The organism is Methanobrevibacter sp., assembly GCF_045646045.1.
Taxonomy (GTDB): Archaea; Methanobacteriota; Methanobacteria; order Methanobacteriales; family Methanobacteriaceae; genus Methanocatella.
Genome location: NZ_JAZRJY010000038.1, coordinates 1 through 57,671, shown reverse-complemented (window position 1 = coordinate 57,671; position 57,671 = coordinate 1). Strand labels below are relative to the sequence as shown.

The window sequence follows — 57,671 nt, the reverse complement described above, 5'->3', positions numbered from 1 at the left end:
CCTGTGATAAAACGGTTATTCCCTGTACTCCTATTGAAAATACTGCTGCAATAATTACAAGAGCTATTATTGAATCTGAGAATACAAAACCGCAAATCATGGATATGAGTATAATGACTATAAATGCTCCCAAAGCAGGAACGCTCAAACCTTTGTCCTGTAATTTTCCAAAGTACAATCCACATACTGCAGAAACAAGACCTGCTAGACTAACCAATCCGATCTGAAATGTATTGTAATTAAAAGGCTCACCGGACAACAGAAATGTCAGAGAAGTCCAGAATATATTGAATACCAAACCGAACAGCAGTCCGCTATGCAGCAAAATCCTAAATAATGTATTATGTCTTTTAAATGTAGTAAATACACTAAATAAAAGTCCTTTATATGATTCAAGTTTATTTTTTCTTGGAATGTCCGGCAAGACATAAATCATTACTAAAACCATAATCAAATTCAATGCAGCCGCAATAAGATATACTGATCTCCAGCCCCACAATCCTGCAATGATGCCGCTTATAAATCTTGAAAATAAAATTCCTGTGGTTATTCCTGAAGCTACTATTCCTACAATATGTCCTCTCTGTTCGGGGCTGCTTAAATCACCTGCCAATGGCAATATGATTTGTCCTGAAATGGTTACAATACCCATGCTGAACAATGATAAGGACAATATTATAAATGAAGGGGATAAGGCACATGCAAGCAAAGTAACAACTGATAAAATCATTACAATGGCAATTAACCTTTTTCTGCGTACAAAATCTCCTAGTGGAACTATGAAGAAAATTCCTAAAGCATACCCGATTTGGGTTGCAGTAACCAGCAATCCTCCGCTTGCTGGTGAAAGTCCAAAAGCGTTTGTAATTTCAACCAATAAAGGTTGAGCCCAATACAAATTTCCAATTGCAAGACCGGAACATATGGCAAACAAAGCCGCCAGAAATGTGGTCATCTTAACAGTTTTATCATTAACATTCATTTTCATATATAAATCTAAATAAAATTTTATATTTAAAAATAATGTGGCATCAATGTCATCGTATACTAAAATAATTAGTAAATGCAACTGATTTAATCTAATATTTATGATGGTGTTATAATTAGAAGCCTCCTTGAAAAAAGTAATGTAATGATTTATATTTAACATCTCTAAATGGATATTACCTTATTTAATTGCAGTAAACTTAAATACTTATGAAAATAATATATTATTATGACTTTCATGAATAATAATAGTAATATAAAACAGTTTCAATTGATTAAATTCCTAAATGAAAATTGCAGTGATGATCATGTAATATCAAAAATTTCAATTATACTTCGCCGAGACAAAATAGAAGCTCCTTATTATATGGATACTAAAATTAGACTGTCTTCCTGTATTGATAATCCGGAAAATGGACTTATTCATGCAATGGATTTGTTGACTCATAATAGAATGTATAACTTAACTGAAAATAGTTATAATGAAATTAAATCATTAATTGATGAAAATCATGAATCTGACCAGGTAAACATATCTAAAAAGGACAAACAGCTGAAGATAGTTTTAACCTCTAAAAATGATGATGAATTCAGAAATCTTTTTAAAAATTATCACGAACTTTTTGATAAGATAGATAATCTGGTTGATTAGAAAAATAACTCAATCAAGGTTCAGCAATTGCCAGATTTTCCATACTGATTTTCTATTCATTTTTGAAATTGCCCTTTGGGTTGGAATTTCCATTGGACAGACATCCTCACAGGATGTTGATTTAACACAATGTGAAAAAAACCTTTTTTTATAATGATTTTTCATGCTTTTCAAGTGCTCTTTATCTTTTTCCTGATTGACTAGTTTCAATGCTGCAACTGCAGCCTGCGCTCCTACAAAATCTCCTAATTTATAGTTGGGACAAACTTCTGTACAGCATCCGCACATAAGGCATAATGACATTTCATATTCAAAATCCAAATCTTTTGGATTATATTTAGAATCACTTTCCAGCCATAGCTCACAATCTTTCATTGCATTAAAAAGAATTGACCTGTCAACTTTCAAATCTTTGATTAATGGAAATTTTGACAGTGGTTCAATAGTAATTTTATTGTATTCTGTAACCATTCTTTCTTCATTTAAGAATGTTTGGCATGCAAGTTTTGGCTCTGAATTAATAACCATTGCACATGCACCGCAAATTCCCTGAAGACAGCTACAGGAATATTCAATCGGCCAATCCAATCTTTCAAGCAAAGTGATAACGGATATGTTTAAATCGCCATCATAATCAAATATTTGATAATCATCATCAATTTTAATTTTTACTTTCATGCTATCACTATCTCCCAATTATCATAGATTGCAAGAATTGATTTTTTATAGTTATCATCACTTTCAGGATAATCAATTCTCTGATGAGCTCCTCTGGATTCCTTTCTGGCCAGTGCTGACAATATACTGGCCTTTGAAAGAACAACCAGCAGATTGACTTTAAGATAATCATAATATTTTGCATTGACGTTTGTATCCAGTTTTTCCAGTCTGTCAAGTGCACTCATCAGCTCATCTTTATTCCTATATATTCCCATGGAATCGTTCATGATTTGTGAAATTTCATTTAAAGTATCTTGCAGGGATTTATCCTTTGGTTTATATGAATTAAATGATTCTATTTCTTCATCGATATTATTAATGATATTTCCTGTAGGTTTTTCCAGTACGGCATTTTCTGCAGAAATCCATCCTCCGTGAATGGCTCCCAAAAGTGAATTTCCACCTAATCTGTTTGCACCGTGATACTGGCATGAGCATTCGCCCGCAGCATATAATCCCTTGATGTTGGTTTTATGATTTTCATCTGTCTGAATTCCACCCATAAAATAATGAACTGCTGGAAATATTGGAATAGGGGTTTTTAAAGGATTTAAATTTAAATATTTTTCACATAGTTCATACACCTCATCCAGCTTGACTTTAACTGTATGTTCATCCAAATGGGTTAAATCAAGGAAAACATCTTTTTTGCCTCCCTCTGAAACTTTAAAAATGCTTCTTGAAACGACGTCTCTTGGCATCAGGTCTGCTAGCTCAGGATATAAGTCTTTCATGAAATACCATGGCTTGCCGTCTTTCATTACAAAGAGTTTTCCTCCTTCACCACGTGCGGCTTCAGTTATAAGCATTCTTTTTTGAGGAGTTTTAATGCTGGTTGGATGGTACTGTATCATTTCAAGATTGGCTAAGGTAACACCCTGTGTGAATAGCTTTGCGGTAGCAAATCCGTCGTTTTGTGTTGATCCAAGTATTTTTCCAAAAAGTGCATTATATCCTCCGGTAGCTATGATGACTGCATCCCCAATAAATGATTTTATTTCCTGTGTATCTTCATGTATACAGTTAATACCGCAGCATTCATTTTTATCGGTAAAAATCAATGATAAAAATCGGTATCCTACAAAACGCTTTATTTTTCCTTCTGATTCTTTTTTACGACATGATGTTATAAGAGATGATACAATCTGCTTTCCTGTTTTTGAGTCTGCATATGCGGTTCTTTTCTTCTTTTGGCCTCCGAAGTTTCTTACATCGACATTGCCGTTTTCATCACGTGAAAAGCTTGTACCTTTCCTTTCCAGCCATTTGATGATTTGAGGTGCATCATCGGTTAGCATTTTTACAGCCTTTTCATTATTAATTTCACATCCTCCTTTCATCGTATCTGTAAAATGCTGGCTTGTTGAGTCATTTTCCCCTTTTGTATTCAATGCAGCATTTATTCCACCCATTGCCATTACTGACTGTGAACGTTCCGAATAATCTGGAGATATTAATGAAACATTTGCACCATTATCACAGGCTTTTATTGATGCTGTTAAACCTGCAATGCCTGATCCAACCACAATAATTTCTACCATAACGCACCTCCTATATAATACATTACTTCACCGAGAATCAGGAAAATCAAAATGGCTGCTACAGCCCAATTCACCTTTCTTTTAAAATTCAAATATGCATTGGGTTTATCAAGAAATCCAAATGATATCATGAATTTAGGAATTGAAACCCTTAAATGCATAGCTATTGAAACAAAGAGCAAATTATCAACTATAAAATGATATAGGTTAAAATTGAATGTGCTTTGTCCGCCCAGTGGATTGAATGAGTATCCCAATATATGCAGGGTTGCAAAAACTATTATCATGATTCCTGAAATCACCTGCTGGTTTGTATCTGAAATCAAATTAGGATACCGGTTTACGCCTCTGGACTTGTCCTTGAAGTAGAGATACATGCTGATAATGATATGTGCAACTACTGGATAAAACAAGCGCCTGCCGGTTATTTGAAAATTAGGAGAATAGCTTATAACACCATACAAATACAATATTGATAACACGGCATGATTTAAAAGCATTATCACAATGACAATTATTAATAATGTGTTTATTTTTCTAAGAGAAATCATAAAATCTATTATTATATATAACACGAACATTTAATAAAATTTTCGATGAATTCTACTTAAAGAAGATATTAATGCACAGATAGTAATTATAATAGCTAATATCAAAACTATAGAACTGTCATTTATTAAAATAGCGACTATCGGGAATGCATAAAACATTAAAGCAACAAAATGGCCGAATTTTTCATAGACTAATGATTCATCCGAAGTTTTGAAAAATTCAATTAATTTTAAGATAATTATCAATAAAAACCATGCAGGAATCAGATTAATCAAAACCAGGGCAAATGTGGAAATTATGATGAATATAAAATCACAAATCACATCAAACTTTGCACCGTTATCGGATGAAAGATTATATTTTCTTGAAAGCCATCCGTCAACAATATCAGAAATTGCCGTCAGTATGAATAGGGCGATTAAAAAAACAGTATTTAAATTAAAAAGAACACATATTAAAAATAAAAATCCAAATAGTATCCTTAAAGAAGTTATGCCGTTAATCAGATGTTTATTCATATTAATCGAAATTATATTCCCTTTAAAAAATTAATATATTCTTTAATTAGAATTATATTGATATTCATTATATATGATTTCTTTAATTAAACTTATCATCCAGTCTGAATAAGTTTTAGGAAAATAATTTCGATTTTTCAACATTTTTAAATTAATTCATGAGGGATATCATCCTTATTTCTTGGATAATTATTGGTAGATAACGGTTTATCTATCTTTTTAAGTCTGTTATCTAACAATTCATGTCCGTCTTCGCTGGCACAAAATATTGGAACTTTTGTCCCATAATAATAAGGTTTGTATTTGTCTGTGTATTCTGCAATATATTTTGATGAACATCCAGTTACAATATCTGCATTGTCAAATATCATTTTAACATCATCTTGGGCAGTTTTTGTTGTATGTGCTACGAAAATATAGATATTTACATCATCATCTATTGGATAATTTCTGATTTCTTCAATCATCGGTGAAGCAAGTATTGTTATTGCTATATTTTTATATCCTTTATTTAATGCTAGTTTCAATCCTTCCAATTGATTCAATTCTGCAGTTTCAGGGTTTAAAACTGTGCTGCCTTTTTGTTCCAATTTTTCGATTACTTCAGGAATTGGAGTGGTGCTTATAAGGCCGGATACTCTTGCCCCAACACCCTGTACAACACGGGGATTGGTCATAATTACGGTTCCTGATCCATCACATGCTCCAACTACACAATCAATGTTTCCCAATTCCATGTTTGTTTTTAAAATTTCAGATACTCCTACTGTAATCGCATCATCCATTTCTATTATTCTTTGTGGTGTGCACATTCCAAAGTCCTTAATTCTGAAATTAATGTTTTTGCGTATGAATTCCTCGTCCAATTCTTCTATTCCGTGCATTGCATGAAACATTGGACAGTATTTAACACCTAAAGAGGGTCCCACTTCAGTTATTTCACCATTTTCGATTACTACACGAACTTTTCCAAGCGCTTCGATTACATGTCTATCTTCAACCATTAAATCACCCTTATTAAACTAATCTTCCTCTACAGTATCGCATGGTTTTAACCAGTCTTCACCGTTTACAAGTGTTTCAATTGCATTGATAATGCAATGTGGATTCCATCCGACTGCAGCATCAGATTTTTCTTCTAATTCCTTTAAAATATATTCCATACCATAAGCACGAACTAAAAGTATTGGAACATTAAATTCATTTGATTTTTTTATCAATTCATCAAACAACTCAGGATTATATTGATAAAGACCAAATAACAGTATAACTATATCAATTTCATTAAATAATTCGTTTGTTAACTCATTTTCTAAAGTATCATATTCCTCATATAGAAAATCCTTTTGGCTGTCTATTCTTTCCTTGTAAAAATCATATTGATTTATGGGATCGTTTTCTTCCCTGGTTATGAGTATCTTGTAAACTTTATTCTTTTCGGACAATTGACCACCCTTAAAATTTCAAATCATAATTTTCTAATATTTTTGAAAGCTTTTTCAATTTCAATTTCCTGATTCATGTCTTCACAGCCTTGCTTGACGTTATCTAAATCTGCATGTGTCAAAGGATATCTTGGAACGGCACTACATCCTCCGTCATCAATCTTTGAAATTTCAAACGTGCCTATTTCTTTTGCAATTTCTGTTATCTCCTGTTTGTCAAGACCGATTAAGGGGGATAGAATAGGTATTTTCACATCATAACGGGTAACTAAAATGTTTGACAATGTTTGTGATGCAACCTGTCCTATACTGCTGCCGTCAACTATCGCATTTGCTCCTACTTCAAGAGCAAGCTTTTCAGCTATTCTATACATTCCAGATTTACATAAAACGCAAGTCATCTTCTCCGGAGCTTTTTCTTTTGCAGCAGTTAAATATTCACCATAATCCATAACTCTTCTTTCAATTGGAGTGCCATTTGCATATTTGTCAAGTCTATCTATTAATAAATTATAGTTTTCTGTGACTTTCGGTCCTGAAAATGGATCATTATTGCAATGAAGTGTGACAACTTCACACCCTCTTTTCATCATTAAATATGTTGCAACAGGAGAGTCTATTCCGCTTGAAACTAAACAGATTACTTTTCCCTGAGTTCCTAAAGGCAATCCTCCAGGACCTTTGATTTTTTCATGGAAAATATAAGTATCCTCTTCCCTAACTTCAACAAATATTGTCAAATCAGGATTTGATAAATCAACAGGTGCAGGGACTACATTTCTAACAATGTTTCCACAGTGAGCAGCCATTTCCTGTGAAGAAAAGTCATGTTTTCCTACTCTACGACATTTAATGGCGAATTTTGTATTTTCATCCATAATCTTTTCGGATTTTAATTCTTCAACATAATTGGTTAATGTCTTGTCAAGCTCATCAAATGCAGTTTTTGTTGAAACTGCCGGTGAATATGATACAACACCGAAAACTCTGTTTAATTTTTCAATGCCTTCATCAAAATTTTTTGGATGGACATATATTCTGCCCTGATTCTTATCAATTTTGCATTCAAAAGTCTCTTTAATATTTTTAACTAGTTTTCTTTCAAATTTACCTCTTATTTTTGAGCTTTTAATTCCAATTTCACCATATCTTGCAATAATTACATCATAATTCATTTTTTCATCTCACAATAGTTATTATCCACCATAAATAATCTGTATTAATTGAATTTCATCATCTTCATTAATAATGCTGTCTTCTACTGTAATCTCTCCATTTTGCTTTGCAACAGTTGTTTGGGAGGATAATTCCAATTCATTTAATAAATCTTTTATTGTAAAATTTTCTTTTAATTCTCTTTTTTCATCAATATCTTTAAATTTTAATTTAAAACTCATGTTTTCACTTCAAATATTTTGATTAACGATTTTTGCAACTTTTTTAGCTATTGCTACAATTGTCAATATTGGAGGTCTTCCCGGTGCTTCGGGAATTACACTTGCATCACATACATACAATCCTTTTATTTCAGTTTCAAAATTATTGTCTACAACTTCCCCTATTGCGGCAGTTCCACCGGGATGTGCTCCCTTAAGAGAAGTTTCAACTATAGACTCTTTAGGAACCCCCATTTCAAGCAGTATATTAATGGCTTTTTCATATCCTTCTTTAATCAAATCAACATCGACTTTGCTTAGTGTTTTTTCAATATTTCCATCTTTGTCTATTGTTCCGATACAAGTATCGGCAAATTTAAGCATTAAACCAATAACATCCTTTTCAGTGGCTTCAATCGCTTTTTTGTTCATTAATGGCAATAATTGCATTGAATAATGAGGTGATAAAAAATATGGGCCAAATTCTGCTTTAACACCCATCATCAATTCGTTTTTTAGATTTGCATCTTTCAGGTATCCTCCGATAGTTGTGAAGATGTCAAAAAATATTTGGTTTCCAACATTTTCAATTCCTGAATTTTTTAGGATTATGGGAGTATTGAGTGCTCCAGCACTTAGAATTACTATTTTTGATTTAAAAATTTTCTTTTCATTATTTGAATTGATTCCAACAACGCCCACAACATTATTATTTTCATGCAGAATTTCAAATACATTAATGTCTTCGATTAATTCTGCCCCATATTCCAAAGCTTCATTGATGAATTGTGTACCATCCCATTTTGCCCCAAAAAGACATCCATTAACACATTTTCCACATAATTTGCATTTTTCAAAATTTATGAATTTCGGCATCGGTTCGACAATGTATCCCAATTCCTGGCCGGCTTTTGCAATTAGTTGTGTTGAGTGTCCCCATAGTTTTTTAGGGAAATATTTAACGTTTAACTCGCCACTTGCTTCAAGAAGCTCTTCAAATATATCTAAATTTTTATCTTCAAATTGTTGCATTATTGAGTTTGAATAGCACCCGCTGCATGAAAAACATGCATTACCAATTGATGATGTTGTTGTTCCACCAATCTCTTCAATATTGGTCAATTCTAAAGGCAGTGTTAAAAATTCATAGTTTATTTTATCTTCATTGGAAAGATTATTCTTCAAGTAAATTTTTTTAGTTTTCATGTGCTTTACATAGCTGCCGTCATTTTGCCTTCTTCCTTTTTCCAAAATCAGAACTTTTTTTTCATTTAAAGCTAAATCTTTTGCAACTGTTGATCCTCCAGCACCTGTTCCAATAACAATTACATCATAAATATTTAACACCACTTATAAATTAACAATTGTTATATTATTTTGAAATAATATAAATCTTTCTATTGGCTTTTTTGAAAAATATTATAATAATATATCATTTTGTTTAAAATAATCAATTATAATTTGAGAGATATTGAAGTTTTCATGCCAAAAAACATAACATTTATATACTATGCTATTTTATGTATATTCATGGAAAAATAACTATTGTTATATAGCTGTAGTTTTTGAAGAGATTCAACATTTTTCCATGACCTCGGTTGAAATATAAAACATTTTGCCAACTTCAATTGTTTTATATCTCTCTAAAATTTTATATTTAATGAGTTTAGCTATTTAACTCCTTAACCATTGTATTAAAAAAACTCATTAAAAAAAGAGCATCTAATAAGATGCTCTTTACTATTAAAATAAATTTAAAATAATATAATTGTTTGTAATCAGTTAATTCTTTAAATTGTATTGTCTGCACAATTTTAAATTCTTTCTTCTATTTTTAGCCAATGTTTACTTCTTGCAGGCAATTTTGTAAGAATCAGTGCCATTATCAATGATGTGATGGATAAGCAAATTAGTATAATTAAATCTGCTGCTGATTCAGAAATAATAATTTCATAAATTCCGCCTATCCAAATAAAAAGTAAAATAATCGGAATGATGTATCTAACCATTATCACCCACATTTTCCCAATTTTTATAACTTTACTTCTGGCATTGAAAAATCCAATTAATTTTTTCATATTAAATACCCATGCAAAAATCAAACATTCGATGAGTACAGAGATTATTAATGAAATATTATTTACAAATTCATCGGTAACACTAACTAAAAATTCACCTGGCGCTGTTGCAAAAACCATTGATAGAGTACCGCCGATAATACATAAGATAGTTACAGTTTTTTTCCTTGATAAATGAAATTTATTTTGTACTGAGCTGGAAAATACTTCAAATGAAGATAACATGCTGGTAATTCCTGAAATATAAACCGTAAAAAAGAATAATGGTCCCAAAATTAATGCAATACTGCCTAATATATTAAATACTGTCGGATATACGACAAATATTAGTCCGGTTCCCTGGGTCACGATTTGAGAAACGGGGATTGATGTTTGAAGAGACATATATCCTAAAATTGAAAAGACTCCCAATGCCGCAAAGTTTTCAAAAATAGAATTTCCTGCTATTACATATAATGTGCTTGAAATTAAATCAATATCTTCCTTTGTATAACTGGCATAAGTAAATGCTGCCCCAATCCCTAGACTTAATGAAAAAAAGATTTGTCCAAAGGCAGCCATCCATATATCAAAATGCCATAAAAGTGACCAATCCGGATTGAATAATTCTTTTAATCCGATGCTTGCTCCGGGCAGTGTTAGAGAAAATCCGACAATAACTATCATTATTATAAACAATAATGGAACAAAAAACTTGGAAATAGTACTTAATCCAGATTCAACATTTTTATGGGAAATAAACCAGATTACAATCCAACAAATTATCATGGAGGCTGCAACAAGTGGTACGAATGTGGTTATGTCACTTAAATTGGCGCTTGCATGTAAAACATTATTTGCTAAAAATGCATTTGGATCTGCTCCCCATCCTTTAAAAAAACTTAAAATAAAGTATATTCCATCCCATCCAATAACGGTCGAGTAATATATTGTCATTATGAAAATTACGAATGGTAAAAACCAGCCAAAATATTCAAATTTGGAGTTGATATTTGTCAACCCTTTTGCAAAAGAAGATTTAAAATTATATCCTACACCATATTCAAGTATTAAAAATGGAATTGCTAACACTAATATTGCTATGATGTATGGAATATAAAATGCTCCACCTCCATTTGAGTAAAGTACATATGGGTATCTCCAAATGTTTCCCAGTCCTACTGCAGAACCTATCATCGCCAGAATAAACGAAAAGTTACTGCTCCATTCATTTTTTTCTTCCGTCATAAAAACCTTATTACCTATATATAACTATTGTTATATAAAGTTTAGGTTTATTCATAATGCTATTTTTTCCTTGAATGTGATTAAGGCATGTTTTAATGGTGATAATATATTTTTGAAACTAAGTTTCTAAGAATATGTTAATAATCAATGTTAGTTGGGTCAATATTCCTATTTGAACTTTTTAAGAAATATTGCTCCTATAATGATGGTTGCAATAACTGAAATTACATTTGCTATCATTGAAGGTAATCCTAAACCTTCAGGAGCCTGTAGGATATATGCAAATGAAATTAAAGTACACACAAATGCCGGAATCAGTGCAATGATATATAGTTGTTTCTTTTTCATTAGATAAGCACTGGCAGTATACAGCACCACTGTAGCTACTATTAATTGAGACCAGGCGAAATATCTCCAGATTAAACTAAAATCAATAAATGTAAGTCCAAATGATACTAAAAACAATGGAACTGCTAATTGTAACCTTGAGATTATTTTTTCATTATTAAGATGAAATTCATCAGCTATTGTTATTCTTGAGCTTCTAAGTGCAGTGTCTCCTGATGTGATTGGACAGATAACAACTCCTATAATAGTTAAAGCCAAACCGACTGGTCCCATTAATGTTGTTGCTATTTCATCGACTGCAATTGAAGGGGATGCACCATAAATTGCTGCAAGCTGAGGCTGGCCGTGGAAAAATGCCATTGCAATACCTGCCCAGCAAAGAGCAACTAGACCTTCTAAAACCATTGCTCCATAAAATACGGGTCTTGCATCATTTTCATTTTTAATGCATCTGGCAACAATTGGGGACTGGGATGCATGAAAACCTGAAATTGCTCCGCAGGCAATTGTAACAAATAAATATGGGAAAATGCTTTTGTCAGTTAGGTACAGGCCTTGTGTTGTAAACTCCGGAATGTTGTATGTTGGGTTTAAAATCAATGATGTAGTCAGTACAATGGCCATAAGTAATAACAATCCTCCAAATATCGGATATATTCTTCCAATAATTTTATCAACAGGAAATACGGTTGCAATTAAAAAGTAAATGAATATTATTGTTACACAAATAAGTACTGGAATATGGGTTAGGTTGCTGATTAAATCTGCAGCTCCCTTTGCAAAGGTGGCTGATACAAGAATACCTGTAATTATTATCAGTACTGCAACAAATTTTTTGATTTTTGTTCCCAAATACTTTGAAACAATGTTGGGCATGGTAAATCCATCATTTCTCATGGACATGAATCCTGAGAAGAAATCGTGAACTCCTCCTATGAAAATTGTACCGAATACAATCCATAAAAATGCTACAGGACCAAATAATGCACCTTGTATTGCTCCAAAAATAGGTCCCAAACCTGCAATATTTAAAAAATGTACTAAAAAATTCTTGATTTTAGGCATTGGTATATAATCAACACCGTCCTTCAGTCTGTATGCAGGTGTTTTTTGAGTTTCATCCACACCAGATATTCTTTCAAGAAATTTTCCATAAACAAAGTATGAAGCAATCAATGCTAAACAACAAATAATAAATGTAAACATTACATATAGTTTAGCTATTTATTATATAAAAAATTTTTTTTCTGATGTATAAGAATAGTTAGAGTCTTATAGATGATTTGTACACTGAGCAATGTATTTCCATTAAATTTAATTACTAAAATTTTATTAATAATATTAAAAATATATTCATTTGAAAACTTAACAGGTGATATAATGAGGATAGTAATTATCGGTGCGGGTGCCGCAGGTCTGACTCTGGCTTCAAACATAAGAGAAAATGATGATGAAACAGAAATAGTAATATTTACAAAAAGTGAAGACATTGCATATTCCCCATGTGCAATTCCGCTTGTTCTGGGAGGATGCATTGAGTCTTTTGATGATATAATAATGCATGATGTAAATTATTATCTGGAAAAAAATATAAATATTCATTTATCCACTACAGTTACTGGTGTAGATTCTTCAAATAAGAAAATTACTTTTGAAAAAGGCTCAAACTCTGAAAGCATGACTTATGATAAATTAGTCATAGCCGCAGGGTCTGAACTGATTGTGCCGGAATTTGAAATAGATAATATGGATAATATCTTTTCATTAACTAACATAAGTGATGGAAGACTTATTCAGGAATCAATTAAGGATAAAAAAGAAATCGTATTTATCTCAAATATGTCCATAGGTATTGAAAGCGCTTATGAATTGGCAAGAAACGGATATGATGTAACATTCCTGGAACAGTCATTTGGTATTTTGCCCTTATTTTTGGATGAGGAAATGTCTGGAAAGCTGGTGGAATTAAATAAAGGAGTAACTTTTGAAACAAATGCCGATATTACCAAAATAACAACTGATGGTGCTAAAAAGGAAATTCATTATAACGGCAAAAGCATCTCTGCTGATGTAATCATATTGCCGAGCAATAAAGTGCCGTCCACTTCTTTAGCAATACAGGCAGGATGCGAGATTGGAGATTTTGGTGCAGTTAAAATAAACGAATATCTTGAAACAAATGTTGAAGATATTTATGCGATTGGGGACTGTGTAGAGGTAAAAAGCCATATAACAGGTACACAAACACTTTCACCTGCAGGTACTACTGCCGTTCGCCAGGCTATGGTTCTTGCAAATAACTTTTTAGGAAATAAAATGACATTTGATCCTGTTGTTAATACTGTTGTTTCTAAAGTAGGAGATTATAATTATGCTTGTTCAGGAATAACAGAATCATTTGCAAATATGATAGAAATGCCTGTAGTGTCTGAATGCATTGAAACATGTCAAAAAGCAAGATATTATCCTCAAAACAATAAGTTATATATTAAGATGATTTGCAGGCCTGATGGAACTATTGTTGGCTGTCAAATGCTGTCTGATGGTGATCTTTCCTCCAGAATAGATGTCTTGTCATTTATAATTACAGATAACCTGAAATGTGAAGAACTTATTCAAAAGGAATTTTCCTATACTCCATCATTAACTATGGTTGTCAATCCTACCGTCCAGGCGGCTTTAGAGATTATGAAAAAAATTGAAAAATAATTTTAGTATTAATCTAATTTAAAACTGAAAAATTTGTTTTGAGTTAAAAAATAAAAAGATAAATGATTGTTAATTAGATTGTACCTGTTAAAAACATGATTACGTTTGCAATAGTTGCAGAACCGAGATAAGTTCCGCTAATTACAATTAAAGCAACAACAATTCCTCTCCAACCAATTTTTTTAAAATCTTCCCAATCTTTTCCTATTGAAATACCAACATAAGCTAAGAATGCTGTAGTGATTGTTGTTACCTCAATTTGAGAAACATAATAATTAATAAAATCAGATGTTGGAACTCCTGGAATAGCAATAAATAAACCAATTAAACTGATATAAATGATTGATGGAATATGAACTGGAAAAATCCTTTCAAGACATATTCCTATAAAGGCAACTAATGAAATAATAAATATCCCAATAGCTGTGTCAACAAATGAAGTACGATAACCTATGAAATTTCCAACAATAACAATGACCGAAAATACAAAAAACAAGAAAATCCATCTTTTAACTTTACCAAAACTTAATCTATCTGAATTATCATCATTTGATTTATCAGGAACATATTCCTTATCATCATATTTAATATGTGCTTTGCCTTTACCTAAAATTGGAGATAACCATGCATATAATTTTTCTGCAAGAGGCAATGAAACAAAAATACACATATAAATGCCTAAACAGAATGAAAGAATATTACTGCATCCTGCAAAAGCTTCCAATTGACTAACCATAGATGGATACATATGCTCTAATGGAACTAATGCTGCAGCGTTCATACTTGCACTTCCGACACCGGATGCCATTGCATATGCATAGGGGTGCAGCGGTATGAGTGAAACGCTTATGCTTGATAGAAAGCTAATAAAAGGAGTACCGATGATGGATCCTATGACGTAAATGGCTAAAACTCCATGTGCTTCAGGAGATTTAAATCCATATTTATCAATAACAATTGAAAGATTAGTTTCACGACAAATGGAACTTGTCATACCTATAACTTCTCTTCTAAACCCTAAAAGTAAAGCAATAGGCAGTGCTAAAAGGGTACCTAAATCACCTAATATCTGGAAAATCAAAGCAGGACCTACATTAAAAATAATATCAATTGACTCGCCTGTTGAAATAGCTAATTTTGATATTATAACACTAATAAGTAAAGCCATAACTCCCTCAGCCACTTTACCCTGTTTAGGACCTATCCATTTAACAGGTTTTGCCAAATAAAGAATCAATCCCATAACTAAAGCATATATTAATGGCAAAAGTAAGAAACGGATGGTGTCCGTAATTTGAATCTGTATAATTCCAATAGTCATGGAAATAATAACTAAAATCAATACAGTAAAATGCAGATTATATTCCCTCCATGGAGGTCTCTTTTTAATTGCTCTATCTGCTCTTCTTCTAAATCTGTGTTTTTTCTGCCGGGAATTTAAATCCTTTTGCGAAATATAAAATTCCTCCTACATTTTTTTTCCAAATATCTGTTTTAATAATTTTTTTCTATTGCGAATTGACAAAAATATTATTTTTCACTTAACTTTTTTTATATATATTCAATATTCTATCAATAATATATAAAAATATTATTCATTTAAAATGAGAATTTAAAAAATGTTTATACATAAAAATGTGTAAATTATAATTATACATATGTTATAAGGGTATTAAAATGAAATACATTAAATTTGAAATTCGAAGTAAAATGTAATTCGTATTTGTATGGGATTCAAAAATCATCAAAAATAGTTAAAATATTTTTTTAGTTAATGCCGGCAATATCTTTTATCACTTCACCTGCTATTATCAGTCCTGCAACAGACGGTACAAAAGACACACTGCCTTTCACTTTATATTTTTTGTTTTGATTTATGGCATGGTCATTAGTGTTTATCGGAATTTCTTTAGAATAAACTACTTTTAATTTTTCTATGTTTCTTTTTCTAAGGTCTTTTTTCATTATTCTGGCAAGTGGGCATACTGAAGTTTCGTAAATGTCTGCCACTTCAAGCATTGTCGGATCCAATTTGTTACCGGTTCCCATTGAAGAAATAACGGGAACATTAATTGCATCACAGTTGCAGATAATTGCAATCTTGGCCATTATCGTATCCACGCAATCAACAGCATATGACAAATCCTCAGTAATGATGTCTATTTCTGAATCTGCCAGATAAAATTCCTTATACGCCTCAACATTTGCATCAGGGTTAATATCCTGGATTCTTTCTTTCATCAAATCAACCTTATATTTGCCGACGGTTTTTTCTGTTGCAATCAGTTGTCTGTTGATGTTGCTTTCATCTGTTTTGTCAAAGTCTATGAGAATGAAATTTCCCACTCCGCTTCTGGCAAGTCCTTCACAAACAAATGAGCCTACGCCACCAAGACCAAAAATAGCGACTGTAGCGTTTTTTAATTTTTCCATTCCTTCATTTCCAATTAACATTTCTGTTCTTGAAAACTTTTTTTCCATTCCGCTCACCAAAAAATTTAATTTAATTTAATCCATTATATAATAATTGAAGTCAAAACATTAAAAACTTAATGCAAAAAATCTTTAAAAGAGGATTTTTAATGATAATAGATACACATTGTCACATTTATAATAGTGAAATGGATAATGCAGAAGAAATTATAAGGCAAGCTGCAAAAAATGATATATGCATAATATTGAATGGTACTGATCCTTCAAGCAATATGGAAGTACTGGAATTATCAGACAAATATGAAAATGTTTATGCTGCTTTGGGATATTTTTATTCTTTTGCAGATAAAATAACTGATGAGGATATTTCCTTATTGGATAAACAGCTTACAAATGATAAGGTAATTGCTGTAGGAGAAATAGGTATTGATTATTACCATACAAAAGATAATGCCAATAAACAGAAAGAACTGTTTGAAAAGATGCTTGATCTTGCTCAAAAACACAGTTTGCCTGTAATTGTGCATTCAAGAAAAGCAATACAGGATACGTATGACATATTAAAAAAGCATGATGTGGTAGGATCCCTGCACTGCTATCAGGGTTCAGGAGAAATGGCAAGAGAATTTATTAAGTTAGGTTTCTATATAGGAATAGGAGGACCAGTTACTCATACCAACAATAAGAAAATAAGAAAAATGCTGAAAAAAATAGATATTCATCATATTCTTGTAGAAACGGATTCACCGTATTTAGCTCCTGAAGAGAAAAGAGGAGAAATAAATACTCCATTAAACTTGAAGTATATAATAGGAAAAATCGCAGAAGAACTGGATATTGAAGAGGATAAGGTTATTGAGATAACTACAGTAAATGCAAAAAGATTATTTAAATTATGAGATAATTTAACAAGAATTTTTAAAGAGAACAGGTTTAAAATTAATAATGGGGAGGTCTAATAATATGGCAGAAAAAATTGCATTTGCACCATGTAATGGCATGAGTCCAAATGGCCTGGTATCACGTGTAGCGGTTGGAGACTGCAGAGGTGAACATGAAAATGTAATATCCATTTGTATGGGTTCAACATCAGCAGATATCGAAGGTAAAAATGATGAAATGCTTAAAAAGTATCCTATAGTTGCGGTTAACGGCTGTCCTAACGGATGCGTTAACAAGATTTTGAAAAATAAGGGAATTGATGTAGCTGAAACGATTGCAGTTAATGAAATTTTAGATGGCTTTGAAGTATCTGCAAAGGACCCTTTCAGATTAGATGATGAAGCTGAAGAATGTGTAAAAATAATAAAGGAAAAATTAAATAAAACGATAGATGAAATATTGTGAATTTATTACAAAATTTAATTTTTCAATGAATAGATGATTGATCGTATAACGGTTATCAAACAGCAAATACTGATTGCAAACGGATAACCTAAAAAGGCAATTATCAAACCCAAAATAAAAATTATGGATGGGATAACCAACGCATTTTTAATGTCCAGAGCATTTGATAGATATTCCTGATCAGGATTAATCTCAAGCAGTGTTTTTGCCATCCAGAATAGTATGATATTAACAAGGATAAAATCCAAACCGTATAATATTTCGGCAAGTAATGAAAATGGGTTATCAGCAACAAATGTCGTTAAATAGGGAATTAGAGAAATGACCAACAACAGCAGTATATTCTGCCAGATTACCTTTGAATTAATTCTTTCAACATTATTGTAAATTATATGATGGTACTGCCAAATGTTTGTACAAACTAAAAAACTTATCAGATAAGCAAAATAAGATGTTTTAAGTGCTAAAATAGATTGAAGTGATGCTGTGGCAGGTTGTGGTAATTCTAAAACTAATACTGTTACAATTATTGCAATTATCGCATCATAAAATGCTTCTAATCTGTTTGTTGTCATATAGTTGCCGTTCATAGTATCCTCTTTAATGAAATCAATTAATTTTTCATAGGAATTTTAATTTATCTGTTTATCACTAAATTATATTATTTTTAATATTCATATATTTTAATATGTACAAGGATATGATAATTGTCAGAGGGGCTAAAGTTCATAATTTAAAAAATATTGATGTTGATATTCCTCTTGGAAAGATTGTAGCTATCAGTGGAGTTTCTGGCTCGGGCAAATCTTCACTGGCTTTGGGAGTATTGTATTCTGAAGGTTCAAGGAGATATCTGGATGCTCTTTCAACATATACCCGAAGAAGAATTTCTCAGGTTGAAAAGGCCAAGGTTGACTTAATCCAGTATGTTCCGGCAGCTCTTGCACTGAATCAGAGGCCTAACATTCCAAGTATAAGGTCCACTTTTGGAACTTCAACAGAACTTTTAAATTCCTTAAGATTATTGTATTCAAGATGCGGTAGCTATTTTTGTCCAAATGGGCATTTGCAGGACCCAACATTAAATGTGGCACGTGAACTTCCGTTGAAATGTCATCAATGTGGTGAAGAATTTTATGGATTGGGCGCTGAGGAATATGCATTCAACTCTGACGGTGCATGTCCTTCCTGCAGTGGAACTGGAATAGTGCGGGATGTAGACAGCACAAAACTAATATCTGATGAGACTAAAACTCTGGAGGAAGGTGCAGTTGATGCATGGAACCAGTTCGGCATATCATGGATGTATCATGTAGCCGGAGAGCTTGGCGTCAGGTTGGATGTTCCGTTTAAGGATTTGACAGATAAGGAAAAGGATATTGTTTATAATGGTCCTGCAGTAAAAAGGTATATCAATATTCCTTCTAAAAACGGCAAGTTATTTGAACTGAATGCCGAGTATAGAAATGCCCATAAAGCTATTGAAGAAGCTCTAAAAAAGGCTAAAACTGAAAAAGGATTAAATAAAATCAACAAATTTTTAACTACTAAAGTATGTGATGAATGTGGGGGGACTCGACTAAACTCCAGAGCAAATCAGACTCTTTTTGGAGGTTTGACATTATCACAAACATGTGAAATGAACCTTCAGCAGTTGGTTTCATGGCTTCCTGAAGTCATTTCTGATTTGCCTGATGAAGTTAGACAAATGGCTGAAGCAATCATTGAAGAATTCATGGACAATGCAGGCATACTCCTTGATTTGGGTTTAAGCTATATTTCACTTGACAGACCTTCAAATACTTTATCAACTGGTGAACTTCAAAGAGTTCAGCTTGCGAAAACCTTAAGAAACCATACGACTGGTGTGTTATATGTTTTGGACGAACCCTCAATTGGTCTTCACCCAAATAATGTTGAAGGATTAATTACTGTAATTAAACGGCTGATTGATGATGGAAATTCAATTATTCTGGTCGATCATGACACTAAAATATTGAACATTGCTGACTATATGATTGAACTGGGTCCGACTGCAGGAGCCGACGGAGGAAACATTATTTCAAAAGGATCATTGGATGAAATCAAGGCTAGCAAATCATCACAGATAGGGCCGTTTTTAACAAATTCCGAAAATGTTGTCATAAGAAATAAATCTGGTGAAATATTTGAAAATGGAGCTATTGAAATTAAAACCCGTAAAATCCACAGTGTAAAGGAATTGAATGTTCAGATTCCAAAAGGCAAACTGACTGTTGTAAGTGGAGTTTCCGGCAGTGGAAAAACAACCCTTCTTTTGGAGGCATTGTATCCAGGTGTCAAAGCTCATATTGATGGTGAAGAACTTCCTGAAGGTGTTCGTGATATTGATTGCAGTGACATTAAAAAAATTGAGCTGATTGACAGTGTTCCGATAGGAAAAAATGTAAGAAGCACTGTCGGAACATATTCAAAAGTGCTGGACGATTTAAGAAGGGAATTCTCTAAACTGTCAGATGAGTATAAAACTGCCGATTTTTCATACAATACGGGAAAATTAAGGTGCGGAACCTGCAATGGTACTGGAAGTGTAAATATGGATGTACAGTTCCTGCCTGATGTGGAAATGACATGTCCTGACTGTGACGGCTCAAGGTATAATGAAGACATTGAAAAAACTAAATTCAATGGTCTGTCTCTTGCAGACATCATGTCACTGACAGTTGATGAAGCTTTGGAAGAGCTGTTTGAACTTAAAAAGGTAACTTCCAAATTACAGAAGCTTTCTGATTTGGGATTGGGTTATCTGACATTAGGCGAAGCTACTCCAAGTCTTTCAGGTGGTGAAGCCCAAAGGCTTAAACTGGCTTCTGAAATTGGAAAGTCACAAAAAAATTCTGTTTTCATATTTGATGAGCCGACAATAGGTCTTCATCCATTGGATGTAAAGGTTTTGATAGACGTATTTGATAATCTGATTGATAATGGAGCAACGATTGTTGTAATTGAGCATGATTTGGACTTAATAGCCAATGCAGATTATATCATTGATATAGGAATTGATGATGAATTGAATGGTGGTGAAATATTGGCAACAGGAAGTTTGAGTGATGTAATTAATTCCAAAAACAGTTTGACAGGAAAATATTTGTCTGAAAAATTTAATTAATATTTTTCACATTTTTTCATTTTTCTAAATTATTTTTCATGAAAAATTTCATTTTGCATATATTTGTATAAAAATAAATTTATATTATATTTTATTAAATAATATCATAGATAATCTATGTGGTAAAATGAATAATGAAATTAAATTTATAATTAAAAATGTGTCAGTAAAGAATGATTTATTAGGGGATATTTTTAAAAAAATCGAATCTTTATTGAATATACGTTTTGATGAAAATTTAAAACCTTTTTATTTTAAAAATGAAAAAATTTATAAATTAAAAGAGGTTTCTGATTGGAATTTTAATGACATTAATAAGGAAATTGATTCATTTTTTAATTTCAAGTTTGAAAATGTTATTAATTCACCATTATACAAATTTTTAGTTTTAAAAAATAATGAAAAATTAACTATTTTAGCAAATATACATCATTCAATTTTTGATTATACTTCAATAAACAAATTTTATGAAATTTTTAATAATCCAAATGATAATTTAGTTAAAAATGATTTTTTAGGATATTATGATGATGTAAATAGTTATTTATCTTCCTCTGATTTTAAAAGAGATTCTGATTTTTGGAATAATCATTTTTCAGATGCAGGTAATTATGTTAAATTCTATAAAGTTAAATCAGATAATTATAAAAATATTGAAATTTCATTCGATAATGAAACGACCACTAAATTTTTAAATGAGCATGATATTTCTAAATTTAATTTCTTTACTGCAATTTTTTCACTATATTTGTCTAGGATTGATAGAACTCAAGGTTCTATTTTAAAAACTGTTGTATCCAATAATTTTGGATTATTTGATAAAAACACATATTTAAAAATTAAATATTTTAAAGATTATTCATTCATTGATTATTTAAAGGAAATTGAGAAAGTTTACAAAGTTGCAACTGAAAATACAAAAGTAGATATTGATAATTATTTGAAGAATATATTTTCATCATATGGTATTTATGATTTTACAGGATTACCGGAAGATGTGGATGTATTAAACAGTGAAAATTCTGTTTTAACATTAAATATTTATGAAAATTCATTAAATTTAGTTTATAATGAGGATGTTTTTTCAGATGTTTACATGAATCATATGGCTGAAAATATTGAGTTTTTGATAAAAAATGTAATGGATTGTCCTAATCAGCTTTTAAAAGACATTAATATTCTTTCACCTAATGAAAAAAATTTGCTTTCAGATTTTAGTAAAGGAAAAGAAATTGAATTTGATGAAGATGAAGTATTTGCTAAAATTTTCCGTAGAAATGCCTTAAATCAACCAGATACAATAGCTGTTGATGATGGTGTAGATAAGGTTTCTTATGGAGATTTGGAAAAGTCAAGTAATTCAATTGCTAATGACTTACATGAGAATTATGGAATTGGTTTCGGAAATCATGTTGCTTTAATGCTTCCTCGTAATTATCATTTTCCCGAATTAGTATTGGCATTAAATAAACTTGGTGCTGTTTTTATTCCAATTGACCTTTTATTACCTATTCATCGTATAGAATATATGATAAATATTGCACAGATAGAAAATATTATTACAACAGGTGATGTTGCAAATTCAAATAATTTTAATATCGATACAATACTTATTGAAGATTTGAACTATGATGATGAAGTCGAGGTGGACATAATCCCTAAGGGTAATGATTTATTTTCTATTATGTTTACTTCAGGAACAACTAATATTCCAAAGGGAGTTATGGTTTCAAATAAACAAATTTCTAACTTACATCCTTTAATAAAAAATCTTTTTGATATTTCTCCCAATGATGTTATTGGATGTTTCCTTAGCTTTAGTTTTATCGCATCATATCTGATATTTGCTTCATTAATCGATGGCTGTTGCTGTAGAATTTTCAATGAACGCGAACAAAAAGATATTTTATTGTTAATTAAAGCCCTTAAAGAGCATCCTATGAAACATTTAATATTACCTCCATCTGTGGGGATTCCTATTTATGAAAATGAAGATTTAAAATTGGATTATCTGGTTTTAGCAGGTTCAAAAGTAGATAAATTAAGTAAAATTGAGAGACATACCAGATTAATCAATTTTTATGGTACAACTGAGATAATTGTTGGAATTATAAAATTTTATGATTTAAATGATATGGGCAGCGATGATGTTCCAATCGGTAGGCCAATCGCAAATTTGGAAGTTCATATCCTAGATAAAAATTATAATCAAATGCCTATAGGAGTTCCGGGAGAAATATGTATTTCCGGTGAATATATAAGTCCCGGATATTATAACGAGCCTGAATTAACCAGTGAAGTCTTTGTCGATGACCCTTACTGTGATAATAAAAAGATGTATCGTACAGGAGATATAGGTTTTTATAATTTTGATGGTGAAATTGAAATTATTGGCCGTGAAGATAATCAATTATCAGTTAGAGGATTTAGGATAGAATCCGGTGAGATTTTAACTATTATGAAAAAATTCAAGGGAATTTCTGAGATTTATCTGGATGTGGATCATGATAATCTCATTGCATTCTACACAACCAATGATGAAGTAGATATAAATGATGTAAAAAATGCTTTAAAAATGGAATTACCTTATTATATGATCCCTTCATTATTTATAGAATTAGAAAAGATTCCTTTAAATGTTAATGGTAAAATTGATAAAATTGCATTAAAAGAAATGTTGAAAAATCAAAATTATGGCAATTATATTGAAGATGACACTCTTTATATTGTTATTGATGCTTTTAAAGAAGTTTTAAATCAGGATGTTGTTTTGATAGATAGTGATTTTGTGGAGTTGGGAGGAAACTCTTTATCAGCAATGAATCTGCAAATGTTATTGAAAGAAAAAACAGGAGTTACTTTATCATCCAATGAAATAATTGAACTGGGAACTCCTGCAAATATTTCAAACAAAATTAAATATGATTTGGATATTCACTCAACAATTGATGTTAAATATACATTTGATGATTTATGTCCTTTATCCGAGTCTCAATTAAATGTTTATTCTGATGAAATGGTTAATGAAACAAAAACAGAATATAATAATCCATTTAAAATTGAATTTAATTATCCTTATTCTGTTGATGAAATAAAAAATGCAATAAAAAGTTTATTTGAAGTTTATCCTGTTTTATCTGCCTGTGTCGTTAATGATAATGGTGATTCATACTTTAGTTTTGATGCCAATCCTGAAATCAAAGAAGGATTGGTTGGTGATATTGATGAATTTGTCCAACCTTTTGAACTGGATAAGTATCTATCCAGATTTTTAATAGTGAACAATGGAGATTCGACAATATTATGTATTGATTGTCATCATCTAATTTTTGATGGTACTTCTGCCAATATTCTTTCAAAAACATTTTTAAAAATTTTACAGGGTTCAAAAGTAAATTCAATTGATGATGGTATTTTAAGACAAATTTCATTTGAAGAAACTAGCATCAATCAAGATTATATGAATAATGCAGAAAAATTCTTTGATGAAATGCTGGCTGATTACGATGAGACATATGACTTATTGGCATCTGTTGCCAATGATGATTCAGATGATGGTGAATATATTGATGAGATAGCTATTGATAATGAAAATTTGAATTCATTTCTGAATGAAAAGCAAGTTACTCTTAATCAGTTTTTCACTAGTGTATTTGCTTATACTTTATCCAGGTTTACGGGTTCTTCAAAAGTATCATTTGATTTAATTGAAAATGGTAGAGGACACATTGATTTATCTCAATCCGTTGGAATGTATGTTCGTACACTACCGCTGATTTTTGACTGTACTAATCAAAATATAGATTCATTTATGCATTATTCTCGCAGTTTGATTAATGGCGTCATGATGTATGATTTGTATCCTTTCCGTATTTTGGCTCATGAATATGATTTAAATTCTAATATTTTATTCCAATATTCTCACGATATCTTTTCTAACACATTTAAAGAGGGAAAATTTGGTTACAGTGCTGAAGAATTAAAACATGATATGCATGGAGACATGTCATTTCATATCTTTGATTTAAAAGACAACAAAATGGGGATAAAAATATTTTATTCTGATAAATTCTCAAAAGAACTCATTGAACGTTTTTGTAAATCTTATAAATTAATTTTAAAAGAAATAATGAATGTAACTGAATTATCTGACATTACATACACTACTCAATCAGATTTATCTTTATTGGATAGTTATAATCAAATAGAAAAAAATCTTGAGTATAATGATGTTTTGGACGCATTTAATGAAAATCTTTCAAAGTATCCTAAAAACAAGCTGGTGTCCTACAATGACACTTATTATAGCTATGGTGAAGGGGCTTATATTATCGATAAAATAAGTAAGAAATTAATTGATTTGGGTATTGAGCAACAGGACAAGATTGCATTTTTAGTTGAAAGATCAGAATTATATATGTTTTCTGTTTTAAGTATCCTCTCATGTGGTGGAGTTTATGTTCCGTTGGATGATAGTTTGCCCGATGCTAGTTTAAAGTTTATTTTAAAGGATAGCTCTTCTAAAATTGTTATTGCTAATGATAAAACATATGAAAGGGCAAAAAAGTTATCCCCTGAGGGTATAATTTTAAATATTTCAAATATTATGGATGATGAAATTGGAAACTTATCCAAGTTGCCTGTTATTTATGGCAATTTGGCTTGTATTTTATATACTAGCGGTACCACAGGCACTCCTAAAGGTGTTAAAATTACAAGAAAGGCTATTCTTAATTTAGTGGCTAATTACGTGGATAAATGTGGATTGAATAATGGGGATGTTTATGGATTATTTGCAACAATTGGATTTGATGCTGCGTCTCAGGCAATATGTCAAAGTATCTATGCTGGGTCATGCTTATCTATTGTTCCGGAAAATATTCGTTTAAATATAAATGAACTAAATAAATATTTCATTTCACAGGGTGTTACTCATACAATGTTAACTACTCAAGTTGGTAAAATTTTCATGAATACTGTTGAAAACAATTCCTTGAAGGTTTTAACTGTGGGTGGTGAAAAGTTAGGTGAATTCAAAAATCCTGCAGATTACTGTTTAGTCGATGCTTTTGGACCAACAGAGACTTTTGCATTTATTTCTTCAATTAAAAATTCAGATAAAATCGACCCGTCATCAATTGGTATGTTGAATTTTAATTCTAAAGCATATATTTTGGATGCTGATGGTAGACAGGTTCCTGTTGGTGCTGTTGGAGAATTATGTCTTTCAGGATATCAAATTGCTGATGGGTATTTAAATCGTGAAAAGGAAACAAATGAATCATTTGTCATTAATCCATTTGATGAAAGTGAGGATTATAATGTATTATATCATACGGGTGATATGGTAAGATTACTGCCTGATGGGTCTATAGCTATTGTTAATCGTCAGGATAATCAGATTAAAATTCGTGGAAATCGTGTAGAACTATCTGAAATTGAGAGTGTGATTCGAAAATTAGACTTTATTGAAGATGTAACTGTTCAATCTTTTAAAAATAACGACAATAATGAATTAGTGGCATATGTGGTTGTATCTGATGAATTTGAAGAAGGTGACATTGTAGATTATATTCAAAATCATGTGAGAAAATATAAGCCTCCTTATATGGTTCCTTCGTTTGTAGTTAAATTAGATACGATTCCGTTAACCGTTAATGGTAAAGTGGATAAACGTGCTTTGCCTAAAGTTGACAGTCTTAATTTGGAAGTGGAATACGTTGTTCCAACAAATGAAATTGAAAAGCAGATTGTCAATTCATTTGAAGTTGCATTTAATAAAAAAGGCATTGGTTTATATGATGACTTTGTCCGTCTTGGTGGAAATTCTATCACTGCAATCCGTGTTGTTTCATTGCTTGAAAAAAATAATATTTCATGTACTGCAAGGGACATATTGAATTATAAAACTCCTTATTTAATTGCTCAAAATATAGAAAAAATTGATAAAATTTCATATGATCCTACTGAAGGAAAAGTTGATTTGTTGCCTATACAAAGCTATTACTTTGATTATGTAAACCGTAATGATTTTACACAGGAGTTTGTCCTAAAATCTAAAATAAAATTAGATTTAAATCGATTGCAATCAGCATTCAATAAATTATCTGATATTCATGATATGTTAAGGGCAACTTACAGACACGCAGATGACAATATTGTTCAAGGAATACTTCCATTGAATGAGCAGGTTTGTGAAATTAAAGAATATGACACAAATAATTTCAATAAAACCATAAAAATGATTATTAAAGAATCTAAAGATTCTATTGATATTGAAAATGAATTGATAAAAATATCTTTAGTTCATTGTGGTGATGAGGATTATCTGGTATTTGTAATTCATCATTTAATTGTAGATGGTGTAAGCTGGAGTATTTTGATAGATGATTTAACTTATCTATATACAGACGATAGTCAAAATAGCCTTTTAAGACCTTATCCGTATAAATTATGGGTGGAAGATGTTAAATCTTTAGCTAATGATATTTCTGATGAAGAAAAACAACATTGGACTCAAATAAATAATTTATTGGATGATTCTTTAATTGAAGGTAATCCTAAGGATTATTCTTTTAGAATGGATGTGTCTTTTGATACTGATAATCTTTTAATGTTAAGTGAAGATGAATATATTGCTTTAGCTATTGCAAGGGCTTATAAAAAGACATATGGAAAAGATATTATTTTTAATCGTGAATCTCATGGTCGTGATGAAAGCATTGCTGATGTTGGCAAAACAATCGGCTGGTTTACTAGCCAATTCCCAGTTCCGGTTGATGTTAATCAGGGTTATGATAATGTTTCACTAATGAACGATGTTTATAATATTAAAAATGCATTTAATGGAGTTAAACATTTAGGATTAAATTATTCTTCTTTAATTTATACTTTGGATGAATTGGAGTATAAACATTGTCCAGTAACTTATAACTTTTTAAGTACAGAATTTATCTTTAAAAATGAGCTGTTTGAATCAGATTACGTCGAATTGAATGATGAAAAAATATTCAGTCGTAAAACATATGGTATTAGCATAAATGTGGTTCGTGGAGATGAATATTATATTTTTAAAGGAGATTATGCTGATGACACATACATTTCAAAACAATTTAATGAATTCGTTGAAAATATAAAATATGAATTAAAGTTTATAGGAGAATATAAATTTGATAATTATGTTTGTGCTTTATCTGAATCACAATTAGGAGTTTATCTGGATGAAAAAATACATGACAAGGGTAATGCTTATTCAATTCCAAAAATCTTTGAATGCGGATTCGACCATTCTATTGAAGATATAAAAAATGCAATAACCTATTTAATCGATAAGCATCCTGTTTTAAAAGGCCGTGTTATAGATGGGGAAACACCTCTTTTAATTTGTGATAGTCATCCATTAATTGAAGTGGTGGATGTGGAGGATTATTCTAAATTGATTAAACCTTTCAATTTGAATGAATCTCTGGCCCGTTTTTATATTAATGAAAATAAAGAGGGTAAATTCATATTTTATGACATACATCATTTAATTAATGATGCAACTAGTACTATACTTATTGATAAAGAATTAAGTAAAATTTTAAATGGAGAATTGGACGATACTGTTGATTTGGGTTTTATTTATAATAGTATTGATTCATTCAATTTAAAATTTAAAACAGATTATGAAGATGCCAGTAACTTCTTCAGCAGCAATATTTCCGGTATTGATAATATATCTAATTTGTTAAATGATATTGATGGTATTGAAAATACTATTCGTATTCCGATTGTTGGAATTAAAGAAAAAATAGAATCATTTTGCCATAAAAATGGAATAACTGCAGGTAATTTATTCAATGCAGTATTTGCTTATACTTATTCTCGTTTCATGGGTAATGAAAAAGTTTACTATACTTTCACCGAAAATGGGCGTCATGAATCATACAATCAAAATGCATTAGGTATGTATGTTAAAACAATCCCTATAATAGTTAATTGTGAAAATAAATCTATTATAGAGTTTTTAACTGACACTTCTGATTTATTTTTAGATGCCATGAAATATAGTTTCTATCCATACCGATTGCTTGCCCGAAAATTTGATTTAACAAATGACGTGACCTTTGAGTATAATTCTAATTTAAATGAACTTCCAAACATAGATGATGAATTGATAATTGAAAACAATCTATTTGATCTGGTTTCAGACTTTTTATGTATAGTAAATGATTTGTCTGACGGTATTTTAGTAAGCGTAAGTTCTTCCAAAAAATACAATAATGACACAATTATTCGCTTTTTAAATTCATATAAGGAAATACTAATTCAGATGCTGGATAAAAATGAATTAAAAGATATTGAATACACCAGCAATGAAGATTTGGATTTATTGAATCTTTATAATCAAACTGAACATGATTTGGATTATAAAGATATTTTGGAAGCATTCAATAATAATCTTGCCAAATATCCTGATAATAAATTGGTATCATATAATAATGTTTCATATAGTTATTCTGAAGGTGCTTTTATTTCGGATAAAATAGCTAGGAAATTGTCGGATTTAAATATTAACTCTCAGGATTGTGTTGCATTTTTAGTTGATCGTTCCGAATGGTATGTATTTTCTGTTTTAGGAATCCTGTCTGTAGGAGCCATTTTTGTTCCTTTGGATGATTCTCATCCAGATAATAGGATTGAATTTATAGTTAAAGATACGAATGCTAAGGTTATTCTTACTACTGATAATACTTATCAACGTGCTAAAACGTTATTTAAAGATTCAATTATTATAAACATATCAGATATTGTCAATGAAGGTATAGGACATCTGAATCATCTTGATATCTGTTATGGGGATGTTGCTTCAATTTTATATACTAGTGGTAGTACTGGTTTTCCTAAAGGAGTAAAAGTTACTAGAAAATCTATTCTTAATGTTGCTGCTTATTATGCAGACACTTATGATTTAAACAATGATGATGTTTATGGTTTATATCCGTCAATTGGATTTGATGCCGGTTGTGAATCTATATTTAAAGCTATTTATGCTGGGTCTTGTCTATCAATAGTCCCAAATGATATAAAATTAAATATGGTAAAATTGAATGAATATTTCATTGAGCAAAATGTGACTCATACCATGATTACTACTCCGGTGGGTAAACTGTTTATGGAAATTAATGATAATACTTCTTTAAACTTTTTATTTGTAGGTGGGGAAAAATTAGGAGAAATAAAAAATCCGGAAAATTATATTCTGGTTGATGAATACGGCCCTACTGAAACAAATAACTTCATCACCTCAATTAAATACGAAGATAAGAAAGATTATTCTTCCATTGGGCATCTTAATTACAATTCAAAAGTTTATATTTTGGATTCAGAAAAAAGGCCAGTTCCTTATGGTGCCATAGGGGAATTGCATTTGGCAGGTTATCAGGTTTCTAAAGGTTATTTAAACCGGGATGAGGAAAATCATAAATCATTTATTGATAATCCATTTGATAATGATAAAAATTACTCTAAATTGTATTGCACTGGTGATATGGTGCGTATGTTGTCTGATGGCACTTTAAGTATTTTAGGCCGTCAAGACAATCAAGTTAAAATCCGTGGAAATCGTGTAGAACTGTCTGAAGTGGAATCAACAATCAGAAGTATCGATTATGTAAAAGATGTTACAATTCAAATAGTTAATAACAATGGGAATAATGAGTTGATAGCATATATTGTATCTTCAAAGGATTTGGAAAATAAAGAATTATTTGATTCAATTTCTAATTATGTAAGGGAGCGTAAACCGGATTATATGGTTCCTTCATATGTAATAAAATTAGATGAAATTCCATTGAATATTAACGGTAAAGTTGATAAACATGCATTGCCTAAAGTGGATTTGGATAGTTTACATGCCGAATTTGTTCCACCAACAACAGAAGAAGAAAAAGCAATAGTTGATGTGTTTGAAGAAGTATTTAACCAAAAGGGCATTGGTTTATATGATGATTTTATTCAGTTAGGTGGAGATTCTATTTCTGCTATTCGTGTTGTTTCATTACTTCAAAAAAGAGGAATTGACTGTAATGCAAGAGACATTCTAGATTATAAAACTCCATATGTAATTGCACAGAATATTAGTGTGTTTGATCAGGTTTCATATGATGCAACTGAAGGTAATGTGGATCTTCTCCCAATTCAGGATTACTTCTTTGATAAAATAAACGCCAACAATTATTCTCAGGAATTTATTTTAAAGTCAAAAATTAATCTGAATCTGGATATTTTACAGAAAGCATTTGATGAATTAACTAATGTTCATGACATGTTAAGGGTAAAATACAGAAATGATAATGATGAGATAATTCAGGAGATAATGCCAATTAATACTCATATCTGTAAAATCAAGGAATATACTATAGATAATGATTTTAAAAATAGTATAAAAGATATAATCATTGAATTAAATGATTCATTGGATATAAATGGTGAATTGATAAAGATTAATTTGATTCACCATGAAGATGATTCATATCTTGTTTTCGTAATTCATCATTTAATTATTGATGGTGTTAGTTGGAGTATTTTAATCAATGATTTAACTCAAATTTATACGCGGATGGTTAAAGATAATGAAATTAATCTTTTAAGACCATATCCTTACAAATTATGGGTCGATGATGTTAAACAATTGGTTGAAAACATTCCTGAAAGTGAAAAACAACATTGGATTAAAATTAATGAATCAATAGATGAATCTTCCATTAAAGGGCAGTCAAATCCTTTTAATTTTAATATGGACATTAAATTTGATGTTAATAATTTATTAAGATTGTCTGAAGAAGAGTATTTAGCTTTAAGTATAGCCCGTGCTTATAAAAAGACTTATGGTAAAAATATTATTTTTAATAGGGAAACACATGGGCGTGATGAAAGTATTGCCAATGTGGCAGGAACCTTGGGTTGGTTTACAAGCAAATACCCTGTACTTGTAGATGTAAGTAATGATTATGACAATATTTCTTTAGCTAATGATGTTTATGGTCTTAAAACTGCATTTAAGGACGTTAATCATTTAGGTTTAAATTATGCTTCTTTAATTTATACTCTTAAAGAATTGGAGTATAAACAATGCCCAGTCACATTTAATTTCTTAAGTGATGAATTTATTTTTGAAAATGAACTTTTCAAATCAATTAATTATGATTTATTTAATTTGGATGAGTTATATGAATTTAGACAGGGCTCTGAATTTTATGGAATTACCTTAAACGTATTTAATATGGGTGGTTCTTATATTTTCAGCGGATATTATGCAATGGATACATATATTGGGGATGAATTTGATACATTTGTTGAAAATATTAAAAAAGAACTGGATTTCATTGGAAATTATAAATTTGATGATGGTATTGTCACCTGCTTGTCTGAACCACAAATTGGAATTTATCTGGATGAAAAAGTCAACGATAAGGGAATAGCCTATTCTTCAAATGATATTCTGGAATGTAAATTGGATAAATCCGTTAATGATATTAAACAAGCTATTTATTCTTTAATTGATAAGCATCCTATTTTAAAAGGCCGTATTTTGGATACTGCAGATATGCCTCTTTTGGTTTGTGACAGTTATCCGTCAATTGAAGTTGTCGATACTGATGATTATTCTGAATTAGTCAAACCATTTGATTTGGATACGAATTTAGCCAGATTCTTTATTATTGATAAACCTGAAAGTAAATTTATCTTTTACGATCTGCACCATATTATCAGTGATGCAAGCACTCGTGGTATTATTAATAAGGAATTAAATGAAGCATTGGATAATTCTTTAGATGATTCAATAGATTTAGGTTTTATTTACGATAGTTATGATTCATTTGAATCCAAATTCGAATCACGTTATGAATCTGCTCATGAATTCTTTAATATGGAATTTGACGATATGGATGATGTTGAGTCTTTAGTGGATGACATTGACGGACGTAATGGTAGTGTCAGTCTGTTTATTCCTGATGTTCGAGAACGTGCTGAACAATTTATTCGAGAGAATGGTATTAGTATAGGTAATTTATTAAATTCCGTTTTTGCATACACTTATTCTCGTTTCACAGGAAGTAATAAAGTTTATTATAATTTCACTGAACATGGACGTCATGAATCTTATAATCAAAATGCTGTTGGAATGTTTATCCGTACTATTCCGGTTATTGTGGATTGTAAAGACAGACAAATTAATGACTATGTTCGTGATGTTTCTGATTTGATTTTAGAATCTATGGCAAACAGTATTTATCCTTTCAGATTACTTGTAAGAGAATTTGGTTTAAACAATAATGTTACTTTTGAATATAATTCCACTTTAAACGAAATACCTGATATTGATGAGAATATAGTATTCAGTGATACTGCAAATGGTGTTTCTGAATTTTTATGTGTTGTAAATGACTATGATAATGGATTTATTGTTAATATAAGTCATTTGGATAAAATCAGCCAGAATACTGCTGAACGTTTTGTGAATGTGTTTAAAGAAATACTGGTTCAAATTTTAGATAAAAAAACTTTAAAAGAGATTGATTACACTTCTGAAGACGATAAAAGAATTTTAAATAAATATAATCAAACTGAATATGATTTGGGCTATGATGATATTTTAGATGCTTTTAATTATAACTTATCAAAATATCCTGACAATAAACTCGTTTCCATGGAAGATAAATGTTATAGCTATGGTGAAGGAGCATATATGGCTGATAAAATTGCTAAACAATTAATTGATGTTGGTGTAAACAGGCAGGATAATGTTGCATTTTTACTTCCTCGTAGTGAGTATTATATGTTTGCGGTTTTAGGCATAATGTCAATGGGCGGAGTTTATGTTCCTTTAGATGATAAGTTGCCGGATAAACGTATAGAATTCATACTGGAAGATTGCGATACAAAAACGATTATTGTTAGTGATGAAACATGTAAGCGCGCTCAAAATATAACTGATATGGAAATCGTAAATATTTCCTCCATTATTGGAGAGAATATAGAATCATTAAATCAATTACCTGTTGTTCATGATGATTTAGCCTGTATTTTATATACCAGTGGAACTACTGGAATTCCAAAAGGTGTTAAAATCACACGCAAAGCCATACTTAACATATCTGAGCATTATATTGATGAAAACAATTTAAGTAATGATCATGTTTATGGATTATATGCATCCATTGGTTTTGATGCTGCTTCAGAAGCAATATGTCAAACTTTTCATGATGGAGCATGTTTATCAATCATTCCTGAAGATGTCCGTTTGGATATGGACAGATTAAATGATTATTTCATTAATCAGGGAATTACCCATGTCATGATGACAACACAGGTGGCTAAACTCTTTATGCGCAGTATTGATAAAACATCACTAAAAGTTTTAAAGGTTGGTGGTGAAAAATTAGGTGAAATAACTAATCCGTCTGACTATAAGGTTATTGATGGATATGGACCTACCGAGACTTTTGCATATATAACTTCAATTGATAATAACGATAAAGTTGATTACTCATCAATTGGTATGTTGAATTATAATACTAAAGCATATGTATTGGATAATGAATTCAGGCAGGTCCCTTATGGCAGTGTAGGCGAATTATACATTGCAGGATACCAAGTTGCAAAAGGATACCTAAACCGTGATGAAGAAACAAAATCTTCATTTTTAGAAAATCCATTTAACAGTACTAAAGGTTATGAAGTATTATACCGCAGTGGAGATATGGTAAGATTTTTACCTGATGGATCATTGGCTATTGTTGGTCGTCGTGACAATCAGGTTAAAATACGTGGAAATCGTGTTGAATTAGCTGAAATTGAATCTACAATTCGAGAATTGGATTATGTTGATGATGTTACTGTTCAAACTATTAAAAATGAATCCAATAATGAATTGGTAGCTTATGTTGTAGCATCTGATGAAATTGAAGATATTGAGCGTTATGTTTGTGATTATGTTGGTGAAAACAAACCGGGATATATGGTTCCTTCATTTGTAGTTAAAATGGATTCTATTCCTCTAACTGTAAATGGAAAAGTAGACAAACGTTCTTTACCTGAAGTTGAAATTGATACTTTGCGTGCAGATTATGTGGCTCCAAAAACGGAAATAGAAAAAGAGATTGTTGAAGCGTTCCAAAAAGTTTTCAATCAGGAAAAAATAAGTGTGTATGATGATTTTATTCGTCTTGGTGGGGATTCATTAACTGCTATCCAATTAATATCTTATCTTGAGGATTATAATATTACTGCAGGAGAAATTTTAAGTTTGCGTACTCCTCATGCAATTTCAAAAAATATTAGTAAAAATCAGTTTAATTTAGATGTTTATTCTTTAGATTCCGGATGTCCTTTAAATGAACCACAATTAAATGTTTATTTGGATATAATAGTTAAAAATAAAGTAAACTCATATATTATACCTTTCTTCATGCAAATTTCAAAGAAATATGGTGTTAATGAGGTAATTGATGCTATAGAAGAAATGTTTAATATTCATCCGATTTTAGGAATGCATGTTAGTGATGATTATGATGTACCTTATTTGGTGATGGGATCTAAACCTCCTATTATTGTTAAATCTCAACGTGATGATGAATTTATTAAATCATATTTATTAAAACCATTTGATTTAAATGGTAATTTATGCAGATTTTTAATAATTGAAAATAATGAAAAATTCGAGTTATTTGCATCATTCCACCACATTATATTTGATGCAATATCCAACCAGGTATTTAAAAGAGATTTACAGATAGTTCTTGATGGTGGTAGTGTTGGCATTGATGATTCATTTTTAAAGGTTTCAGCTTTCACACAACAAATAAAACATACTGAAGAATATGAAAATGCAAATAATTTTTATAAAAGCATGTTGGATGAAAATGATGATGTTGGTATTTTATTGGATAGTGTACTGCCTGATGGATCAGGCTCTATATATGTTGATTTGGATTTAAATTCCAATATACTAAAATCATTTATTAAAGAAAATCAAATTACTAAAAATGTTTTATTCACTGGTGTTTTTGCTTATACATTATCCCGTTTTGTTGCTAATGAACAGGTATTATTTAATATAGTTGAAAATGGAAGAGATAGATTCAATAATTTAAATGCAATAGGTATGTTTGTAAACACTTTACCGGTATTGGCTAATTGTGAAAATCAGGACGTTTCATCATTTATGAGATATATGTCTCAATTGCTTTATGATATAACAAAATACAATTATTATTCATTTAGATTACTTGCAAATGAATTCAATTTTGATTCAAATATCATATTCCAGTTCATACCAGATTTGTTATATGATGCTGAAAATGTTGTTGAAAATGATATTGATTTCGAAAATGACTATAATCTCATCAACGATTTGAATGTCAATGTGATTCAAAATGGAGAAGAATATAACTTAAATATTAACTATTCCAATAAATATTCCAGTGACTTTATCAATGCCTTTGCTGAATCATATAAATTAATTTTGCATGAAATAACAAATGTTGATAAATTAAATGAAATCAAATACATTTCTAATGAGGATATTAAAATTTTAGATGAATATAATAAGACTGATAAAGATTTAATCTATGATGATATTTTGGATGCATTTAATGACCATTTAGCAAAACGTCCTAACAGCAATCTTGTTTCATTAAATGAAAATCATTACACTTATTCCGAAGGTGCTTTCATTGCAGATAAAATTGCTAAACAATTAATCAACATGGGTATAAGTGAAAAGGATTATGTTGCATTTTTACTTCCTCGTAGTGAATATTATATGTTTGCTGTTTTAGGCATAATGTCTACTGGTGCAGTTTATGTTCCTCTGGATGATAACTTGCCTGATAAACGTTTGGAATTCATAGTGAAAGATACTGCAAGCAAGGTCATTATTGTCAGTGATGAAACATACAATCGTGTTGGTGTTATATCTAAAGATTTAACTGTTTTAAATCTATCTGAAATAATTTATGAGAATCCTGGAAATTTATCATTTTTACCTGTTACATATAATAATTTGGCATGTATTTTGTATACTAGTGGAACAACAGGACTTCCTAAAGGAGTTAAAATTACAAGAAAAGCAATTCTTAACTTATCCACAGTTTATGCTGAAAATTATAATTTCACTAATGATGATGTTTATGGTTTGTTTGCGAATATTGGTTTTGATGCAGCTTCAGAGGCTATATTTCAGACTATTTATGCTGGAGCTTGTTTGTCTATTGTTCCAGAAGATATCAAACTAAACATGTCCTATTTGAATGATTACTTTATTAGTCAGGGTGTTACACACACTATGATTACTACTCAAGTGGGCAGATTGTTCATAAAAGAAATTGATGAAACCTCTCTAAAAGTTTTAACTGTTGGTGGTGAGATATTGGGTGAAGTTGAAAGCCCTAATTATATTTTGGTTGATGGTTATGGTCCAACTGAAACATTTGCTTTTATTTGTAAATCAATGGTTTCAGATAAGATTCACCATTCTTCTGTAGGTTTATTAAATTATAATACTAAAGCATACATTTTAGATAAAGAAGGCAGACGTGTACCAATAGGCGCTGTCGGAGAATTATATATTTCTGGTTATCAACTTGCAAATGGATATTTAAATAAAAAGGAAGAAACAGACAAAAATTTCGTTAAAAATCCATTTGATAATTCTCCAAAATACAATATGCTATATCGTACTGGAGATTTGGTGCGTTTATTACCTGACGGATCATTAGGTATTGTAGGTCGTCAGGATAGGCAAGTAAAAATCAGAGGTAACCGTGTAGAATTAAGTGCTGTTGAAAGTATTATCAGTAAGCTAGACTATGTTGAAGATGTTACAGTTCAAACATTTAAAAATAATCATAATAATGAGTTAGTGGCATATGTTGTTTTATCTAAAGAAGTCCCAAAATTTAAAGAATCTATTTCCGAATACATAAGTTTAAATAAACCCGCATATATGGTTCCTTCATTTATAATTGAATTGGATGAAATTCCGTTAACAATTAATGGTAAAGTGAATAAACGTGAATTGCCTAAAGTTGAATGGGATAAGTTATATAGAGATTATTATGGTCCAACAAATAAAATGGAAGAAATTGTAATCCAGGTTTTTGAAGAAGTATTTAATTATGAAGGAATTAGTTTATTTGATGATTTCACACTTTTAGGTGGAGATTCCATCATTGCTATTCGTGTTGTTTCATTACTTAATGATAAATCTATTCATTTTAATGCAAGTGATATATTAAAGTATAAAACTCCTTATTTAATTGCACAAAATATTGGAAAACATATTGAAAAAATTTCATATGATGCTACTGAAGGTGAAGTTGAATTACTGCCTATACAGAAGTTTTTCTTTGATTATATAAATAAAAATAAGTTCGCTCAGAATTTTATTTTAAAAATGAGTGAAGATATTGATGTTGATAAATTACAGCAGGCTTTAAATGAGTTAGTTAATATCCATGACATGCTGCGTGCAGTTTATAGATTTGAAGGAGATACTCCTATTCAGGAAATCCTGCCTTTAAACGCTCGCCAGTATAATATTAACGAATATATTATCAAGGAGAATTTGGAAGAAAATGTGATTAATATTTTTATTGATTCGCTTAATTCATTGGATATTCAACATAAGCTGATTGATACCAGTTTAATTAAATATGGTGGTGAATATTACTTTATCATTGTTGCTCATCATTTAATTATTGATGGAGTTAGTTGGAATATTTTATTAGGGGATTTAACTCAAATTTACTTTAATTTGGTTGAAGGTGTTAAAATAGACCTTTTAAGACCATATCCTTATAAAAACTGGGTTAATGATGTTAAACAATTAGTTAATAATATATCTGATGAAGAAAAACAACATTGGATTGATGTTAATAATCTATTAGATGATGATTTGATTAAAGGTGATTCAAGAGGATTTTCATTTAATGCTGAAATAGACTATGATGCTGATAATTTGTTAATGTTATCTGAAAATGAATACTTGGCTTTAGCAATAGCACGTGCATATAAAAAGACCTATGATAAAAATATTGTTTTCAATGTTGAATCTTATGGTCGTGATGAAAATTTAGCTAATGTTTCAAGAACAATAGGTTGGTTCACTAGCCAATATCCTGTTTCAATTAAGATAAGTAATGGGTATGACAATATTTCATTAATGGAAGATGTTTATAATCTTAAAACTGCTTTTAAAGATATTGATAATTTAGGTCTTAATTATTCTTCTTTAATTTACACTACTGGTGAATTGGAATTTAAACATTGCCCAGTTTCATTTAATTTCTTAAGCTCAGAATTCATTTTTAAAAATAAATTATTCGAATCAATAAATGATTATCTATCAGATAATGATGAAATTATAGATATTGATGTTGATGCTGAATCCTATGGTATTTCCTTTAATATTTCTCGTATAGATAATTATTATCTTTTTAGAGGAAATTATGCAGATGGAACTTATATAGGCGATGAATTCAAGACTTTCCATGAAAATATTTTGTCTGAATTAAAATTCATTGGAAATTATAGTTTCAAAAAAGAAGGTATAGTTTGTTGTTTATCTGAACCCCAATTGGGAGTTTATTTGGATGAAAAAATGCATGATAAGGGAATAAGTTATTCGGTTTTGGGTGTTTTTGAATGTGGATTGTCAAAATCTATTGATGAAATTGAAAAGGGCATCCGCGAGTTGATTGACAAACATCCTATTTTAAAAGCACGTATTTTAGATACCGGTGATCGTTCCCTTTTAATTTGTGATGCTTATCCATCAATTGAAGTTGTGAACACTGATGATTATTCTAAATTAGTAAAACCTTTTGATTTAAATAAATCTTTAGCTCGTTTCTATATTATAGAAAATAGTGAAGGTAAGTTTGTATTCTATGATATGCACCATATTATTAGCGATGCTACTTCTGTAGGCATTCTTAATAAAGAATTAAACTGTGCTATAAATGGTGAATTAAATAGGGATGTGGATTATGGTTTTGTTTATGCAGGCTCTGAATCATTTGAATCTAAATTCACAGATGAGTATAAATCAGCATATGAATTTTTCAAAGATATGTTAGCAGACATTGATGATGTTGCATATTTATTAGAGGATGTTGAAGGTTCTGCAGGTAGTGTTACTCTACCAATTAGAGGTATAAGGGATCAGGTTGAATCATTTGTAAAAAATAAAGGTGTTAGTTTGGGAAGTTTCTTAAATTCAGTTTTTGCATATACGTATTCACGTTTTACCGGAGGGGATAAGGTTTACTATAATTTCACCGAACATGGACGTCATCATAATTACAGTCAGGATGCTTTAGGAATGTTTGTTCGTACTGTTCCGATTGTAATGGATTGTAAAGATAGACTTGTGGATGAATATTTATATGATGCTTCTAATTTGATTTTATCAGCATTAACCAATAGTTTTTATCCATTCAGAGTACTTTCCAATGATTTTAATTTGAACAATAAAGTTACATTTGAATATAATCGTAATTTGAATGATGTATCCGATGTTGGTGATGATATAACATTCAGTGATTTTACAAACTGTGTTTCTGAATTTTTATGTGTTGTTAATGATTTGGATGATGGTTTTGTTGTTTCCGTCAGCCATAGAGATAAATTCAGCCAGGATACTGCCGAAAGATTTGCAAAGGTATTTAAGGAAGTATTAATGCAATTTGTAGAAAAAGAAAATCTAAGGGATATAAATTATATTTCAAATAATGATATTCGACTTTTAAATGAATATAATCAAAGAGATCAGGATTTAACATATAATAATGTTTTAGATGCATTCAATGATAATTTAGCAAAATATCCAAACAATAAACTCGTGTATGGTGAAAATAGATACTATAGCTATGGTGAAGGAGCTTATATGTCCGATAAAATCGCTAAAAAATTGATCGAATTAGGTGTAAAAGCTCAAGACTTCGTTGGATTTTTAGTTGAAAAATCTGAATACTATGTATTTAATATATTGGCTATTTTATCAATTGGGGCAGTTTTTGTACCGTTGGATGACAATCATCCTGATGAACGTATAAAGTTCATGTTAACCGATACAAAATCCAAGGTTCTTATTGTTAGCGATGAAACATATGAGCGTGCTTTGAATTTATCACTGGATATTACTCTTTTAAATATTAATGATATTTTTAATGAAAATATTGAATCATTGACATCTCTACCTGTTACTGACGGTAATTTGGCCTGTATTTTATATACTAGTGGAACAACAGGCATTCCAAAGGGCGTTAAAATTACAAGAAAAGCCATTGTTAATTATCTTGAGGGTTTCAATAAAATAGCTGAACTCAAAAAGAATGATGTTTTTGCTATGTTTTCATCCATTGGGTTTGATGCTGGGGCAATTAAGAGCATATTATTGCCAATATTTACAGGATCTTGTTTAACCATTATTCCGGAGGACATTAGATTAAATATTCCTGAATTAAATAAATTCTTCATTGATAATCAAGTGACATACACAAGTATCACTACTCCTGTTGCCAAATTATTTATAAAGAATGTTGATAATACTTCTTTGAAAGTTTTAACAACAGGTGGTGAAAAATTAGGTCAAGTAAATAAATCTCTTGATTATCTGGTTATTGATGGATATGGTCCAACAGAAGGCTGTGTATCCGTTTGTGCAATTGAACAAAGCACTAGGATAGATCCATCTTCAGTTGGTCATTTATACAATAATATTAAAGCATATATTTTAGATAATGAATTTAGACAAGTTCCAGTTGGAGCCATAGGTGAGTTATATTTATCAGGTATTCAAATTGCTGATGGATACTTAAATAGGGATGAAGAAACTGAAAAAGCATTCATCAATAATCCTTTCGATGATAGTAAAGATTATACTGTGATGTATCGTACTGGTGACCTTGTAAGACTTTTACCTGATGGATCATTAGGTATTGTAGGTCGCCGTGATAATCAGGTTAAAGTTCGGGGAAATCGTATTGAACTGTCTGAAGTAGAGTCTACAATAAGAACTATGGATATTATTGATGATGTAACTGTTCAAACAGTCAATAATAATGGAAATAATGAAATTGTGGCTTATGTTGTCGTATCAAATGATTTGGAGGAAAATAAAATTAGGGAATTAATTCAGGATTATGTTGCCAACCTCAAACCAAATTATATGGTGCCTTCATATGTTATTAAATTAGATTCTATTCCATTGAATGTTAACGGTAAAGTAGATAAGAAATCTTTGCCTGAAGTTGATGTTTCTTCTTTACGTAGCAAATATGTTGCAGCGAGGAATGAAACTGAAAAATATATAATAGACGCCTTTGAAAATGTGTTTAATGAGAAAGATATCGGTATATATGATGATTTCATCAATATGGGTGGAGATTCATTAGCTGCTATCCAGATTGTTTCATTATTGGCTGAAAAGGATATTATTTTAAATGCCAATACTATCATGACGGAAAGAACTCCTTATAAAATTGCACTCCACGTTACTCAAAATTTAAACACTAAAGGATTTAATTTAGTTAAAAAAGGAAAAATTAATAAAAACATGTTTTTAATTCCTGCTATGGATGGTTTATCTATAATATTTTCAGATTTAATTCAAAATATTGATTTTGAAGGAAATATCTATGTTATTGATGATTTTAGATATGAATTATCATTAGATGAAATCAAAAACACAAATCATGAAGATATTTTTAATTATTATTATACTGAAATTAAGGATTTATTCTGTGATGGTGATATTATTGCGGGATATTCTTTAGGTTGTATTTATGCATCACTGCTGGTTGAAAAACTGGAGAAAGATAAAAAAGTAGATAAATGTATTCTTATAGATGGTACATTATCATTTGCAAGTAATAAAAAGCCAAATAAAGAAGATATAGCAAAGCAAACCAGGGATTTATATAATAATTATGATTTAAATAAGAATGCTAAAAAACTCATTGATAAAGTTATAGAAATATCTTATGTCAATTCAACATGGAATTTCCATACGCCTCAAATAAATACGCACATAATTTATTTAGCAACTTCAGATACAAATAAAAAATCCTTAAAAAACATATCAAATAATTATGAGTTCATTTTCATTGAATCCAACCACCAAAATATTGTTACTAAAGATATAAGTAAGATTATTAAATATTTTAAATGAAATGATTGAATTAAGTTTTTAAAAGTATATTTGAAAAGTAAAATATTGATTAATTGATTAGTATATGTGATTTTATGAATGATTTTTTAAAAAATGAATTCTCCGGATGGAAAAGCTGGGAAATCGTCTGGCTGTTAATAGCCACAATTGGTATTACAATTATAACTTTTGCTTTAGGTGAAGATTATTTAGGTCTTATTGCCGCAGTAACTGGAATAATATGCGTTATTTTTGCAGGCAAAGGCAAACTGTTAACTTATTTTTTTGCAATAATTCATATTATTACCTATGCGCTCATTGCATATAATGCCAGATACTATGGAATCTTAATGTTAAATGTTTTATATTATCTGCCGATGCAGTTTTACGGATTCTATGTCTGGCAGAAGAATATGAATCCGGATACCAAGGAAGTTTATAAAAAGAGCTTATCCCGGAAAAATACGCTAATACTTTTGGGATTAGTCTTTGTAATGACAATGGTCTATGGACTCATTCTTCAAATACTGAATGGAAACCTGCCGTTTGTAGATGCCTTAGGCACTGTTGTTGCTGTTGTTGGAATGTATATCTCTATTAAAATGTATGCTGAGCAATGGCTTTTGTGGATTATTGTCAACATTATCAATTTGGGATTATGGATTTATGCTTTTTTAAATGGCGATGGAACTGTAGCTATTTTATTCATGTGTATTATTTATTTAGCCAATTCTCTTATCATGTATTTCAAATGGAGAAATGAGGCAAATAGTTAATTGCCGAACCTTTTCCTGATTCTTTTAATTTCATATCTGGCAAAGATATAGTTTATAATACTTGCTAAACCTTTTCCTACACTGAGTGCTACCCATATTCCTATTATTCCCCAGTTTAAAGTTATTGCCAAAAAATAAGCCAATGGAGCGGCTAAAAGAATTTCCCTTAAAAGTGTAAAGAATAGGCTGTATATTCCCTTTCCGATTCCCTGATAGAAAAAGCTTGATGCTATACCTATACCGATAAATGTCAGGCAGGGACAGACAATCTGTAAATATTCGGCAATTCCAGGAATTAAATTGGCGGTTTCAGGAGTATATGCAAACATTGTAGCAAGAGGTGTTGCAAATACCACGATAAGTGTACTTATTAAAAATCCAAGTGCGATTCCAAGCTTTGAACCGTATTGGTGTGTTCTTGATAGATATTCACCGTTTCTGGCGCCATAATTACTTCCGGCTACTGCTACAACAGCAGATCCAATAGCTGTAAGTGGCATTATTGCAAAGAGGAACAATCTTTGGCCTGATGAGAATGTTGCAATGGCATAATCTCCGCCGACCTGTGAAATCATCAACAGATAGATTGACATTGCAATGGCCATAAGCATCATATCAAGAGAGGATGGAATACCTACCTTTAAAATGTCTCTTGACATCTTTTTGTCAAACTTGAATCCCTTAAGTGTAACATGAACGTAAGTGTCTTTCTTAATTAAAATCCAGTACAGAATTACTGAAGCAGCTATTGCAGCACTAAATATTGTTGCAAGAGATGCTCCGGCAGAGCCTAAGCCCAATGTGTAGATAAAAATTGGATCTAAAATAGCATTCAATATGACTGTAACAATAACGGCATACATTGCTCTTTTCATGTCTCCTTCTCCACGAAGAATTCCGCTTGAACCGTTTGACAGCATCAATGCAATAAGTCCTAAAAAGAGTGGAGTTGAGTATGCATCAGCTTCAACAAGGGTTTGGCCTGATGCTCCATAACTGCTTAAAATCATGTCCTGGAATAATATAAAAAATAATGATAATATAATTGAAGCGGCTACGAATATGATTAATGAGTGTGTTGCTGACTGGTTGGCCTTTTCATGATTTTTGGCACCAATAAAACGACTTATACTACTTGTTGCACCGTTTCCAAGCCCTACGCTTGCACCGTTAAGCACCATAAATATTGGTGTTACAAAACCGATTCCTGCAATAGCCTCCTGACCCAAGCCCGCTACCCAAATACCGTCAATGATATTGTATGTTGCAGTTAAAATCATTGAAATCATAATTGGAACAGCTAATTTTCTTATTGCAGTTTCAGGTTTTCCAGTCATTAATTCAATATTATCATTAGCCATGATAGAATATTTGGATGTGATAGTATTTATAATATATAAAAAAAGTTAAGTAAAAAAAGAGTAAAAAAAGAGCTGAACAAAATCTATTCAGCGTTAATTTCAATGTCAAAGGTCATAGCTTCAATTTTAGCACTTTCACCGGATTTGATTGTGTATATAGGTGAGCCTTGTAAGATTAAATTGTTGTTGACTTCTCTGATTTTGTTATCAGCTACTTCTTGCATGTGGGTTCCGTCACATAAAAATCCGGAAAATCCTTCGCCTTCTAATTTGTATGAAATTACTTCACCATTTATTTTGTTAGTTGCTTTTACATTTACAATCATAATTAAAATCTCCATTATAATTATTACTATTATTTATGTTTTTTTCATATATAAATTAATTATTGTTTGAAAATCAATTCATCAATAATGTCCATGTCAAGGTTTTCTTCAACAATTTGAGCCAGTTTGTTTATTGAGTAATTTTTTTGAGCTTCATATGGGTCTTCCCCTTTCTGTATTTCAAGACCTTTTTTGGTTCTGATGTAGTTTAAAAACTCTCTTCTGAAATTGTAATTATTGAATATTCCGTGGAAGTATGTTGCAAATACATTTTTATATGATGCTCCGTCTACTAATCCGTTTTCATCATTGCCCTGACCCTTTTTGATTTCTAAAAGAGCTCCACATTCATTAAGTGTACTGGTTCCTTCGTGGATTTCATAGCCGGTAACGCTTTCGCCAACTATATTTTTAAATATTTCGCCTGCTATTCCTTCCAGATTATTCGGAATAATGGCTTCTGATTGTGTGACGATTTTATCCGAACGTTCAAACTCTGATGTTATTGGAAGAAGACCAAGGCCTTTGATTGTCCCCTGTTTTGATTCCTTTTTGGCTTCATCAATAATCTCATCACCTAATATCTGAAATCCTCCGCAGATTCCGATTACTGGTATTTCAGAAGCTTTTTCAATTATTTTATCTGCAAGACCGCTTTGCCATAGTTCATAGACATCCTGTGTGGAGTTACGGGTTCCAGGAATAATTATTGCATCAACATCACCAATATTATCATTTATTCCAATCATCTTTATTCCGACATCGTTTTCAGCTTCAAAGGGGTCGATGTCTGTAAAATTGGCTATTTTTGGAAGTCTGATAACTCCGATCATAATTTCCTTGTCATCATCAAAGTTATGGGTTGTAAGTGATGCTGAATCCTCTTCGGGCAATCTCAATGTTTCATCATATGGAAGAACACCTAAAACAGGTTCGCCAGTTATCTCTTCAATTCTGTCAAGTCCTGGTTTTAGGATGTCAAGGTTTCCTCTGAACTTGTTGATTACTGTTGCCTTTAAACGTGATCTGTCATAATCATCAAGAAGCACATATGTCCCGGCAATGGCTGCAAAGACGCCTCCCATTTCAATGTCTGCTATTAAAATAACATTGGCATCAGCCATATGGGCAATTTCCATATTTGCAATATCCTGGTCTCGCATGTTAATTTCTGCCGGAGAGCCTGCTCCTTCAATAACGATTATGTCATATTCTTTGGATAGTATATCAAAGCTTTCTTTCATGGCATTGAATGCATCATCATGGTATTTGTGCTGGTAATCGTAGAAATTCATGTCTCCAATGGATTTTCCCTGAATTATGACGTTGGATGTGAAATCTCCCTTTGGCTTGAGCAATACTGGATTCATGTGAATGCTTGGCTCAACCATTGCAGCTTCTGCCTGCAGCATCTGTGCTATTCCAATTTCTCCGTTTTCAAAGGTGGTATATGAATTTAAGGACATATTTTGAGATTTAAATGGAGCTACTTTATATCCTCGGTTTTTATAGATTCTACATAAGGCTGCAACAAGCATACTTTTTCCTGCATTTGATGAGGTTCCCTGAACCATTATACATTTTGCCATAAAATATCACTTTAATTTTTTTAAATTTAATTATAGTTACTTTCTATGTGAAGATTTAAATAATTTATTTTTCTAACTTTAGTTTACTAAAATAGAAAACTTTTTATATATAAGAAAGTTAATATATTTAGTAGTAGGAAAATGTTATATAATGTTGAATTTTTTTTATTATAGATAGTGAGGTTTTTTAATGAAATTTGATGAACAAGAGCCAATTGATAATTCTTCTGATGAGGTTGTTTTAGAACCAGAAGTCGCTCAGCTAAGTGATGATGAAGAAACTAAACCTATGTTGGATTACGATAATATCAAAAGTTCAGAAGACATTGATGTTCCTCCATTATTAATTGACCAAGTTATAGGACATGAAGAGTCCATTGAAACAATTAAAAAAGCAGCAAAACAAAGAAGAAATATTTTGTTAATAGGAGATCCTGGTGTGGGAAAATCAATGCTTGCAAAAGGAATGGCTCAAATATTACCGCATGAAACTTTACAAGATGTATTAATTTATCCTAATATGGAGGATAACAATCATCCATTAGTAAGAACCGTACCTGCTGGAGAAGGTAAAAAGATAGTTAAAGCAACAAGAGGTTCTGTTAAGGGTAGTGAAGAACGTAAAACCCTTATTACTACATTGGCTATTGGTGGAATTTTGATTATTGGATTTTTCTATGGAAGAATCTTGGAATCCATTATTGCAGCCGCATTAATTTTACTTATTTCAATTCAAATCAAACCAAAAAACAATACAATGTCTCCTAAATTACTTGTTAATAATGAAGAAAAAAGATTTGCTCCATTTATGGATGCAACAGGAGCACATGCTGGTGCATTACTCGGTGATGTACGTCACGACCCATACCAGTCTGGAGGATTGGGAACTCCGGCACATGAACGTGTAGAAGCAGGTATGATTCATAAGGCACATCGTGGAGTATTATACATTGATGAAATAGGTACAATGTCAATGAAAACCCAACAGGAACTATTATCTGCAATGCAGGAAAAACAATATTCAATCACAGGTCAGAGTGAAAACTCAAGTGGTGCAATGGTAAGATCACAGGCAGTACCATGTGACTTTGTTTTAGTGGCTTCAGGTAACATTCAGGTTCTTGAAGGAATGCATATTGCAATGAGATCACGTATCAGAGGTTACGGTTACGAAGTATTCATGAAAGATTATATGGAAGATACTACTGAAAACAGAGAAAAATTAGTACAATTCGTAGCTCAGGAAGTTAAAAATGATGGAAGAATACCTCACTTTGCTCCGGATGCATTGGATGAAATTATTATGGAAGCAAAACGTAGATCAGGAAAACAAAATGCATTAACATTAAGATTAAGAGAACTCGGTGGATTGGTAAGATCTTCCGGTGATGTAGCTATTGAAAATGGCGAAGATTTAGTTAGAGCAGAACATGTTTTGGAAGCTAAAAAATTCTCAAGAACCCTTGAACAGCAAATAGCTGATAGATCAATCATACAAAGAAAAGAATACAGTATGGTTAATTCTGAAGGTGGAAGAGTAGGTTTGGTAAATGGACTTGCAGTAATTGGGGATAGAAGTGGAATTGTATCACCAATTGCAGCTGAAGCAGCACCTGCTCAATCTAAAAATGGTGGTCAAATCATCGCTACAGGTAAATTGGGTGAAATTGCATCAGAATCAGTTCAAAACGTAAGTGCATTAATTAAAAAATACACTAACAAAAACTTGTCTGACTATGATATTCACGTTCAATTTATTCAGACTTATGATGGAGTTGAAGGTGATTCAGCTAGTGTAAGTATTGCAACTGCTGTAATATCTGCTGTAGAAGAGATTCCAATTGACCAGACTGTAGCTTTAACAGGTTCACTAAATGTTCGTGGAGATGTAATGCCAATCGGTGGTGCTACAGCTAAAATCGAAGCTGCTGCAGAAGCTGGAATGAAAAAAGTTCTTATTCCAAAATCAAACTTAAAAGATGTAATGATTGAGAAGAAATACGAAGAAATGATTGAGATTATTCCAACTGAAACATTAAGTGATGTTTTAGAAAATATCTTAATCAGCGGAAGCAAAAAAGACCAATTAATTGAAAAAATGAAAGAAATTGGTTCAAAAGTTGCTGACAAAGTTCCTCAATCATCTGTAAATAATCCAACTACTCACTAGTTGGTTATTTTTTCTATTTTTTTTTAAATTTTCGTAATAATTATATATTATTGTTAGATAACTTAATATTATGAGTATTAAAGTAGTTATTGCAAAAACGTTAGCAAAAATTGGAGGGCCTGTTTCGAAGTTAGGCTCTGGAAGTGGGAAGAGTTTTGCCGGAATAATTTTTTCAAAAGTTGCAGGAATTGATGCAATTTCAGAATTATCCGATGATTTGGCTATTGGTTCAATTGTATTAACAGGAACTAATGGTAAAACAACTACCACAACTCTTTTGATTGATTTATTGTCAAATGATATTCCAATCAGGAGCAGTTTTGAAAGTAACACAATTAATGCTATAGCTTCTGCTTTAATACAACAAAATGGAGATATTGGTGTTTTTGAATACGGTATCCGTAATATTAAATATGGAATTCCTGATACTGTTCAAAGGGTTGTTGATCCGATTGGAGTAGTTTATACAACAATTTCACCGGAGCATGCTCAGGTAGCTGGTGTTAAAAATCCCTTTAAAGATTACTATAAAGCTAAAGAATTATTGTCACAAAATATGCAAAAGGGTTTTATCATCACAAATACTGATGACCCGAGAACTGCATTTTTAGGTTATAAAAAGCGCAATGACGTTAAAGTTCATTATTATGGACTGGAAGTCGATGATATCCATGACTTTTTTGATGCGGATGTTATTGAGTGTCCTGCATGCGGCAGGGAGTTAAATTATGAAAAACGCTTCCTGAACCATAGGGGAGTTTATTCATGTGAATGCGGATTCAAACGTCCCGAACCTAATGTTAAATTGACCAATGTTGAGTTTACAAATGAAGAATGGATTTTAACAATAGAAGGTAATTTGTTTAACTATCCAAATAACCAGCAAATTTCTTTTAATGTTGATTTGACAGTTCCGCCATTCGGATTCCACAATATTTACAATACTTTGGCTTCAATAACTACTTATGCAACATTCACTCCAAAAATAGATAATATTGAATCTACCATTCATAAGGTATTTGACAATCTTGATATGTCATTTATTCCTCCTGGAAGATTTGAAGTTGTGCACCATGGAAATAAGACTATTGGTCTTGGTCAGGGTGATAACGGTGATGCAGCTAAAATTAATGCACTGTTTATGAATCAGTTTATTGACGGACCTTTGGAATTTATCTATACTACTCCAGAAGAGAATGAAGAAGACATATTCGAAGATCACTTTAAGGTAATAAAAGCCCTCAATCCTGCTCATGTAATTGTAGTTCCTGGAAGAAAATCAATCGAAAAAGCAGAAGAATACTACAATATCATTAAAAAAGAATATCCTGATGCTGAATTTTATCCATTAAGTTATGATGAAATGTCAAAAAGAATTAATAAGCTGTATGAGCTAGCTATTGAATCAAAATATGATTATGTTATAATGACTGGGTGCGGTGAAGAGCAGGCAATGTGGGAAAGTATAAAGCAAAAATTAATTAAGAGATAATAATTTCATCTATTATCTCAGCTAATCTTTTGTATAATCCATCATCACTTTTTTTAATTTCTTTAAAGCTGGATTCTACTTTGCAGTTGCACAAATCAATCATTCCAATCCTGTAGTTGGAAGAATCTTTTTCAATTAAAATTCCGAAATAGACTTCATTTTCGTCTGCATTTTCATCATACTCTTCCTGTGTGATTTTGATTGTATCGTCAACAATAGAAAAGATATCACATTCGTTAATCATTGGGATGAAGGCAAGCATTCCACAGTTTATGAAGATATTTTCCTCTTTCAGGATTTTCATGAACTTATCTTCATAGGAATCATCTTTCTTGATGCCGTATCCTTCAGTTTCTGATAAGTTGTTGCTTCCCATGTAGTTGTTTTCATCAATGATTGTGGCGACCAAATCTGGAGCTACATAAATATCACATTTAGCTCTTATATTTTTAATAGTTTCATAAACATCCATCACAATACGCCTCGTATCTTTCACATAAATCAAGTACCTTGTCAATTTTAGGAATTGATTCAATCCAATGTATAGGTATTGCATCATATCCGTAATAAATTCCTGCCAATCCTCCGCAAATTGCAGCAACAGTATCTGTATCATTACCCAGATTAACTGCCTTGAGGACAGCATCCCTATAATTGTCTGTAGTTTTAAGTGAATAAATTACACTTTCAAATGTGGCAATGACATATCCCTTGCTGCTTATTGTATCCTCATCGTTTAAATCATTATTGAATATTCTATTGAAATGATACAACTCACCGGAATCCTTATAATATTCTTTAATTTTATTGCTTGCTAAATCAATGTGTTCGGCAATTGACAAATCGTTTTCAAGCATTGATTTGGCTATTTCAATATATAAAACGCATGAAATTTTGGATCTTAAATGACCATGGGTCAATCCTGATACATTTTCAATGCTTTCATAATCAATACATGGAATAAATGCAAGAGGTAATATTCTCATTAGGGAACCGTTTCCGTTGTCATGTTCACTGGTTTTACCACAGTTAACTGGTTCAATTCCATTTATATAATTGTGGATTCCTGAAGCTGTTGTTATTCCACAATCAAAAGTATCGTGGTACTGCATGTATTTTCCATCTTTCATCCATGATACAAACTCTTTCATCATGTCTTCATAATCGATGGTCTGTTTATTTACAATGCTTGACATTGTAGCTATTGTTAGTGCTGAATCATCAGACCATGTTCCTGGGGGCATATTGTAAGTTCCATAACCTTCCATATCAGTTACAGGGTCTTCTTTCAATGATTCTCTGGAAGTGAATTCAACAGGAACGCCCAATGCGTCACCAATTATTAATCCGATTATGCCGTCTTTAACCTTCATGAAAAAACCTCGTAGTATCTTAAATATATATTCTTATTAGATAATATGGAAGTAAGTTGATAATAATATTTTAGTGATTTGCCTAAAGTATTTTACATTTATAAGATAATTTAAATAGTTATTTTTAGTAATAATTAAACAGAATATAAAGATAATTTTTATATTATGTCATGATTTTTTAGGTGATGTGATGGAATGGAATGCAGTTGTCAATGGGATTATTTCATTTATTATTCCTGGTTTAGGTCAAGGAATGAACGGATATAAAAATAAGGCAATAATAATGATTATAATATATGTAATTCTTAGAATTGGATTCTATTTGCTCGGTCTTGGAATTATAGGATATATTATAATAGGTATATATTCATTATATGCTGCATATGATGCATATAAAACTTATTAACTCTTTTTTTTATTTTTTTTAGATTTTTTGGCATGTTAAGTTTTAATCATGTCCTTTTTCTTTTGTAAAAAATAACTTTTAAATATTTTTAATTATTAATTTATTATTGATGACAAGAATTTGTTCTAATTGTGAATATGAAAATCAGGATGATTATCGTTTCTGTGCTAAATGTGGCACTCCTTTACTTGAAGGGTTTCAACCTGCAAATGTCCGGGTAATAAAAGGGGAGCCTAGAATTAACAAAAAAGCAATATTAATATCTTATATTATTACTATTTTTCTTTCATGGGGCGGTTTTATAATAAGTATGTTTTCAAAACATTCTCCGGTTGGTATTCTCACATTCTTTGGATTTTTTTTACCATTTTACCTGATTCAAGCCCCAATTAATGCGATTAAAAAACACGGTTATATTCAATTAATCATTTCTATTATTGGTGTTTCATTATCATTCTATGTAATGTTGCATTAATTTTATACTTAACTTTTTATTTGTCAAAAATTATAATTATTAGTGTATATATAAATTTTTGGTGATACTATGATTATAGGCGGTTCAGCTTCTCAGGATTTAGCGGCTCATGTTGCTAAGGAGTTAGGGGAAGAATTATGTTATGTTGAAATAAAAAAATTTCCTGACGGAGAAAAATATTTACGTATTGATGGAAAAATCGAAGATGAAGTAACTATTATTCAATCTACTGGTTTTCCACAGGATGAAAACTTAATGGAGTTAATATTTTTAATTTCCACTGTTAAGGAACTCGGCGCCAAAAAAGTTCGTGCAGTTGTTCCATACATGGGATATGCCAGACAGGAAAGAAGATTTAATGACGGTGAAGCTATTTCTGCTAAAATTATCTGTCAGCTGATAGAATCTGCTGGTGCTGATGAATTCATTACATTCAATATCCATGAAAAATGTGTTTTAAACTTCTTCAACATTAAAGCACGCAACATTTCAGCAATGCCTGCAATAGCTGAATATTTGAACAAAAAATATTTCAAGAAAACAGATGAAAAACCATTGATTATTGCTCCAGATAAGGGTGCTTATGGTTTTGCACAGGAAATGTCTGAAATCATTGACTGTGATTGCACATATTTATCTAAAGTTCGTTTAGGGCCAGATAAAGTAGAAACAAGAATTGTTGATGTTAGATGTGACAGCGAAAGTGAAAATACTGTAAATGTTGATTCAGTAAAAGGCAAGCATGCAATCATTATTGATGATATCATTGCTACCGGAGGAACCATTGTCAATGCAATTAACATTTTAAAACAGTATGGTGCCAGTAAGGTTGATGTATGCTGTGTACACCCAATTTTAACAAACAACGGTGCTGTTAGAATTTATGCTGCGGGTGCAGAAAAAATCATCGGTACAAACAGTCTGTCTTCCGATACTTCACGTGTATCTATTGCAAAAAGCATTGCAGATGCTTTAAGGGAATAAAATTATATCTTTAATTCATCAGAAGATGAATTATAGTATATTTTTCTTTTTTTTTAAAATGATAACCTAATTATTAATAATATGGTGCTGTTTTGATATTTTCGAAAAAATAGTTCCATACATTCAAATTCTTTTCAAAAATTTTATTATTAATTAAAAATAAACTATGGGATAATTAATAAAAAAGATTAATTCTTGTTTATTAACTGATGTTTTAAAAATATAGTATTATTTTATATTAATTATCGTAATAATTTAGAGGATTTTTATGTTGAAGATAAAATTTTTATCCAAAAAATTGTTAATTCTAGTTTTGTTTGGGGTGTTATTGTGTGGTATGCAGGCCTGCGCAGCATGTACTGCAGTATATGTAGGGCAGGATGTAAGTGATGATGGTTCGATAATTGTTGCCAGAACAAATGATTATCCTGGAGTTTGGGGAAATCATGTCACAGTAACTCCCGCAGTAGAGAATGAATCCGGACGGACTATGCCTGTAAGTATTGATGGATCAGTACAAGTAGAGATTCCAGAAACTACTTATAAATACACTGCGACGCCATATATGAATAGTACATTAAACAATTGGGATCAGCCCTGCCCTGATGCGGCTGCATGTACTAATGAATATGGTGTAGTCATGACCATGTCTGTTACAGCATATCCAAATGTGGCTGCATTAAGCGCAGACCCATTAGTCGACACAGGGATTTGTGAAGATGCTGCTACGGATCTTGTGATTTGTCAGAGTAAAACAGCCAGAGAAGGTGTAGAGGTTCTTTTAGGAATCATTAATGAATATGGTAGCAGTGAGTCTAATATTGCTATTATTGCCGACCAGAGTGAAGCATGGTATATAGAGATGTATACCGGACATCAGTATGCTGCTGTGAAGTTGCCAACTGATAAAGTATCAGTATTTGGTAATGAATTTTCTTTAGAATACTTATCTGAGTTTGATGAATATATTATATCTAAAGAATTAATTAGTCTTGCAGAGAAAAATGGTTTCGTGGTATATGGTGAAAATAATGAGGTTAATTTGCTTGACACATATTCAGGAATAGAGACTGTCGCTGACGTCTCTCATATGAGGACTTGGATTGGACATCAGATTCTTGCGCCTTCAAAATTCGGTGCAGACTATGACCAAAAAGCTGTCTATCCTCTCTGTTTTACACCAGATAAAAGCGTTTCACTACAAGATGTTAGCCAGATTGTGCGTAATAGGTATGAAGGAACAAAATATTGTCCTGATGAGAATGGCAGAAATGATATACGTGTGATTGGAACTGAAGCAACATTAAGTGCCCATGTGATACAAGTGTTCCCTGACCTTCCGGCAGAAATGTCATGTATTTGTTGGGTTAGTTCAGGTCCAGTAATTTCTGGTGTTCTTGTACCATTATCCAATGACTGTATAAATGTTAGTGAAGCTTATGCAGCTAATCAGCCTGCAAATGAAAGTGATGTCTTTGATACAAATTACCCTTACTATCTATTTAAGGATATTTCTACTCGATGTATGGAACCGGGAGATTACGAAATTTACGGTAAATCTGTGAAAGCATACTGGTATGAAGCGGAAAGTAATATGTTTGCTGGAATGAGTAAAGTAATTGAACAAGCAGAAAAAATAGAGGATAAAAATGCCCGGACAAATTATATCACTTCATACTGTAATTATATGCAGACCATGGCATTCAATGACGGGAAAAAAATACTCAACGAGGTGGCTTGGACACAAAGCAGATATAGTGATAGTTATAAACTCGATGGTGATGGTGATGTGATAGTTATACCTCCAATGGAAATAAAACTTAATGCATCAAAATATAAATATGTTCCTGATGTACCAGGCAACACTACCAATTCAACCATTTATGCAAAAGACATTGTCAAAGTCTTTAGAAATGAAACACAATTTTATGCAACTTTCCTTGACAATGAAGGAAATTACCTGGCCAATGGAACTATGGTCACATTCATTATAAATGACATGTCCTATAACCGTACAGTTGCTGCTAATGGTTTAGCTAAAATGAATATTAATCTTAATCCTGGAAAATACATAATTACTTCCATCAACACAGTAACCGGTGAAAACGTGACAAATAATATTACAGTAATTTCAAGAATCACAGAAAATCGTGATATCACCAAATATTATAAAAATGGTACTCAATACACTGTTAAATTAATTGGTGATGATGGTAATCCTGTTGGTGCAGGTGAAAATGTTACATTCAACATTAATGGTGTATTTTACACCCGTACAACTGATGAATCAGGAATTGCAAAATTAAATATTAACTTACAGCCTGGAAATTATGTTATTACTGCAGAATACAAAGGATGTGAGGCATCTAATAATATTACAGTTTTACCGGTGTTATCAGCTAATGATTTAACTAAAAAATATGGAACTCCTGATCAATTTGTTGCAACTTTGATTGATGGTCAGGGAAAAGTCCTTGCCGGTAAAAATGTTACATTTAACATTAATGGCGTATTCTACAACAGGTTAACTGACGGCAATGGTCAGGCTAAGTTAAACATTAACTTAATGTCTGGTGAATATATAATAACTTCAAGTTATAATGGAAATAGCATTGGAAATAAAATTACTGTCACTAGTTGAGATTAAATTATAGTCTCAACAATTTTTTTTATTTTTTTAATAATTTAAACAAATATCTTTAAAATTAAAGAAAAATTAGAACGAATTTTTTTCATGTTGGATTGGTATTAAATAACATTGCACTAATCTGAAAGATAGTGATAATATTTAATTAATATAATTTTAATAATATAATCTATTGTATAAGATAAGTGATAGATATTTTAAGATGTATTGGGGGAATAGAATGCCAGTTGATAAGGAAAAGATGAAACAGGATTTAATGGATGAATCAAATAGCATTCTTAAAGAATGGAATGAGCCTTTTGTTGTTGATACAATTTCTGTAATGAATGCTCAGGGAAAGATAACTTTTTTAGGTTCCCTAAGAATATTTGATGAGAGAAATGCTTCTGACATAATGAAGGAAGTTAAATCTAAATTTGCAAAATATGGTAAGTTAACCGTTAGGGATGAAAAGGTAGTGCCATGCTGCTCTGCTAGATATACCCATATTAGTTTTAATGTTGTTGTAGATAACTCATGAAGGAATTTAAGCTTAATTCACAATATAAACCACTTGGTGATCAGCCTAAAGCTATTGATTCACTTGTTGATGGTATCAATAATGATGTTCGGGAACAGACATTATTGGGAGTAACAGGTTCAGGTAAGACTTTTACAATGGCAAACGTTATTGCGCAGGTCAATAAGCCTACACTTGTTCTCGCTCACAACAAAACGCTTGCCGCACAGCTGTGCAGTGAGTTCAGGGAGTTCTTTAAGTCGGAGGCCAAGCGGTCTTAGGAAGACAACA

The 57,671-nt window shown here is 31.2% G+C and carries 34 protein-coding genes and 1 pseudogene (1 of these 35 running past the window's edge); 15 read left to right on the top strand and 20 right to left on the bottom strand.

Annotated features, from left to right (window positions below):
- Positions 1–982, bottom strand: the 5' portion of a protein-coding gene (locus ACKI5C_RS02790) for an MFS transporter (protein WP_407431708.1). It extends 224 nt beyond the left edge of the window; only the first 982 of its 1,206 coding nucleotides appear in the window; it begins with the start codon at positions 980–982; its stop codon lies beyond the left edge, outside the window.
- 243 nt (positions 983–1,225) lie between these two features.
- Between ACKI5C_RS02790 and ACKI5C_RS02785 the strand changes: the two genes are divergently transcribed.
- Positions 1,226–1,639, top strand: a complete 414-nt coding sequence (locus tag ACKI5C_RS02785; protein ID WP_407431707.1) for a hypothetical protein — start codon at positions 1,226–1,228, stop codon at positions 1,637–1,639.
- A 9-nt stretch (positions 1,640–1,648) separates the two neighbouring features.
- Here ACKI5C_RS02785 and ACKI5C_RS02780 read toward each other — a convergent pair whose 3' ends face one another.
- The 11 genes from ACKI5C_RS02780 to ACKI5C_RS02730 all read right to left on the bottom strand — a co-directional run bounded on the left by ACKI5C_RS02780 (position 1,649) and on the right by ACKI5C_RS02730 (position 12,650).
- Positions 1,649–2,317, bottom strand: coding sequence for a succinate dehydrogenase/fumarate reductase iron-sulfur subunit (locus tag ACKI5C_RS02780; protein WP_407431706.1), 669 nt, complete (start codon positions 2,315–2,317; stop codon positions 1,649–1,651).
- Complete coding sequence (locus tag ACKI5C_RS02775; protein ID WP_407431705.1) at positions 2,314–3,900, bottom strand: FAD-binding protein; 1,587 nt, start codon at positions 3,898–3,900, stop codon at positions 2,314–2,316. Before ACKI5C_RS02775 ends, ACKI5C_RS02780 begins: the two co-directional genes overlap by 4 nt.
- A complete protein-coding gene (locus ACKI5C_RS02770; protein ID WP_407431704.1) occupies positions 3,894–4,451 on the bottom strand; it encodes a hypothetical protein in 558 nt (185 codons plus the stop codon). Before ACKI5C_RS02770 ends, ACKI5C_RS02775 begins: the two co-directional genes overlap by 7 nt.
- A 30-nt stretch (positions 4,452–4,481) precedes the next feature.
- A complete protein-coding gene (locus ACKI5C_RS02765) occupies positions 4,482–4,970 on the bottom strand; it encodes a CDP-alcohol phosphatidyltransferase family protein (protein WP_407431703.1) in 489 nt (162 codons plus the stop codon).
- 146 nt (positions 4,971–5,116) lie between these two features.
- Complete coding sequence (locus ACKI5C_RS02760; RefSeq protein ID WP_407431702.1) at positions 5,117–5,974, bottom strand: methanogenesis marker 8 protein; 858 nt, start codon at positions 5,972–5,974, stop codon at positions 5,117–5,119.
- A gap of 18 nt (positions 5,975–5,992) precedes the next feature.
- Complete coding sequence (locus ACKI5C_RS02755; protein WP_407431701.1) at positions 5,993–6,415, bottom strand: nuclease; 423 nt, start codon at positions 6,413–6,415, stop codon at positions 5,993–5,995.
- Between the two features lie 23 nt (positions 6,416–6,438).
- Entirely contained in the window at positions 6,439–7,590 is a 1,152-nt protein-coding gene (gene thiI, locus ACKI5C_RS02750; RefSeq protein WP_407431700.1) for a tRNA uracil 4-sulfurtransferase ThiI, read from the bottom strand.
- Positions 7,591–7,611: 21 nt separating this feature from the next.
- Positions 7,612–7,812, bottom strand: coding sequence for a MoaD/ThiS family protein (locus ACKI5C_RS02745; RefSeq protein WP_407431699.1), 201 nt, complete (start codon positions 7,810–7,812; stop codon positions 7,612–7,614).
- A gap of 9 nt (positions 7,813–7,821) precedes the next feature.
- Positions 7,822–9,141 (bottom strand): GMC family oxidoreductase N-terminal domain-containing protein, encoded by a 1,320-nt coding sequence (locus ACKI5C_RS02740; protein WP_407431698.1) that lies wholly within the window; start codon positions 9,139–9,141, stop codon positions 7,822–7,824.
- 464 nt (positions 9,142–9,605) lie between these two features.
- Positions 9,606–11,096, bottom strand: a complete 1,491-nt coding sequence (locus ACKI5C_RS02735; RefSeq protein WP_407431697.1) for a sodium-dependent transporter — start codon at positions 11,094–11,096, stop codon at positions 9,606–9,608.
- 168 nt (positions 11,097–11,264) lie between these two features.
- Positions 11,265–12,650 carry a carbon starvation protein A gene (locus tag ACKI5C_RS02730; RefSeq protein ID WP_407431696.1) on the bottom strand — a complete coding sequence of 462 codons (1,386 nt, stop codon included), beginning with the start codon at positions 12,648–12,650 and terminating at the stop codon, positions 11,265–11,267.
- A gap of 174 nt (positions 12,651–12,824) precedes the next feature.
- Between ACKI5C_RS02730 and ACKI5C_RS02725 the strand changes: the two genes are divergently transcribed.
- The gene (locus tag ACKI5C_RS02725) at positions 12,825–14,153 is read left to right on the top strand and encodes an FAD-dependent oxidoreductase (RefSeq protein ID WP_407431695.1); all 1,329 of its coding nucleotides are present in this window, start codon (positions 12,825–12,827) and stop codon (positions 14,151–14,153) included.
- A 73-nt stretch (positions 14,154–14,226) separates the two neighbouring features.
- On the opposite strand, the gene ACKI5C_RS02720 is transcribed toward ACKI5C_RS02725, so the two are convergent.
- Together ACKI5C_RS02720 and ACKI5C_RS02715 are read right to left on the bottom strand one after the other, a co-directional pair.
- Positions 14,227–15,474 carry a DUF3100 domain-containing protein gene (locus ACKI5C_RS02720; RefSeq protein ID WP_407431694.1) on the bottom strand — a complete coding sequence of 416 codons (1,248 nt, stop codon included), beginning with the start codon at positions 15,472–15,474 and terminating at the stop codon, positions 14,227–14,229.
- A 446-nt stretch (positions 15,475–15,920) separates the two neighbouring features.
- Positions 15,921–16,634, bottom strand: coding sequence for a ThiF family adenylyltransferase (locus tag ACKI5C_RS02715; RefSeq protein WP_407431693.1), 714 nt, complete (start codon positions 16,632–16,634; stop codon positions 15,921–15,923).
- Between the two features lie 101 nt (positions 16,635–16,735).
- Here ACKI5C_RS02715 and ACKI5C_RS02710 point away from each other — a divergent pair, with 101 nt between their 5' ends.
- Together ACKI5C_RS02710 and ACKI5C_RS02705 are read left to right on the top strand one after the other, a co-directional pair.
- Positions 16,736–17,485, top strand: coding sequence for a TatD family hydrolase (locus ACKI5C_RS02710; RefSeq protein WP_407431692.1), 750 nt, complete (start codon positions 16,736–16,738; stop codon positions 17,483–17,485).
- Positions 17,486–17,549: 64 nt separating this feature from the next.
- Positions 17,550–17,933 carry a putative zinc-binding protein gene (locus ACKI5C_RS02705; protein WP_407431691.1) on the top strand — a complete coding sequence of 128 codons (384 nt, stop codon included), beginning with the start codon at positions 17,550–17,552 and terminating at the stop codon, positions 17,931–17,933.
- Between the two features lie 14 nt (positions 17,934–17,947).
- Here the strand turns inward: ACKI5C_RS02705 and ACKI5C_RS02700 are convergent, their stop codons facing one another.
- Entirely contained in the window at positions 17,948–18,523 is a 576-nt protein-coding gene (locus ACKI5C_RS02700) for a TMEM175 family protein (RefSeq protein WP_407431690.1), read from the bottom strand.
- A 98-nt stretch (positions 18,524–18,621) separates the two neighbouring features.
- Between ACKI5C_RS02700 and ACKI5C_RS02695 the strand changes: the two genes are divergently transcribed.
- The 3 genes from ACKI5C_RS02695 to pnuC all read left to right on the top strand — a co-directional run bounded on the left by ACKI5C_RS02695 (position 18,622) and on the right by pnuC (position 44,058).
- The gene (locus tag ACKI5C_RS02695; protein WP_407431689.1) at positions 18,622–21,081 is read left to right on the top strand and encodes an excinuclease ABC subunit UvrA; all 2,460 of its coding nucleotides are present in this window, start codon (positions 18,622–18,624) and stop codon (positions 21,079–21,081) included.
- Positions 21,082–21,208: 127 nt separating this feature from the next.
- Positions 21,209–43,303, top strand: coding sequence for an amino acid adenylation domain-containing protein (locus tag ACKI5C_RS02690; protein ID WP_407431688.1), 22,095 nt, complete (start codon positions 21,209–21,211; stop codon positions 43,301–43,303).
- Positions 43,304–43,377: 74 nt separating this feature from the next.
- Positions 43,378–44,058: a nicotinamide riboside transporter PnuC gene (pnuC, locus tag ACKI5C_RS02685; RefSeq protein ID WP_407431687.1), complete on the top strand. Its 681-nt coding sequence runs from the start codon at positions 43,378–43,380 to the stop codon at positions 44,056–44,058.
- On the opposite strand, the gene ACKI5C_RS02680 is transcribed toward pnuC, so the two are convergent.
- The 3 genes from ACKI5C_RS02680 to cobQ form a co-directional block, all read right to left on the bottom strand.
- Positions 44,055–45,419, bottom strand: coding sequence for an MATE family efflux transporter (locus ACKI5C_RS02680; RefSeq protein ID WP_407431686.1), 1,365 nt, complete (start codon positions 45,417–45,419; stop codon positions 44,055–44,057). The genes pnuC and ACKI5C_RS02680 overlap by 4 nt on opposite strands.
- Before the next feature lie 83 nt (positions 45,420–45,502).
- A complete protein-coding gene (locus ACKI5C_RS02675; protein ID WP_407431685.1) occupies positions 45,503–45,760 on the bottom strand; it encodes a hypothetical protein in 258 nt (85 codons plus the stop codon).
- A 44-nt stretch (positions 45,761–45,804) separates the two neighbouring features.
- A complete protein-coding gene (gene cobQ, locus ACKI5C_RS02670) occupies positions 45,805–47,334 on the bottom strand; it encodes a cobyric acid synthase CobQ (protein ID WP_407431684.1) in 1,530 nt (509 codons plus the stop codon).
- A 289-nt stretch (positions 47,335–47,623) separates the two neighbouring features.
- Here cobQ and lonB point away from each other — a divergent pair, with 289 nt between their 5' ends.
- On the top strand, positions 47,624–49,504 hold the full coding sequence (gene lonB / locus ACKI5C_RS02665) for an ATP-dependent protease LonB (protein WP_407431713.1): 1,881 nt from the start codon (positions 47,624–47,626) through the stop codon (positions 49,502–49,504).
- 70 nt (positions 49,505–49,574) lie between these two features.
- The gene (locus tag ACKI5C_RS02660) at positions 49,575–50,996 is read left to right on the top strand and encodes a Mur ligase family protein (protein ID WP_407431683.1); all 1,422 of its coding nucleotides are present in this window, start codon (positions 49,575–49,577) and stop codon (positions 50,994–50,996) included.
- Here the strand turns inward: ACKI5C_RS02660 and ACKI5C_RS02655 are convergent.
- Both ACKI5C_RS02655 and ACKI5C_RS02650 read right to left on the bottom strand, forming a co-directional pair.
- Complete coding sequence (locus ACKI5C_RS02655) at positions 50,986–51,468, bottom strand: hypothetical protein (RefSeq protein WP_407431682.1); 483 nt, start codon at positions 51,466–51,468, stop codon at positions 50,986–50,988. The genes ACKI5C_RS02660 and ACKI5C_RS02655 overlap by 11 nt on opposite strands.
- On the bottom strand, positions 51,455–52,369 hold the full coding sequence (locus tag ACKI5C_RS02650; RefSeq protein ID WP_407431681.1) for an ADP-ribosylglycohydrolase family protein: 915 nt from the start codon (positions 52,367–52,369) through the stop codon (positions 51,455–51,457). Before ACKI5C_RS02650 ends, ACKI5C_RS02655 begins: the two co-directional genes overlap by 14 nt.
- A gap of 190 nt (positions 52,370–52,559) precedes the next feature.
- Between ACKI5C_RS02650 and ACKI5C_RS02645 the strand changes: the two genes are divergently transcribed.
- From ACKI5C_RS02645 to ACKI5C_RS02620, 6 genes and pseudogenes are all read left to right on the top strand, one after another.
- The gene (locus ACKI5C_RS02645) at positions 52,560–52,775 is read left to right on the top strand and encodes a hypothetical protein (protein ID WP_407431680.1); all 216 of its coding nucleotides are present in this window, start codon (positions 52,560–52,562) and stop codon (positions 52,773–52,775) included.
- 109 nt (positions 52,776–52,884) lie between these two features.
- Positions 52,885–53,250 carry a zinc-ribbon domain-containing protein gene (locus ACKI5C_RS02640; protein ID WP_407431679.1) on the top strand — a complete coding sequence of 122 codons (366 nt, stop codon included), beginning with the start codon at positions 52,885–52,887 and terminating at the stop codon, positions 53,248–53,250.
- A 69-nt stretch (positions 53,251–53,319) separates the two neighbouring features.
- Entirely contained in the window at positions 53,320–54,234 is a 915-nt protein-coding gene (locus tag ACKI5C_RS02635) for a ribose-phosphate diphosphokinase (protein ID WP_407431678.1), read from the top strand.
- A gap of 337 nt (positions 54,235–54,571) precedes the next feature.
- The gene (locus tag ACKI5C_RS02630) at positions 54,572–56,875 is read left to right on the top strand and encodes a C69 family dipeptidase (protein ID WP_407431712.1); all 2,304 of its coding nucleotides are present in this window, start codon (positions 54,572–54,574) and stop codon (positions 56,873–56,875) included.
- A gap of 226 nt (positions 56,876–57,101) precedes the next feature.
- Positions 57,102–57,401, top strand: a complete 300-nt coding sequence (locus ACKI5C_RS02625) for a hypothetical protein (RefSeq protein ID WP_296799076.1) — start codon at positions 57,102–57,104, stop codon at positions 57,399–57,401.
- Positions 57,398–57,649: pseudogene (locus tag ACKI5C_RS02620) on the top strand (DEAD/DEAH box helicase family protein); the annotation flags it as partial. The gene ACKI5C_RS02625 and the pseudogene ACKI5C_RS02620, both read left to right, overlap by 4 nt.
- Positions 57,650–57,671: the final 22 nt, after the last annotated feature.

Bases quoted from the DNA above. Each gene is read 5' to 3' on its own strand.
- ACKI5C_RS02635 (WP_407431678.1), top strand. From the start codon at position 53,320: ATGATTATAGGCGGTTCAGCTTCTCAGGATTTAGCGGCTCATGTTGCT.
- ACKI5C_RS02700 (WP_407431690.1), bottom strand. From the start codon at position 18,523: ATGAACGGCAACTATATGACAACAAACAGATTAGAAGCATTTTATGAT.
- ACKI5C_RS02630 (WP_407431712.1), top strand. From the start codon at position 54,572: ATGCAGGCCTGCGCAGCATGTACTGCAGTATATGTAGGGCAGGATGTA.
- lonB (WP_407431713.1), top strand. From the start codon at position 47,624: ATGTTGGATTACGATAATATCAAAAGTTCAGAAGACATTGATGTTCCT.
- ACKI5C_RS02715 (WP_407431693.1), bottom strand. From the start codon at position 16,634: ATGGAAAAAAAGTTTTCAAGAACAGAAATGTTAATTGGAAATGAAGGA.
- ACKI5C_RS02655 (WP_407431682.1), bottom strand. From the start codon at position 51,468: ATGGATGTTTATGAAACTATTAAAAATATAAGAGCTAAATGTGATATT.
- ACKI5C_RS02725 (WP_407431695.1), top strand. From the start codon at position 12,825: ATGAGGATAGTAATTATCGGTGCGGGTGCCGCAGGTCTGACTCTGGCT.
- ACKI5C_RS02710 (WP_407431692.1), top strand. From the start codon at position 16,736: ATGATAATAGATACACATTGTCACATTTATAATAGTGAAATGGATAAT.
- ACKI5C_RS02765 (WP_407431703.1), bottom strand. From the start codon at position 4,970: ATGAATAAACATCTGATTAACGGCATAACTTCTTTAAGGATACTATTT.
- ACKI5C_RS02720 (WP_407431694.1), bottom strand. From the start codon at position 15,474: ATGACTATTGGAATTATACAGATTCAAATTACGGACACCATCCGTTTC.
- cobQ (WP_407431684.1), bottom strand. From the start codon at position 47,334: ATGGCAAAATGTATAATGGTTCAGGGAACCTCATCAAATGCAGGAAAA.
- ACKI5C_RS02785 (WP_407431707.1), top strand. From the start codon at position 1,226: ATGAATAATAATAGTAATATAAAACAGTTTCAATTGATTAAATTCCTA.
- thiI (WP_407431700.1), bottom strand. From the start codon at position 7,590: ATGAATTATGATGTAATTATTGCAAGATATGGTGAAATTGGAATTAAA.
- ACKI5C_RS02770 (WP_407431704.1), bottom strand. From the start codon at position 4,451: ATGATTTCTCTTAGAAAAATAAACACATTATTAATAATTGTCATTGTG.
- pnuC (WP_407431687.1), top strand. From the start codon at position 43,378: ATGAATGATTTTTTAAAAAATGAATTCTCCGGATGGAAAAGCTGGGAA.
- ACKI5C_RS02640 (WP_407431679.1), top strand. From the start codon at position 52,885: ATGACAAGAATTTGTTCTAATTGTGAATATGAAAATCAGGATGATTAT.
- ACKI5C_RS02675 (WP_407431685.1), bottom strand. From the start codon at position 45,760: ATGGAGATTTTAATTATGATTGTAAATGTAAAAGCAACTAACAAAATA.
- ACKI5C_RS02680 (WP_407431686.1), bottom strand. From the start codon at position 45,419: ATGGCTAATGATAATATTGAATTAATGACTGGAAAACCTGAAACTGCA.
- ACKI5C_RS02745 (WP_407431699.1), bottom strand. From the start codon at position 7,812: ATGAGTTTTAAATTAAAATTTAAAGATATTGATGAAAAAAGAGAATTA.
- ACKI5C_RS02650 (WP_407431681.1), bottom strand. From the start codon at position 52,369: ATGAAGGTTAAAGACGGCATAATCGGATTAATAATTGGTGACGCATTG.
- ACKI5C_RS02760 (WP_407431702.1), bottom strand. From the start codon at position 5,974: ATGGTTGAAGATAGACATGTAATCGAAGCGCTTGGAAAAGTTCGTGTA.
- ACKI5C_RS02780 (WP_407431706.1), bottom strand. From the start codon at position 2,317: ATGAAAGTAAAAATTAAAATTGATGATGATTATCAAATATTTGATTAT.
- ACKI5C_RS02660 (WP_407431683.1), top strand. From the start codon at position 49,575: ATGAGTATTAAAGTAGTTATTGCAAAAACGTTAGCAAAAATTGGAGGG.
- ACKI5C_RS02775 (WP_407431705.1), bottom strand. From the start codon at position 3,900: ATGGTAGAAATTATTGTGGTTGGATCAGGCATTGCAGGTTTAACAGCA.
- ACKI5C_RS02690 (WP_407431688.1), top strand. From the start codon at position 21,209: ATGAATAATGAAATTAAATTTATAATTAAAAATGTGTCAGTAAAGAAT.
- ACKI5C_RS02695 (WP_407431689.1), top strand. From the start codon at position 18,622: ATGTACAAGGATATGATAATTGTCAGAGGGGCTAAAGTTCATAATTTA.
- ACKI5C_RS02625 (WP_296799076.1), top strand. From the start codon at position 57,102: ATGCCAGTTGATAAGGAAAAGATGAAACAGGATTTAATGGATGAATCA.
- ACKI5C_RS02705 (WP_407431691.1), top strand. From the start codon at position 17,550: ATGGCAGAAAAAATTGCATTTGCACCATGTAATGGCATGAGTCCAAAT.
- ACKI5C_RS02730 (WP_407431696.1), bottom strand. From the start codon at position 12,650: ATGTTTACATTTATTATTTGTTGTTTAGCATTGATTGCTTCATACTTT.
- ACKI5C_RS02645 (WP_407431680.1), top strand. From the start codon at position 52,560: ATGGAATGGAATGCAGTTGTCAATGGGATTATTTCATTTATTATTCCT.
- ACKI5C_RS02735 (WP_407431697.1), bottom strand. From the start codon at position 11,096: ATGACGGAAGAAAAAAATGAATGGAGCAGTAACTTTTCGTTTATTCTG.